Raw genomic sequence first — 57,671 nt, forward strand, 5'->3', positions numbered from 1 at the left:
ACTGGGTAGGTGATTTGAGAGAAACACTCTATGACCGATATAGAGCACTTTCAAAAGAATTCATTGTTTTGCCAGCGCATTTCATGATCATGGATGAAGTCAATGAAGACGGAAGCGTTTGGATGGAGCTAGGCGTTCTATTTGAAGAAAATCATGGACTGAATATTGAAGATGAAGACGTATTTAGACAAATGGTCACGAAGAATCTGCCTGCACAGCCAAACGCCTATCAAGACATTCGTAAAGCCAATATGGGGAAGCTGAGCCCAGACGATGAAGAGCAGCGAGAAATGGAAATTGGTCCAAACCGTTGTGCGATTCGGTAATGTTCAATAAAATAGGAAAAGAGGAACGATCAAATGATATCAGATCAACTGTTAGACGTAACGGGGCTTGCGTGCCCAATGCCGATTATTCGAACGAAGAAAAAAATGAACGACTTGGCGGAAGGTCAAGTGTTAGAAATACATGCAACAGATAAAGGGGCTAAAGCGGACTTGGCGGCATGGGCGAAGTCAAGCGGACATGAATTGATCACGCAGGCGGAAGAAGGGAATGTACTGAAGTTCTGGGTGAGAAAAGGGTCCTAAAGGATGTAGGGGGTATCTGCTAAAGATCCCCTTTTCCTTTTGCAAAGGAGGAGACCAGCGTGGATTTTGCGTTTTTAATTACACTTTTTATCATCGGATGTATTGGTTCCTTCTTATCAGGAATGGTGGGGATCGGGGGATCTGTGATCAACTATCCCATGTTGCTTTATATCCCGCCTCTTGTTGGTGTGATGGCAATGTCAGCACACGAGGTATCGGGGATTGGCGCCATTCAAGTGCTCTTTTCGACGCTCGGTGGCGTGCTGGCGTATCGGAAAAGTGGATTTTTACATCGCTCGTTGATTTTATATATGGGAAGCAGTATATTGGCAGGTAGCTTATTAGGTAGTTATGTATCACACTTCATGCCGGAGAAAGGGATGAATCTCGTCTATGGGTTGCTCGCCATTGTAGCCGTTATCCTCATGCTGATTCCGAAAAAAGGGCAGCGTGCAGATGCAGAGGGAGAAGTGACTTTTCATAAAGGGCTGGCCGCTGGTATTGCCTTTGTGATCGGTAGTGTTTCAGGGGTTTTAGGCGCAGGAGGAGCATTTATCTTGGTGCCGGTGATGCTGTCTATTTTAAAAATTCCTGTACGGATGACCATTGCGTCGTCACTTGCGATTACGTTTCTTTCTGCCATCGGTGCGTCTGCTGGAAAGGTATTGACGGGTCAAGTCATGCTCCTTCCTGCTGTTGTGTTAATGGCGGCAAGTTTGATTGCCGCTCCGATTGGTGCCAAGGTCGGTCAGAAAATCAATGCCGTCTACTTGCAATGGCTACTTGCCGTGATGATTACAGCGACAGCGATCAAAATTTGGCTGGATCTATTTTGAAGAAAAGACCAACAGAGAAAGCAGCAGCTGCTTCACACGTGTTGGTCTTTTTTATTTGACGTCATCGTGCTCGATATACGTTTCAAGTGCTGGGTGGTACTCTTTTTGATAATGAAGGTTGGGGCATGTTTTCACGACTTTGCCTTGCAGGGCATTGGACTTAGAGACTTCTAATGCTGTTTTACATTTTGGGCAACGTTCTGCAAATAATGAGGGCCAGCGCTTCATGTATCACCACTCCAGTTAAAGTCTTAAAAACCGATTATATTAATATGAATTATAGGGGATTGTGTAGGTGAGGTCAATGGGTGTTTGGGTCTTTTTAACAAAAAGAAGCATCGCCAAGGATGCTTCTCTTTCGTCCATATTATTAGTAGGCTTTCGCCCAGAACACCATATCAGATGCAGACTTGCCGCAGCACACACATGTGTCAGAAACGGTTTCCTGTTTGAATGGGATACAGCGTGAAGTTGCCCCTGTTTTTTCTTTGATGTCGTTTTCACAGGCTTCATCACCGCACCACATCGCTTTGATCAATCTGTTTTCTTCCGCAAGGATTTGCTCGATGTCTGCGATTGTGTAGGCGTGGGATGTTTTTTCATGTAATCGTTCTTTTGCCTTTTGGTACATCGTCTGCTGAATGTCTTCAAGGGTGGCTGTGATGGTCTGTTCAAGTGCATCTAATGTGACGGCTTGCTTTTCACCTGTGTCTCGTCTTGCGAGCATCACCTGTCCTTTTTCCATATCCTTTGGTCCAACTTCTACACGTAAAGGAATGCCCTGCATTTCACATTCGTTGAATTTCCAGCCTGGCTGTTTATCACTTGCATCGATGTCAGCACGTGCGATGCGGGCGAGTCGATCTTTCAATTCATAGGCATGGTCTAGCACACCTTCTTTGTGAGAAGCGATTGGCACAATACGTACTTGGGTTGGTGCAATGTTTGGCGGGAGGACAAGTCCTCTGTCATCGCCATGTACCATGATCATGGCGCCGATGATTCTTGTCGTGAAGCCCCAAGAGGTTTGCTGGACATGCTCCAGTTTCCCTTTGCGGTTTAAGAATTCAATGCCAAAAGCCTTTGCAAATCCGTTACCGAAGAAATGAGAAGTGGCGGTTTGCAATGCCTTTCCATCATGCATCAAGCTTTCGACCGTATAGGTGAAACGGGCGCCGGCGAATTTTTCCTTCTCTGTTTTTCTCCCTTTGATGACAGGGATCGCAAGGAGCTCTTCGCAAAGAGAAGCGTAGATGTGGAGCATTCTTTCTGTTTCTTCAATCGCCTCTTGCTCAGTCTCATGGCATGTGTGCCCTTCCTGCCATAGGAATTCAAGGGTTCTAAGGAATGGACGTGTTGTCTTTTCCCAGCGGACGACATTGGCCCATTGGTTATACAGCTTTGGTAAATCGCGGTAGGAGTGAATAATGTTCTTGTAATGCTCAGCGAACAGCACTTCAGAGGTTGGTCTGACGCAGAGTCTTTCTTGTAATGCTGATTCACCGCCATGAGTCACCCATGCCACTTCAGGAGCGAAGCCTTCGATATGATCTTTTTCTTGTTGCAGCAGGCTTTCTGGGATAAAGAGAGGCATATAGACATTCTCATGACCCGTTTCTTTAATTTGATGGTCAAGTTCGTCGCGAATGTTTTCCCAGATTTTAAAGCCGTATGGCTGGATAATCATACTGCCTCTAACGCTTGAGTAATCGACGAGCCGCGCCTTTGTGACAACATCTGTATACCACTGGGCAAAGTCGTCTTCCATGCTTGTAATGTTCTCAACAAATTGTTTCTTTGACATCGCATTTTCCTCCTTTTAAAAAACAAAAAAGCTGTGCTTTAAGTTAGGGACCATTCCTGGTGGTACCACCCTAATTTAAAGCACAGCTTTACACTCAATCATGATAACGGTTTGAACCGCTGTATGAAACAGAACTAAATCGGCAGGTTCACTTGAAGATGTCAGTAGGAACTTCTCAGCACCGTTCCCTCTCTGTTAAAGATCGATTCAAGCTACTATTCCAGATCTACGTTGATTATTGTTCGTTGATTTTTCATCAGTTTACCTGTAAATGGGGGAGAAAGCAAGTTGTTCTAATCTCCTTTTCAGCGCCTTTTGTTTAGGGATTGGAATGGCATTATTTTTCTATTTTTACAGCTTGCCAGTTATGTGAGGCTATGCTAATATATTTGAAGAAAAAATAGACTTGTATAACCTCAATAATATGGTTTGAGGGTTTCTACCAGGATCCGATAAATCCTGATTACAAAAGCGCGCTTTCCTTTTTTGTAATCAGGGTTTTTTTGTTTGTCTACACCCTGTATCAAAAGTGAAAGCGATGATATACAGAAGGGATGTTAGACATGAACTGGAGAGTATATTTATTAGCCGTTTCTACTTTTGCGGTTGGATTAGTTGAGCTTGTGGTTGGAGGCATTTTGCCAAGCCTTGCAGAGGATCTGGATGTTTCTCTTGCGACAGCTGGACAGCTTATCACGGTATTTGCGATTGTGTATGCGATCTCAGCACCAGTGCTGCTGACCGTCACAGCCAAAATCGAACGAAAGCGTCTTTATTTAATAGCGTTATTGGTGTTCACAATAGGAAATGTGTTTACTTATTTTAGTTCGACCTTTGCTCTTGTCATGATGTCAAGGGTGTTCATTGCGATGAGTACAGCGCTTGTGGTGGTGTTATCACTGACGATTACCGCCAAATTGGTGGAACCAGCGCATCGAGCGAAAGCATTAGGCCTGATTTTTATTGGCATTAGTTCATCACTTGTTCTCGGTGTACCGATCGGTATCTTTATTACAGAGAGCTTTGGCTGGAGAGTGATGTTTTTAGGAATCAGTATTCTATCGGCCATATCCATGGTGCTGATCTATTTTCTATTGGAAAAAATGCCTGTTGAAAAAGTCACACCTCTTAGAGAGCAAATTCGTTCTTTAGGGCATCCGAAAATCTTTAGTGCACACTTGATTAGCTTGTTTATGCTTGCGGGCCATTATATGCTCTATTCTTATTTCACCCCATTTCTGATGGAAGTTCTGCATATGACACCGTTTTGGATTAGCATTTGTTATTTGGTATTCGGGCTTGCGTCTATTGGCGGAAATGGTTTTGGCGGCTGGCTTAGTGACAAACTGGGTTCAGGGAAAGCCATTTTGTTTGTGACAATAGCGTTTGCGATTGTCATGTTTATCCTTCCGTATACAGCGGGTGTGTTTGTGCTCTTTATGGTGATGGTTGTCCTGTGGGGAGCGCTCAGCTGGGCACTGACGCCTGCCTTGCAGAGCTATTTGATTCAAACAGATCCTGTAACCTCTGATATTCAGCAAAGTTTAAATACATCGGCTTTGCAAATTGGCATCTCGATCGGATCAGCAGTTGGCGGTGTCGTGTTTACAATGACCGGTTCATCCGTTGATTTGGCTAAATTCGGTGCTGTGTTTGTGCTGATTGCCTTTAGCTGTGCGGTGATTTCGTTGAAAAGACCGCCTCTTTATATGGATCGTCAGAATCATGCTGAATAGCTGCCTATGATTAGGCAGCTTCAGCGTGTAGACAAACCCTCGCATTCTTTGTCAGTCCTGCGTGCCGGTGCTCACGAATGTCAAATTCGCTCCGCTCCGGTACTCGTCCTTCCTAGACTGCAAAGGTTTTCTATCACGCTGAAAAGAAGACAAAGGGCTAAAATAAAGATCATTTTAGTCCTTTGTCAACAGTCTATAGCTGCCTATGATTAGGGAGCTTTTTTTATGTTCGATTCTATTTCAAAATCACACCTTCACTTTTCCCAGTAATTACTTCTTCTCCATGCTGGTTGATATAGCGAGAAAAAAGATGCACACGATCATATTGTTCAAGGGATTCCACTTTGGTGACGGTCATCTGACAAGTAATGGTATCTCCCGTGTAAACGGGGCGGAAGAAGGTACAGGTCACGTCTTGACCAATAAAATGAAACTGACCACCTAGCTTAGTGGCCAGACTTGCCGTGAGAAAGCCGTGAACCATTCGCCGCCCCTGGTCATCAAGCTTGGTATGGTGTTTGCCGAGATCACCTGTCATTTCTCCGAATTGAATCACGTCTTCGTGTGTATAGGTTCTGCTTGTTTGAAACTGATCACCTGGTTGAATCATCTTTCCTTCAGCTCCTTTTTTTAAATGTACCAAAGGAATGAATGAATGTACATTCATTTTCAAGCGATAGGTCTTCATCATTAATTTGAGAGCAAAAGAGGAGGTATCTCTGCAACTCCTTTGCTAAAAAGAAAACATGCAGTTTCATATCGTGTAATCTAGTAGAAAAGTTCATACACTTATCGGGTCCGATGGCCTGTTCTTTTTCTCATATTCACATTTCTTTTGACTCCTCTCTTGATTATTAGTACCATTTTATTAACCAGTTAAGAGTGGAGGTTCAGATGGAAACAAACGAGCAGATTGTCTTAAAAGCGATTCAAGATCTGATTATGCATAGGGAAAAGAGACGAAACGATCCAACAGATCCACTGATTACCACAACTGATACACTCAAGCAAGATTGGACACTCACACAGCTTCACATTTTATCGATGATTCAAGCCAATCCAAACGAATCAAATAATACATTTCTTTCTCAACAACTGAAACTATCAAAACCAGCCATTACAAAGGCTGTGAAAAAACTAATCGAAAAAGGCATGGTGGACTATTGCCACCGGCAAGGTGATAAGAAATCTGTCTATTATTCACTGACAGAGGAAGGCACGCAATTGGCGGCGCTACATGATGAACTTCATGAAAAAGCAGTCACATCCTATTTAGAATTCCTACATCAATTTAATGAGGATGAATTACAAGTGATTGAACGCTTCTTAAAGGCGTGGAAGGAAAAAATATAGATATAAAAAACCGAAATCATCATACAAACTAGATGATTTCGGTTTTTTATATATGGTAAAATTAACATATATTGACGTTATTCTTGATCATGATCAAAAGGAGGGAGCCTCATTGGAGAAAGAAATGATAGAAAATTTTAAAAAGTCCATGTTCATCATGCCATTCGTTGGATTGTTTGTCAGTTTGCTATTATTTGTTTATTTTTTTGGCATTACAGGAGTTGAAGAGCCGATTTGGGCGGCTGCTTTGTATTGTGCTCTGCCTTTTTTGGGGTACACGATATTCTGTTTGCCATTATGTATCTATTTTTCGGTCAGCAAAAAACACTCAATCCATAGAAATGAGGAACATACGTGATTGTTGTCAGCGCTTGTCTTGCTGGATTGAAGGTTCGTTATAATGGCAGTCATCGATTAGATCAGCGAATCGAGGAGCTTGTTCAGGAAGATAAGGCGGTCACGGTCTGTCCCGAGCTGCTAGGCGGCTTCTCCACGCCAAGGCCTCCAGCAGAAATTATTGGCGGCGATGGATATGATGTATTACAGGGCATTGCCTCTGTTGTCGATGTGCATGGAACTGATGTGACAGAGATGTATGTAAAAGGTGCACAAGCTACGCTTGAACAGGTTCAGTCTCTTGAAGCGACAGCGGTTGTGTTAAAAGAGTACAGCCCTTCTTGCGGCAGCCAGATGATTTATCGGGGTGATTTTAACGGTCAGACGAAGGCTGGAGATGGTGTGACGTCAGCTTTGCTGAAACAGCATGGGATTCAGGTGTTCTCTGAGGAGGATGAATGGACTTCGTTGTTTCTATAGGTGTGACGTGAATAGAAGGAGGAGTTAGGTTGAAAAAGTGGATCATTGGTGTAGTTGTTGTTATTTTAATTGGCATTGGCATTTATTTTATGATCAAAGCGAAAACAGGTTCTTTTGATGATGTGGTCTCGATTGACAAAAACAAGGTGACTTCGATTCAAATTGAGCATGATAATGAGCGTGTTGTGCTTGAAAAGAAAGAGGATATTCAAAAGCTGCTGAAGGAATTTTCAGGTATGAAATTAAAGAAAACGAATGAAGCTAAAAAAGCCTCAAAAGAATCTTATTGGATCAGAGTCTACGAGAATGAGAAGGAAACATATGGTCTAACTTTTTACGATCAAAGCTTTTTAGAGACATATGATTTTTCTAAAACGAAAGATCAAACCAGCGAATATCAAATCGTTGATGCCAACCAAGTCGATATAGGAAAATATATCAAATAACACCAGTCCGTCTCTGAATGATCGAAATTCATGCATGATAAATAAAAAATTCGGGTATAGTGCTTGGTAAGTAAAAATGAAGCGGAGGTTTGTTTGATGAGTGGATTAACAGATACAGTCACATTAGCAAACGGAGTAAAAATGCCGAAGCTAGGCTTTGGTGTATGGCAAGTAAAAGATGGGGATGAGGCTGTAAATGCAGTCAAACACGCTCTTGAAGCGGGCTACCGAAGCATTGATACAGCAGCGGCTTATCAAAATGAAGAAGGGGTAGGCAAAGCCATTCAGCAATCAGGCATCTCTCGCGATGATCTGTTCATTACGACAAAAGTCTGGAATCGTGATCAAGGCTATGAGTCAACACTCGAAGCCTTTGAAACAAGTATGAACAAGCTGGGTCTGGATGTATTAGATCTTTATTTAATTCATTGGCCGGTTGAAGGCAAATATAAAGAGACATGGAAAGCGCTAGAGAAGCTGTATAAGGATGGACGCGTTCGAGCAATCGGGGTGTGTAATTTCCATCAGCATCATCTAGAGGATTTATTAGAAGGTGCAGAAGTCGTGCCGATGGTCAATCAAATTGAGCTTCATCCAAAGCTGACGCAGGAGCCTTTACGAGACTACTGCAAGGCAAAAGGCATTCATGTAGAAGCGTGGTCGCCATTAGGCAGCGGGAAGCTTCTTAACCATCCGGTTCTTCAGGATATTGCGAAAAAACATGACAAATCAGTTGCCCAAGTGATTCTTCGCTGGGACTTGCAGCATGGCATTATTACCATCCCGAAGTCTGTGACGAAGAGTCGAATTATTGAAAACACACAAGTATTTGATTTTGAGCTATCCGCACATGAGATGGGTGTTATCGATCAGCTAAATGAAGACGAGCGGACGGGTCCAGACCCAGATAATTTTGATTTTTAATATGAAGAAAAGCACAGGCTGCGATGCCTGTGCTTTTTTGTTTGCCAGCATGTTCAGACGTTCTTTTTAGACTGAAACGTCTCAATGATTTGAATGGCGGCGACAATTTGCTCTTTGGAATAGTCACCAATCAAACAAAAGGTTTCATCTGTGCGTGCAGCATGGCTCGCCACCGTTTTTGCGGCTTCGTTTAGATCAGTCTTGATGCCAAGCTCATGCATATTTCTAGGTAATCCAAGTGTTTGATAAAGCTCTAGTAATTCATCTACTTCTGTCATTCGGTTTTCTGCAGCAAGCTGAACGAGAATGCCATAGGCAACTTTTTGACCATGTAACACATGATGTGTTTCTTCAATAAACGTCAATCCATTATGGATGGCATGAGCTCCTGCCATTCTTCCATAGCGTCCCCCATAGCCGCCGACCGTGCCGGCTAATGTAATAATCGTATCTGTGACATCCGCAAATGCTTGCGAAAGCTGACCTGTTTTCAAGCTTTGGACAGCTTCTTCACTATGAGAAAGAAGAATATCTCGAACGTATACAGCTTGTTTTAGTGCAGCATGTACCATGAGCGGCAAGGAATTTTTTGCATTTCGAATAATGGCTTCCGCTTCGTACCATTTCGCCAGCGTATCACCAATTCCGCTCTGAAGGTAGGAAAGTGGAGAGGAAAGCAAAAAGGTATGATCAATTAAGGTGAGATAGCTAGACCGCTTATGATAATCGACTCTCATGAAATTCCCTTTGTCATCATAAATGACGCTGAGCGGTGTAGACGCAGCACATGTACCTGGAATCGTTGGAACCATGATCACTTCAATTTGAAGAGCATCTGCAACCGATTTGGCGGTGTCTAAAATAGTGCCGCCCCCGATCCCGATAATCACATCGGTTCCTTTTAGTTCTTCTGCAATTTGTGTGATCGCATTTGGTGAACTGTATCCTTTGTGCTGGACAACTGGCCAATGGGATGGGAGCTTTGTGTACTGTGAAAAAGCATGAAATGAATAATATCCAGTCACTACAGCGGGTGACTGAAAGGAAGAAACAAGTGAATCTAGTTCATGATAAATTCCCTTTTGAGAAATAAACTGGTTGGGACCGCTTCTGACGATATCTTCTGGTTGGATCATTGAGTTCTGCTCCTTTACAAAATCATATAGTCTATAAATCATCTCACTTTACAGAAAGTTCTGTCAAATTATCAGACAAAATGAGTAGATAGACCCTTCCGTTTTATGGAATTAAGCCGCTGTCATTGCCTTTAGGTATGTATTTCCTGTATGATAAAGAACGGTATGTTCTCATTAAATTTAAGAGGTGTTTATATATATGGAAAAACAATATCGTGTATTACTTTACTATCAATATGTCCCCATCGAGGACCCAGAAACGTTTACAGCAGAGCACCTAGCATTCTGTAAGGAGCTTGGTTTGTTAGGCCGTATTCTTGTTTCATCAGAAGGTATAAACGGAACGGTTTCAGGAACCATTGAGCAAACGGACAAGTACATGCAAGCGTTAAAAGAAGATCCACGCTTTGCGTCTATGCCGATTAAAATTGACGAAGCAGACGGTCATGCGTTCAAGAAAATGCACGTCCGCCATCGTAATGAATTGGTGAATCTAAGCCTTGAAGATGACGTGAATCCGTTAGAACTAACAGGTAAACATCTCAGCCCGGTTGAATTTTACGAGCAAATGCAATCACCGGATACAGTGGTCATTGATGCGCGTAATGATTATGAATTTGATGTTGGTCACTTCAGAGGTGCGGTTCGTCCTGATATTGAAACATTCCGTGAATTGCCTGAGTGGATTCGTGACAACAAGGAGATTCTTGAAGGGAAAAAAATCCTGACTTATTGCACAGGAGGCGTCCGCTGCGAGAAATTCTCAGGCTGGTTGAAGCGTGAAGGCTTCGAAGATGTATCTCAGCTTGACGGCGGGATTGTCACTTACGGAAAAGACCCGGAAGTACAAGGTAAGCTATGGGACGGTCAATGTTATGTGTTCGATAACCGTCTAACTGTGCCAGTCAATCAAACAGAGCACGTGGTTGTCGGAAAAGATTTCTTCACCGGTGAGCCTTGCGAGCGTTATGTAAACTGTGCGAACCCTGCATGTAACCGCAAAATCATTGCAACTGAAGAAAGCGAGTATAAGTATATGCGCAGCTGCAGCCATGAATGTCGTACTAGCGAACGTAATCTTTATGTGAAGCAGCACAATCTGTCTGAAGAAGAAGTACAAGAAAGACTAGCTGTGATTGAAAAAGAACAAGCGATTTCACAAGGATAGAGGGAACCCCCTTTATCCTTTTTTCTTTGCGGGATAGGTGTTCATAAGGAAGAGGAAGTCATTACCTCTTTCTTTTTTGTTTTGTTTTTTTCAAAATAAGGGTAAAGGTAGTTAATCAGTCTAATAGATTGAACCATTGAAAAAGCGCTTTCTTTTGAAATGAGCATGTTCGACTATTTCAGAAAATGAAGAATTGAGAGATAATATAACAGGCGAAAAAATGAACAAGGGTAAAGGTTCATTTTAGAAAATATTTTCCAGTTGAATGAAAAGGGAACGGCTATGAAAGAAAGACGCTTGCTCGACACATACTCTGTATTTTAATCGAAAGGTGTTATGGACATGAATCATTTGCATCGTAGGATGGGAACTTTCGCTTTAATGATGGTAGGTCTTGGCTCAATCATTGGTTCAGGATGGCTCTTCGGTGCTTGGCGTGCCGCCCAAATCGCCGGCCCTGCTGCTATTTTGTCCTGGTTGATTGGGATGGTTGTGATTTTATTTATCGCTTTGTCTTATAGTGAACTCGGATCGATGTTTCCAGAGGCAGGCGGGATGGTTAAATATACGCAATATTCACACGGCTCTTTTATCGGGTTTATCGCAGCATGGGCGAACTGGATCGCCATTGTCTCTGTTATTCCTGTTGAGGCGGTTGCTTCCGTCCAGTACATGAGCTCATGGCCTTGGGAGTGGGCAAAGTGGACAAGTCACTTGGTCACAAAAGGGGTTTTGACGACAGAAGGGCTCATGGTCGCTAGTGTACTTCTTGTGATTTACTTTCTGCTCAATTATTGGACAGTTGGGTTATTTTCAAAAGCCAATACATTTATTACAGTGTTTAAAATTATCATTCCAGGATTAACAATTGGTGCGCTCTTATTCGTAGGTTTTCATAGTGAGAATTTTACTTCTGGAACAAGTATTGCCCCAAACGGCTGGGCCAGTGTGCTGACAGCTGTTGCGACATCAGGGATTGTGTTTGCCTTCAATGGCTTCCAAAGCCCGATTAATATGGCTGGTGAGGCAAAAAATCCAGGCCGCTCGATTCCAATTGCGATTGTAGGGTCGATTTTGATTGCAACTGTCATCTATGTGCTTTTGCAAATCGCCTTTATTGGGGCGGTCGATCCATCTATGATTGTGAATGGGTGGGGGCATTTGAATTTTAACTCACCATTTGCTGACCTTGCCATTGCGCTTGGGATTAACTGGCTTGTCCTGATTTTATATGCGGATGCATTTGTGTCACCTTCTGGAACAGGCATTACGTATACCGCGACGACGTCTCGTATGATTTATGGAATGGAAAAAAACAAATACATGCCAAGTGTGCTTGGCCGTCTGCACCCTATTTACGGCGTGCCTCGCCAAGCGATGTTTTTTAACTTAGGCGTATCGTTTATCTTTCTGTTTTTATTTAGAGGCTGGGGTGTACTTGCTGAAATCATCTCTGTCGCGACACTTATTTCTTATCTGACAGGACCAGTTACTGTCATGACGCTGAGAAAGACAGGGGCGGATTTATATCGTCCATTGCGAATTAAAGGGCTCAGCATTATTGCTCCTCTAGGCTTTGTGTTTGCATCATTGACGATGTATTGGGCGAGATGGCCGTTAACAGGTCAGGTGCTGTTCATTATTCTCATTGGTCTTCCCATCTATTTTTACTATCAAGCAAAAGTGAAGTGGAAGGGCTTTGGCCGCAACTTTAAGGCCGGTGCTTGGATGGTTGTGTATTTACTTGTGATGATGACCATTTCCTGTCTTGGCAGTGACAAATTCGGGGGCTACAATGTGATTCATTATGGCTGGGATATGGCACTCATAGCGGTCGTTGCCTTGCTATTTTATATGTGGGCACTCAAAAGCGGATTTGAAACAGAGTTTTTAGAAGACGCGAGAAAAATCAATGATGAACTGCGTACTTCTCAGAAAGAAGCAGCATCATCAAAAGAATAAAGGAAAGGCTGCCTGAACATTGCGGGCAGCCTTTTTTATTTTGATGAGCTATGCATCACATGCCGCTTTAGCCAAGTGGTGACACCGTGTAAAACAGCCGCTGTGACCAGTGAGATGAGCACATATCTCCATAGCTGATTCAAGCCTTGTCCGCTAAGCCAATAAACTATTCCTAGAAAAACGAGGGTGAAGATGAGCATGAATAAAAAAGATGCTGACCAGAAAAAATTCTTCATAGACGGTCTCCTCCTTGGGGTATTGTATGCAGGCTGATGGAGGATCAGACCAGCAATGAAGAAGTAGAAATATTTATGAAATATATTGCAAAAGTCAGATAAAAACACCAAGTGATTTGACAGTTGTGTTAAGATGAGAGATATTTTGAGTGAAGATTGTGGGTCATAGACGGAGGTGTTTGGAGATACAGATTCAAAAGGTTCTAAACAATAATGTCATTAGTGTGATAGATGAACACGGAAAAGAAATTGTCGTCATGGGCAGAGGCATTGCTTTTCAAAGACGTCCCGGGGACCCGGTGGATGAAGCGTTAATTGATAAAGTCTTTCGCCTAGAGGATCATTCCGTTCACGAGCGGATGAAAATGCTACTGCAAGAGGTTCCGTATGATGTGGTCAAGGTGACCGAGGAAATGATTCAATATGCACATACAAAGCTGAACCGAAGATTAAACGAAAGTCTGCATGTATCACTCGCAGACCATATTCATTACGCTATCGAACGATTAAAGAAAAATCACCTGATTGAGAATTCGCTCATTTGGGAGATTAAACGCTTATACAAAGATGAATTTCTCGTGGCGAAGGATTGTCTTGAGATGATTGAAGAGCGTCTCCATATTGAACTGCCTGAGGATGAAGCGGGCTTTATTGCCATGCATATCATTAATGCAGAGCTCAATGAAGATATGAATACGACGGTCAATATCACAAAAGAAGTCAATGCCATTCTCACCATTGTGAAATATCATCTCAACATGGAGTTTGATGAAGACTCACTCAACTTTTACCGTTTTCTCACGCATTTGCGCTTTTTCGTACAGCGTCTGATCAACGAAACATTACTTGTCAGCGAAGACCAGGACTTATACCAGTTGATCAAAGTGAAATATCCAAAGGCATACGAATGTGCAAAGAAAATCGCAGAATATGTCTATCAAACGTATCATCGAGATCTGACATCAGAGGAAATGCTGTACCTCTCAATTCATTTGAATCGACTCATCAAACGAGAGAAATAAAGATAGATTTTCAAAGAAAGCGTTGACATGAGAAAAGGTGAGTGGTACTATTTGCTCATAAACATAAAAGAATACGGTTTCACAATGATCGTCTTAGAGGATTGTGACTGTTCGGCAGGCAAAACCTAAACGTTCACTGAAAAAGCGCAATGGCAAGTTGCGACTATTTTTGGTGCCCGTTTAGGTTTTTATTTTGCCCAAAAACGTATTTTTTTCAAAAAAAGGGGGTTTTTGTATGAGTTATCGTCAATTAGCAGAAGACATTATCAAACACATTGGCACAGAGGAAAATGTTCATTCATTGGTCCATTGCGCCACAAGACTTCGTTTCACATTAAATGACAGGTCAAAAGCAGATAAAGCAGCCATTGAAAAATTAAATGGTGTCGTGACGGTCATGGAAAGCGGCGGCCAATTCCAAGTGGTCATTGGCAATACCGTACCAGAGGTATATAGAGAGATTGGGGAGTTTACGAATTTATTAGAGGATTCAGCTTCTTCATCTGCCAGATCGAGTGAAGAGAGTACAAGCCTTTTTGGAAAATTCGTCGACATTGTTTCAGGCATTTTCACACCACTTCTCGGTGTGATGGCGGGTGCCGGTATTTTAAAAGGTCTTTTGGGCATTTGTATCAATGCGAAATGGTTATCTCCTGAAGATACGTCGTATCAAATTTTATTTGCTGCGTCAGACAGTTTGTTCTACTTCCTGCCACTACTGCTCGCATTCACTTCTGCTAGGAAGTTTAAAGCGAATCCGTTTGTCGCTGTGACGATTGCAGGTGCACTGATCTACCCAACCATTCAAGAGCTGACAAAAGGCGGCGGAGATGTTACCTTCTTTGGCATTCCGGTTGTCTTAATGTCTTATACATCAACGGTCATCCCAATTATTTTGGCAGTGTTTGTCATGGGATATATAGAACGTTTCTTTAACAAAGTCATTCATGAGAGTGTCAAAAACTTTATCACACCACTCATTTTACTCGTCATGGTTGTTCCGCTGACACTCATTGTGTTTGGACCATTTGGTGTGTATGCAGGAAACGGCATAGCAGCCGTCTTACTAAAAGTATTCTCCTTTAGCCCTACACTTGCAGGTGCTTTAATTGCGATGGCATGGCAGGTTCTTGTGATCTTCGGCATCCATTGGGGACTTGTGCCAGTCATTTTAAATAATATTGCGGTCCATGGAAAGGATCATATCAAGCCGGCCACTGCGCCAGCTGTGTTCTCTCAAGCCGGTGCCTCAATCGGTGTTATGCTGAAAACAAAGAATAAAAAACTGAAATCATTGGCTGGATCGACAGCGGTTTCTGCTGTGTTTGGGATTACAGAGCCTGCTGTATACGGGGTTACGCTTCGTTTGAAAAAACCATTTATTGCAGCAGTTATCTCTGCCGGGGTCGGCGGTGCGATTATCGGTTATTCACAGAGTGTGGCCATTGCGTCAGGACTTCCGAGTTTACTGACACTGCCGATTTTCTATGGCCAAGGATTTACAGGTTTCTTAATCGGAATTTCGGTCTCGTTCGTCCTATCCATCGTCTTAACATATTTAATTGGATTTAAAGATCCTGTTGATGAAGATGAGACGCCTGTGACGAGTACTGCGCCAAAGGCCGAACATGAACATGGCGTCAAAGCAGCTCATGTGAAAAGTCCTTTAAAGGGCGAGGTCATCAAGCTGGAGGAAGTGCAAGATAAGGCATTCTCATCTGGCGCACTAGGAAAGGGCGCAGCCATCATTCCAGCAGAAGGCAAGCTATTTGCACCAGTATCAGGAGTTGTGACAACGGTGTTCCCAACAGGTCATGCGTACGGTCTCACCTCTGAAAGCGGAGCAGAAGTACTCATTCACATTGGACTCGATACGGTGCAATTAGGTGGTCAGCATTTCACCCCGAAGGTTGTGCAGGGACAAACCATTACGGAAGGTGAACTGCTTGCTGAGTTTGATATTGAGGCGATTCAAGCAGCCGGTCTGTCAGTCACAACACCAGTGATTATTACCAATTCCGGTGAATTTAGCGATATGATTGAAACAGAAGAAAAACAAGTCACACCAGGACAATCATTTTTACACTTAGTTTAATAAAGAGGAGGAAGAAATCATGAGATATTCAACACTAGCACCATTTCCAAAAGACTTTTTCTGGGGCGGATCTACTTCCGCCTATCAAGTAGAAGGTGCATGGAACGAGGATGGAAAGGGACCTTCTGTCATTGACATGAGAGAAAGTTACCCTGAAGGAACAACCGATTTTAAGGTAGCCAGTGATCACTATCACCGATATAAAGAGGATGTGAAGCTGTTTGCAGAAATGGGCTTGAAGGCTTATCGCTTTTCCATTGCGTGGACACGCATCATGCCAGACGGAGATGGGGAGATTAATCAAAAGGGCATTGATTTCTATCATTCTCTCATTGACGAATTACGCCGTTATGACATTGAGCCGATCGTGACGATGTATCATTTTGATCTGCCTCATGCGCTTCAAGTGAAGGGCGGATGGTCGAATCGTGCGACAGTAGATGCGTTTGAACGCTATGCAGAGGTTCTGTTTCAGGAGTATGGTCAAAAGGTAAAATATTGGTTGACCATTAATGAACAAAACATGATGATTTTACATGGATCGGCGCTCGGTACACTTGACCCAAATTTAGAAAATCCGAAAAAAGAACTGTATCAGCAAAACCACCATATGCTCGTAGCGCAAGCGAAAGCCATGACGCTTTGTCATCAAATGCTGCCTGAGGCGAAAATTGGACCAGCGCCAAATATTGCTCTCATTTACCCAGCATCTCCAAAGCCTGAGGATGTACTTGCTGCGGCAAATTACAATGCGATCCGGAACTGGCTTTATCTTGATATGGCAGTCTTCGGCCGTTATAACAACCTTGCTTGGGCGTACATGAAAGAAAAAGACATTCTTCCTGTTATTGAAGAGGGAGATATGGATATTTTAAAAAGTGCGAAGCCAGACTTCATTGCCTTTAACTACTACACTTCTCAAACGGTTGAAGCAAGTAAAGGAGATGGCAATGACGAGTTTGCACGCGGCGGAGATCAGCATTTGAAATCCGGTGAAGATGGCGTATACAAAGGCGGCAATAACCCGTACTTAAGTAAAAATGCATTTGGCTGGGAGATTGATCCTGTCGGCTTCCGTTCAACGATGCGCGAGATTTACGACCGCTATCAGCTGCCGCTCATTATCACTGAAAACGGGCTGGGTGCCTTTGATCAATTAGAAGAAGACGGATCCATTCAGGACGATTATCGAATTGATTATTTAGAGAAACATATCGAACAAATCAGATGGGCGATCACTGACGGTGTCGAGGTGTTCGGATACTGCCCATGGTCAGCCATTGACCTAATCAGCACACACCAAGGATGCTCCAAGCGCTACGGGTTCATCTACGTCAACCGTGACGAATTTGACCTAAAAGACCTCAAACGAATTCGTAAAAAGAGCTCTTATTGGTACGAAACCTTGATTCAGCAAAATGGAGAGAACATCGGGAAGTAAAAAATGAAAAAAGCCAATCACCTTATGCGGGTGGTTGGCTTTTTTTGCTCGTTCACTCTATTGGCAAGATCATATTGTTCAAGTTGTTCTCTAGAATGATAGTCTGATTTTAACAGCCTAACAAACTGCTTTCTTTTATAATCCGAAGAATATCACAATCCATTTCGCTGTTTCGAATGCTTCATCAGGTGGTAGGCCAGCTTGTATAAAAATTGCGCTACTTTGTAAAAACCTGATTTAGCTTTCTTTGCATATTTCTTGCCTATTACTTTCGATAAGGGTTTTTCTAAATATGTGCCTGACTTGCGAAGAGCCTGAACAGCAATTTTTTTTGCTATTGTAGTGACGATATTTTTAGTTTGGGCTTCTTTAGATTGTGGTGGGAATATCTTGAACCATTGTTTAGGGACATATGCATTTCGGCTTGTGTCATTTGTCCATCCATCACATGAATTTCAAAGGTCATCATGTTCACCTCCACAGTGAACGAATTCTACCACAGAAATTTTCATCAAAACGAAGTTCTAAAAAATAAAAAAATGATTGCGGACACCGCAACCAAAAAAGTAATTCTCTTAAATCTATCTTAAATCCATTGATACACTCATTTTGATTTGATAACCTTGATTTTGGAATTTAATACAAAAGGAGGAATATAAACAAAATGTTCAAAAAAACACTTTTAACCCTAATTACCCTAGCTCTTGTCATATCAATATGGACTCCATTTTCATCAGAAGCATCGGCAGAAACACACTCTATCAATTCACAAGAATTAGAAGTGTTAGTAACACCGACGGTTCTACAAAATGAACAAGCTAACAAAGAATTAGACGAACTTGAAACGACAATGGGGGAATACATAGAAAACCTTCCATTTAAAGAAAAAGAATTTGAAAACATGTCAGAGTCAGAACAAAATAAAGTGATAGATCAATATTTCAACAATGAAGAATTTTTAGCTTTAGAAAACCGAATGAAACAACTTGACTCCAAAAGTAGTCAGAGTGAAATAACAACACAAGCACTACCATTATTTTTCATACCTATCGCAATGACTGTCGGGCGAGTTGCTTTATGGGCTATTAGATCAAAAGGCGCAAAAGTTGCCGTAAAGTATTTGAAAAACAGAATAAAAGGTTTTGGTAAGAACTATGAAATTGGTTGGAACTACACAAATAAATATGGGAAAGTAACAAGCCTTGTTAAGGTATTCCATAAAAAGGGTAAAAAGAAAACACGAGTATTTGCAGTTGATAATGGAAAAGTCCCATTAAAACCGGGTTCAACCAAATGGTACTGGCATTTTCACGTAGCTCCAAACATCCACATACACCATGCACTTAGAGCATCAATACCAAGCAAACACAAAGCTAAAAAAGGTGAAACTATACTCCACTAGAAAAAAAGAAAAACCCTATTATAAGGGTTTTTCTTTTTTGGAATCGTACTCTTTAATAATATCAATTGGATCAATCGCATCATCATCTTGTGTGTATTCCTCTACATAAGGAGTAATCAATTTCTTAAACTGCTTTTCATCATCCACTAAAGCAATACAAGTTTCATAACCCTCAAAATCAGATGGATATAAATGTGCAACAGAACTACCAGTTTCTAAAGCCTTATCAATTGCATTTCTTAATTCCAACAAACCTTTTCGATTCCCCAAAATCAATGCTTCCATGTGGTGAGTTTCTTGAGCATATATATTACACATCTCTAAAACATCATCATCATCCACTTGAATAGACATACAAAAAGCACCTCCAAAGTAAAATTTAGTTAATTATATAATTATTGATGCCAACATGCCAAGACCTCAAACGTCTCATTGGCTACTTTATCCTCATTTTCTTCAATCCTGATTAGATCTCCTTCCTAGCATCAATACGCTATTTCCAAAACTGCCACCAACATTTTTTTGTCCTTCTTTTTCCTTCTGCTCCGTTGCCGCAATTAATTTTTTAGTTTCTTGAGTTTCTCTTATGGCCTCTAACAGCTTTTTATCTCTTTCAAGAAGACTGCTTTGTATGTATTCTTGCTGTTTTTTCAACTTGCTGGAGGTTACAAATCCCATCTTACTCTCTACTATTATTATACCCCGAAATCGATATCATTTATAGAGTGTTTTCCGCCCATATCAGGCCGTATACTGTTATACGCAAGTCAAAAATGATAAGGGGTGTCGCTGTATGAATGACAAGCAGCAGGTGTTAGACCCGGGTCCATTTTTTCATGGGACGAAAGCAGAATTGAAGATTGGAGATCTGCTTGAACCGCTGTACTTATCCAATTATCAGGATAAAAAATCGAACCATATCTATTTTACCGGAACATTAAACGCGGCCAAATGGGGGGCTGAATTAGCGAGGTCTGATGCGAAAGAGAGAATTTATATTGTAGAACCGTTAGGCGAGTTTGAAAATGATCCGAATGTAACTGACAAAAGATTTCCGGGCAACCCAACACGTTCTTATCGATCGAAATCTCCGTTGAAAATAGTCGCAGAATTAGGTTCATGGGAAAGACATTCCGATGAAGAAATCAATCATATGCTGAGCTCCTTAAAAAAATTAAGTGAAGAAGGAAAAAATGTCATCTACGATTGATGATCCATATTTTAAATAAGACGAAGGCCGCCCAGTTCATGAGGCGGCCTTTTGTTCTATTTATTGAAACAACGCATCCATCAGCTCATCAAATGTTTGGGCTTGCTTGAGGGAGTGAATGCGGTCTGGATTGTCTAGTAAATCGACGGCCTGTTCAAAGAATTGGTTCATGCAGGCAGCGTCATTCTTATGAATCGCTAATAAAAAGACAATTGATACTTGGTCTCCCTGCCAGTCAATCGGCTGTTTTAAGTGTGCGATGGCTACAGAGGAATTGCCTTCATTTGTGATGAGCGGATGCGGCATTGCAATACCGCTGCCAAGATAGGTAGACGACATTTGCTCACGCTCAAACACCGAGGGCCGAAAGGAAGACGATACTAGCTGATGCGCCTCTAAACGGCTGCATAGTGTGTCTAATACTTCATCTTTGCTGGATAGGTCAGCATTCATTAAAGTCAATCGTTCTTGAAAAAACGCCATTAGTTCCTTTGAGGGTGTCCCGTGTCCATTTAATAAATGAATGACTTCATTTACGCGCTGTATATCATGATGTTCAAAAAAGGCGTTGACCTGAATCACTGGTTTCCCCTTTGCTGTGAGTGGCACGGTTGTGATGATGACGTCACACGGCAAAGAGGTGCTCATTAGATAATCCTGATAGGAATAGAGCTCAACGATTTCAAGTTCATGCTGAAAGGCAGCCTTTAACTTAATTTCAAGCAGTCTTGCCGTTCCTAATCCAGACCCACACACGATAATGGCTTTCTTTTTTTGCGAGGTGCCGAGCTGACTTCTTTCAAATGAAGCAGCAATATGCAAGGCAACATATGCGGCCTCGTCTTCATTTGGTGTACGCACCAGCTGTAAAGCATTCAGTCCGCTGACAGCCAAGTCAAATGGGTAAGGATAAGACGTTTTGATCTCATGCAAAAGCGGGTTTTGTAAGGACACACCATATTGGATTCGATTTAATAATGGCTTCATATGAAGCATCAAGTCTTGCCGCAGGATGTCATCATCAGCAAAACGATGTCCGCTTGTCTTTTCAATGTGCTTGAGAAATACCGTGACCGCCTGCCGTACTTCCTCTGTCGTTTGATGATGGTCCGCTTCTTTCCACGTTTGATTCGCCAAGAGATGCATCACTAAGTAATCTGTTTCATCCTCTGACAAGGTAACATAAAAAGTGTCGCTGACTTGCTGAGTGATTTTTTTGGCAATTTTCGTTAACACTGGCGACCTTTGTGTGCGTTCGGTGCTGGCGGATATTCTCTGTTCTTTTCGTGTTTGCTGAATCGCAATGGCTAAATGAATGACTAAATTTTTTAGGGCAATGTCTTTAATGAGTAATGATTCCTGATACAGATTCGTCAGCACAATGGATCGAATGGTTTCAAGAGAAATATCAGGAAAATGAAGCTGCTCCCGCTCGGTGATATTTGATAGCGCAGGTTCTTCCTCAAGCAGCAAGTCTGCATAGCACGTTCTTTTTTGCAATTCGTCTCCCTCAACCTTTAAGCCAAAACCAGGCTTTGATACAAGGGTCATGCCGTAACGGGCTAATAGTTCTCGTCCTTTTTTTAAATCACTGCTGACAGTCATGCGGCTGATAAACAGCTCTTCAGCTAGTTGATCAATTTTTAAGTAGTCAGATTGAAGCAATAGTTTTCTCATGATAAATCGTACACGCTCTTCTGGCATGACGGGTACGAGAGAGTGGGCAGGAAGCTTCTGTTGATGAAGCCAAAGCAGGAAAGCGTCTTGGTCACTCGTTAAGAGAGTGTAGCCCCTTCCGCGGATGGTCTTAATGATGGCCCCGGCTTCCTTTAATAGCTCATTTGCTTCTTTAATTAAATTGCGGATGGAGCGGTCAGATAAGCGAAAAGAGGCAGTTAGCTCCTCCAGCTTCACGAACCCTTTTGTTTCGAATAGCCGCTGAATGAGCTGATAGGTTCGAGTATCTGCCGTCATCATCATTGCGCCGCTCCTTGCGCCTGTAAGGCGTCGTCTCCAAGGGCAATCGCTCCCATTAAACCAGATAATCCGTCAAAGGAAGGCTTTGTGACGATTTCATTTAATGGTTTTGGTAGTTGCAGGTATCCGCGAAGCCGCTTGTCTGTTTCTTCATGGATGAGCGGCAGCATAGCTGGCTGTTTCATCACACCTCCGCCGAAAATGATGCGCTCTGGTGAAAGGGTGAGTAATAAATTTGCCGCCATTTGCCCGAGATAGTAGGCATGCAATGACCAGGCTGGATGGTCCTCTGGCAGCATTTGTGCCAATGTATGATAGCGTCCTTCTATGGCAGGTCCAGATGCCAGCCCCTCTAAACAATCATGGTGAATAGGGCAGCAGCCCCCATAGGTATCATGAGGATGGCGTTGGACTGTGATATGGCCCATTTCTGGATGTAGCAATCCATGAATGAGGCGATTTTCAATATATGCACCGCCACCTATTCCAGTTCCAACGGTGATGTAAACCAACGAAGCAGGATTTTCTGCTTCAGTCGAAAAGCGGGCTTCCCCGAGCGCTGCACAGTTCACATCAGTATCAAGCTTCATAGGGAGCCCGAGCGCTTGTTTTAAGGTAGAGAGTAATGGAAATTGGCGCCAGGCTGTTTTCGGTGTATCTAAAATCGTCCCGTAGCTTGGGCTGTGTTCCTTCACATCGACCGGTCCGAATGCCCCAATTCCAAGCGCATCGACTGGGTGCTCTGTAAAATAATCGATCACTTTTTGGCATGTTTCATCTGGATTCCCTGTTGCAAAGGAAGTCATGTGTTCAATCGTTCCGTCTGTTGTTCCGTAACCGCAGACAAATTTTGTACCGCCTGCTTCGATGCCTCCAATTCGCATGATCAATGCCCTCCATTAAAGAGGGACGGAATCCAAATGGATCCCGCCCCTACATGTTCATTTTTTCTTTACAATGTAGGTTTGTACCTGACAAGGTGTGAGCGGTTCAATCTGTAATGATCCATGTTGTGCTTTGAGTATATGTCCTTCAGGTGTTTCGCCTAAATTCGCTGTTTCTCCGTGTTGTAGAGATGAACTATTGATTGAAGCGGCTGTTTGACGCGTTAAATATGGATTGAAGAGACGGATGACAATACCTGTTCCATGCTCTTCCTTTTTCAAGGCGCTTAGAATGGCTCCGTCTGTTTCGATGTCAAGCAGGCTATAAGTAGATTGTAAGTCTTCTTCTTCATCTCGGAAAGAGAAAATTAAACGACCGTTTAAAAAGTCAGCTCGTTCATAGCATTGAACCGGAGTAGTATACCGCTTGGCAAGCTGCGCTAAGTGACCTTCACTTACCGCTTCTTTGCTATAGAGCATGCCAAATGAGAACGATAGCGCGCCTTGAAGCTGAGCGTCAGGTGTCTCAACGATTTTTTCCCCAGATGCCCGGCCTGGACGGTAAAGCAGATTTTCTTTCCCCATCTTTCCGAAACAGCGGAAGAGGGTATAAGCAATCGTTGTGTAGCCTTCGCCTGTGATTTGGTATTCTCTCACGCAGTCGGTCAACAGAGCGACACCATACGCATCATCACGAAGTGCAACAAAGGATTGCATCGGTTCAATGGTGATCGGTTTTTCTTCCCAATGCTCATTGCTCCACCATTCAAGCTCTTGCGTCAGTTCTGTTGGGCGTTCGATTGTCCCAAACTGTTGATCACTCAGTGATACGTTTGACGCGATGCCTGTATCAAAGAGTACCCTCATACGATGGTCTAATGCATGATTGTCGACATCCACATGAAAACGGATGACAGACTCATCTTTATTTAAAGCCACCTTCGCTGTGATCGGGAGTGAAGTCGTGACCTTTTGCTCCGATCGTTCCTCTAAGTCATACGGGACAGTGAGATGAAGCTGGATGGTGAGCTCCTCCTGTAACCCGCTTTTAGACACTGTGATATCCGCTGATGAAATATCTTTAGACGACACATACAGATCCTCGCGCGGTGGTGAATAGTTGTAGGAATCCCCATCGTCTCCATTGTCTTCAAAGATCATTTGCTCAGAGAAGGTTTGACCTGTTTGCTTATCTGTGATCTCGAGTGATCCATTATCATTTGCAGAAATTCGATAATATGCATTTTCAATCACTCGGCCTTCTGCTTGTTCCCAAACGGATTCACTTGATTCATCGAAAACCATGCTGACTTGTGTATAACCAACTGATGGTAAGTCGTTTGCTTCAATAAGCAAAACAGCTTTCCATACTTGTTTTGGCATGTACACCTCTTTGCTTGGGTTAAGAGAAATTTGCTGTGCCAAGACATAATCAGTGACATCCGTTTTGCTTTTCACCGTGTAGTGAAGAGTTCTTCCGTTTGCGTCTTTTAGCGTAAAAGGACGTTCCGTAATAAAGGTTTCGACTTCAATGACTTCAGAACGCTTTGAAGGCAATGTATTAAATAAAGTGAACGTGATTTCTTGCTCTGTTTGCAGGCGAATAGCGATGAGACGCATGTGTAAGTCCACAAGGTTTTCGGCGATTTCTTTTGCCTGCTTATAGCGGAAGAAGACGTCTTGATTCGTCGTGTCACTATTACAGCCACCAATGCTGTCATGCGCTGCATTCTCAAACATGAGGTACCAAATATCACGAACGGTGTCATGTGGATAATCGTGCCCGAGTGAATAGCTGATCGTTAGGATCGGCTCCATCACATTAACGAGATAGTTTTCAATTTGATTGTTTAAGATTTTTAAATCTGCTCTTGTTGAAAAAATAGATTTATGAATTCGCATATGCTTCGCATGAATGAGCTCTCCTTGTAATGTATCAAAAGATGTCCGCTCTTTTTTCACCGCTGCAATGTAATCTTCTAGACTGCTGATTTGATAGTGATGCTCGTCAAGTTCATTGGCTTTTTCTAATAAGTCAGGCAGGTTTTTGCGGATAGGTGCCTGGTCAAAGCCATTTGGAAAATAGACATTCTTTGTTGTGGCTTTTGCTTGCAGCGCACCGATTTTTTCAGACAGAAAGGCCTGTAAGTCCTCATCCTTCTCAGGGATATTTCCACCGTAGTAGTAGCCAAATGGCAGATTCACAGCAAAGACTTCACTGCCGTCAGCGCCACGCCAATTGAATTCTGTATGATTCGTCATATGATCAGAAACGCCGCGCCAAAATGCTGTATCTACAATGCCAAAGCCTTGATAAATTTGTGGCATTTGTGCGGATTGACCGAAGGAGTCAGGGACATAACCGACTTTCATCACATGGCCGAATTGCTGACAACGCTCGATTCCATATTGCAGGTTCCTTACAATCGATTCACCTGAAATAACGAGTTGATCGGTTTGTGTATACCATGGACCGATGATGAGGCGTTTGGCCGTGACGAGCTTTTTGATTCGATTTTCATCCTTTGGACGCCATTTGAGGTAATCATCCAATAATGATGCCTGGGCATCGAGCATGAAGTAATGGAACCTTTCATCTGTTTCAAGGGTGTCTAAAATGTCCATTACGCTTTTCATTAAGTAGATACGGGAGCGGGAGGTGGTGAAATACCATTCCCGGTCCCAGTGAGTATGTGGAATCACATGTACATTGACAGTCATTGATCAACGACACCTTTCTTTGTTCAAATTATCCTTCTAGCACAAGGTCAAAATCGTCTTCTTCTTTCTGCTTCTGATTATGTTCTGGCTTTTGAGGCTCTTTTTTCTCAGAGAAATTCACAAGCAGGTTGGCGCCAATACCGATGACGAGTGCGCCAGTAAGGGCACCGATTAAATAAGCCCACCAGTTTCCAACTGAGAAGAAGCCATATAGTCCACCAATTGGCGGCATGATGTCATGAACACCTAATAATGCAGCAACCCCACTCCCAGCAGCACAAGCGACGACATTCAGTGGAATCAATTTCAAAGGATTGACGAGGGTAAAAGGAATTGCTCCTTCTGTAATACCGATAATCCCCATGACAAGGCCGCCTCGTCCGGCTTCTCTAAAGGTTGGGGAGAAGTTACGTTTTCGAATCAATGTCGCAAGTCCGTACCCAAGCGGCGGAATGACAATCGCAATATTGACGAGAATGGCAGGGAGGTAAACACCTGATAGGAAGAGCGCGTTACCCGCCATCCAAGCGGATTTATTCACCGGTCCGCCAAGGTCGAATCCAATCATCGCGCCTAAAATCAAAGCGAGCGCGAGTGTGCTTGTTCCATCAGCAACCATGCCTTTGATCCATTCAATTAATGCCGTGTTCAAAGCGCCTAATGGCCCGCCTAGCAGAACGGACATGAGAAGTCCGGTTAAGCCAACGGTAATGAGCGGTAGGATGAGCAGAGGAACAAGTCCGGCTGCAGAGCCTTGAATTTGAATTTTTCTTTTCACAAAAAGAGCGACATATCCTGCGAAGAAGCCTGCAATAACAGCACCGATAAATCCAGCATTCGTTGAGCTGGCAAGGGCTCCGCCGATAAAACCAGCCGCAAGACCTGATTTATCTGCAATGGAATAGGCGATAAATCCAGCGAGCAGGACGTTCATTAAGCCAATGCCTGTCCAGCCAACTTGCTCCATTAAATAGGCACCGTGCAATATGCCGCCAGCATCCTTATAGGTGTTTAAATCTGAAACACCAAACCCTAAACCGACCAATTTTGCTAAACCAACGATAAGTGAAGCACCGATGATCACAGGAAGAATATAAGAAATACCGGTCATGAGATGGCCTTCAATGACTTTTAATTTTGCTTTCATTTTCTTTGCTCCTTTCTATATGGCATTGCTCATGTTTATTGAGATTCAGACTTTTTCTTTTCAACAAGTGCTACGGCTTTTGTGATGATTTGCTCGGCATTTTTTAAGGCGCGTCCGATCTCGACACGTACAGTGGGAATGCCTGAGAAGCGTTCTGCATCGTTAATATGCTGATTTGAGGCAATGATACAAAGATCTGCCTGCTTTGCTTCCTCTGGTGTAATGCCGTTCACCTGTCCCATAATTCCTTGCTGTTCGATTTTGATCTCGTGTCCGAGCTGTTTACCCGCATTCTCTAATGCTTTTGCTGCCATTGGTGTATGAGCTAACCCTGCTGGGCATGAAGTGACACCGACAATTTTCATTGTGTAATCCCCTCTTTCAATTGTTGTTCAATGACTTCGTAATAATAATCAGCTGTTTGACCGGGTTGAATCTTTTCGATGAAAGCAGGTTCCATTAAGCTAGTGGCAATGCCTGATAGTAGTTTCAGATGCGTGACATTTGCCTCTTCTAGTGGAACCAGCAGTGTAAATAAATAGCTTGTTGGTAAATCGTCGAAGCTTCCCCATTCAATGGGCTGTTCAAGTTCTAAAAAGAGAAGTGAAGCCGTTTGTACAGTGGAGCTTTTTGTATGAGGAATGGCAAAGCCTTGCTGAAGCCCTGTTGAGACTTCGTCTTCGCGTTTCAACAAATCTGCTAATAACCCCGACTGATCGTTTGTAATATGAAGGTCTTCAGCTTTCTCGGAAATGTATTGTAAAATCTCATTCTTTGATTGACCGTTTACTTGTGTAAAAACATGATCTTTTTGGAACAAGCTGATCCCTTCTCTCTTGTTTGTTAAGCGCTTACAAGTTGATTGTAATGTACTTTTTGTCATGGTTAAATAGCATCATTTTCCGTTTGAAATGGCAAAAAGTTTATGAAGCTATTCGCCTTGCTATCTGAATATCTCAAATCCTAGCTTAAAACGAGTTTAATTATGTAAAAAACTGATTCTACTAAATGTCTTTCTGTGATATTCTTCCAAGGTATTGTAAAAGAATAAGGGGGTCTTTTCATGTTCAAAAAGCAGGTCAAATCCTGTGTGATCGTACTCATGGCCATCATTCTATGTATGGCGGCACTACCTGGCTACGAGGCAGCAGCTGCCAGTAAAGGAACAAATGTCAATGAAGCCATTGGGTTGAAAAATGGTGAAGTCATCTCAGGTGCATTACAGAATGAAAAGGAAGAGTCATGGTACCAAATCACGCCATCTGCACAAGAGGTGGCAAAACATACGCATATGCAAATTTCTGTAAAAAGTAAACAAATGTTATCTGTAACGGTCTATCCAAGTAAGGACAGAGCGATGAAGGATGACACTTATTCAAGATATCGTGTGGATACAGCAAGCGGAGAGACAGAGATAAACTTCCCGCATGCATGGTCAGGTCCTTATTATGTGAAAGTGCTCTATTTAGGGTCAGAGGAAGACACCCGTGATGAGGAAGAGGATGCGGCATATACAATCGAGTATAAAGGAGCCAAACTTCCGCCTTCTGAACCCGTTTTTCCTGAAGATGATGAGCCTGAAATCATTATCATTGAGAAAAAGCACGGGCGTGAAATTCTTCAATCGATTCGTACAATCGAAGATAAACGATTCAATGAAACAGCAGATGGTCAGAAGCTTGCGCGTCTGCTCCAAAAGACAAAGCCGTTTCTCAAATCGAAGCTCATCAAACATCAAAAAGAGCAGCAAAAGGTATACAATCATCTGCTCACGTTAAAAACACTGTTAAGTGACGTAGAGAAAAATGGTGCATTTAGCGGTCATATCGTGACAAAGAAAGAACAACAGGCGATCCGCTCCCTATTGGATATGCTCAAAGAGGCAAGTCCGGCATATTTAAAGAAGGAATTAGAAGCAGTGAGTCAAAAAATTGGAATCGATCAGCTTGAAGGAAAATCGGTCGGATATGTACTAGAAAAGCAAAAGCTTGTAAAAGAAGAAAAGGTTAAAACAAACAAAATCATTTTTAAATTAAAGGATGGCCAAACGCTTCAATCAACGAAAAAGAAGATGAAAAGCTATGGCATCCAAGAAAACCGTGTGACATCGCAGACAGTAAGTCCTTTATTCAAAGGAATGTATGTCTATGATGTGCCAGCAGGGCAAGAATCAGCTGGAAAGACACTAAAAGCAGGTAAAGCTGTCATCAAGAGCACTGCAAGAAAGCTGTCCAGCATGCCAAATGTTGAATTTGCAGAGCCTGTTCAAACCTATCGCGCGCTTAGTAACGATACGCAGTATGGTTACCAATGGCCGCTGAAAAACAGTGCGCAAAACAGCGGGAAAAAAGGCGCTGACGTCAAGTTTGAACAAATGAATACACTGATTGGCACAAGCAAAATGAAGCAAACATTAATTGCTGTTGTGGATACAGGTGTAGACAGTCGTTTGACGGATTTAAGCGGGACTGTTCGTACAGACTTAGGTGCGAATCTCATTGGACGAAACAAAGATGCGATAGATGACAATGGACACGGTACGCATGTGGCAGGCATCATTGCCGCAAAATCCGATAATCATTACTCAATGGCAGGTCTCAACCAACACACGGGCATCATCCCGGTTAAGGTGCTGGATGCCTATGGCTTTGGAGATACAGAGCATATTGCACTTGGAATCAAGCATGCAGTGGACAAAGGCGCAAAGGTCATCAACATGAGTCTTGGCGGCTACTACAGCAGGGTGATTGAATATGCGATGAACTACGCTGCACAAAAAAATGTACTAGTGGTCGTGGCGAGTGGAAATGATGGCATTCCAGAAATGGGCTATCCTGCGACTTCAAAATACGCAATGGCGATTGGCGCAAGCAATCGCATGGATATTGCCGCTGAATTCTCAAGCTATGGTAAAGGACTGAGCATGTCTGCACCAGGTTCTGATATTCCAAGCTTAATGCCTGATGGGAATGTCTCCTACCTTAGCGGGACATCAATGGCTACACCATATGTTGCAGCGGCAGCAGGATTATTGCTTTCTAAAAATCCATCTTTGAAGCCAAATCAAGTGAGAACTATTTTGCAAAGTACAGCAGATGATATTTCCTTTACATCTGTTGATGGAAAAGATGACGTTTTCTATGACGAAAACGAAGAACCAATTGTCGATCCCAAAATTCCTGGTATCGATTGGATGACAGGACATGGCAGACTGAATGCATTTGCCGCATTAAGTGCTGTTGAACTGAATGCATCTGTCAACAAAGTAGAGGATCAGCATCAGAAGGTGACAGGAAAAGCGAAAGCAGGCGCGGCCATTTCTGTGTATAGAGGCAAGACATTACTCGGGAAAGGCACAGCAAGCAAAAAGGGAACCTTTAGTGTGAAGATCAAGCATCAGAACAAAAACAAAGTGCTGCACATCAAGGTTTCAAAAGGAAAGGCCGCTACTTCTCTCAAAACAGTCGTGAAAAAGGGCAAAGCGCCAGCTAAGCCGAAGGTGGGCAAAGTAACGGTCAAAAGTAAAACGGTCAAAGGGACTGCGGGTGCAGGTTTGACCATTAAAGTAAAAAACAAATCAAAAAAAGTCATCAAAACGGTGAAAACCAATAGTAAGGGCGCATTTACTGCCCAAATCAAGCCGCAAAAGGCCAAAACGGTCTTGTATGTGACCGCTTCAGATGTGAGAAAAAGAGAAAGTAAAGCGGTGAAAGTTGTCGTGAAAAAATAGTCTTGGAGCTTCCCTTTCTAAAAGGGAAGTTTTTTGTTTGTTACTGGAAAAATGCCAATTACTGTCGATAGTAATATAGCAGGAAAAAAAAGGAGGATTTATCGATGAAAAAAATGATGTTTGCTTTCTTTCTATCATTGCTTCTCGTATTCCCAGCCTTTGCACATGCAGAGGAAACAGGAGCAGTACCAGCATCTGTACAAGTAACAAGTGTCACAGCAGCAGACGGTGGTATGGTCAATTACGGTGCTGGCAGTAAATATAGAGTGGGTGCGTATTATCCAGCTACTTTTAAAGGGACACTAAAAGATACAAACGGAAACCTTATGCCCAATCAGTCAATCCAGCTTTATTTTGAAGCAGCGATCAAATCATTGGCTCAAACAGCGACAGGCACAACGGACGAGAATGGACAATTTTCACTGACGATTCAAGTACCTTCAGGTGCAGGCTACCGTACATACAATAATGCTGGCTGGTCTACACATTATTACGATATCGTTCCAGTGACCTTCACTTCAAACGACATCACGCTATCTTCAAATGTCACAAGTGTGTATCATTTGGCATATACATCACGTTACTAATCTGCTGGAAGAGGCGACTTGGCGAAAGCTCTGTCGTTTTCATAGAAAAAAGGATGTCAACAACTGACATCCTTTTCTTTTTGTTAGCAAGCCTGCTGGGCGGCAACCGAAAGAGTCGATAAACAAACACTCATCAGCCGTTATTCCCAGATTCGATCGAGCTTTTAGCTTTTAATCCTGAGCTTTGATGGATAAGAACTTTGACACTTGAGCTTTGATCCTTGAACGCTCAGCTTTGAACTTTTATCAAGGATCATCCTAAGATGATCATCAGATGAGGAGGGAATGACCTTTCCCTCAGAGGTGTTTAGTTCTATCGATTTTCGGCTCACTAACAAAATCCATTAATCGATCTGTATTTTCGTCAGTGTATTGCTTTCAGACAAGGAAAAATCAACTTCCATTTGAAAATCCTCAATCTCTTTCGAAAGCTGATCAATCTTCACACGAAGACGAAGCGGATCAATGATCGTTGCCTCATTTTCAGCTAGGAAAGACTTGACGATCTCTTGGTTGGCAGCCGCTTGTGTTTTTCCGTCTTTACCAAACAAGGTTTCTAAATGCTGATCCAGTCTCTTTTTCACATCTTCATTTGTTTGTTCGGCTCTGTCCACTAGCTCTGTGTAGACCTTTTTCAATTTCCGTAAATAACGAATATCGTAATCTATGGACGTCTTGCGTTCAATGGCTTCTGCCACCGTCATGCTGACACCCGCTACATCAATCGTTGTCGTAGCATTTGACACGACAATGGCTGATTTAATGGCATTTCGCCGTTTGATTAAAGCTTGAATCGATTGGTCATCTGCTTTCGCCTTTTTTTCAATCTCTTCTTGATTCTGAAATCCATGCTGTATATGTTTCCCGATCATCAATCCACCAAGTACGGCTTCATCAACGGTTCGGTTGATTCTCTTATCTAACATTTTCAGTTCACTTAATGCTCTTGTAATGGTCATTTCCATATCAGCGACAACTCCCTTGGTTCATCCTGAAAATCATAGATTCCTATCATATACCAAACTGTGCTTCTTTTTCTAGCGATATCCTTTTTTGTCAGGCTGTTTTTAAAACAAAACAAAGAACCTGATGTTAGACACCAGGTTCTTCTCGTTTCTTCTGAATCCAAGCTGTCACATAATATGCAGCATAGCAGAGTGCGATGAAAGGAATGCCGCAGATGAGGGCAATCCGCTGATTTGGATCAAAGGCAATGCCGATCACAGATGCAAGGCACAGGAAGAAGGCAACAATCGGAACCACTGGATAGAGCGGGGTTCGAAAGGATAAATCATGGAGCTGCCCGCCATCCTGCAAAAATCTTTTCCGAAACATGAACTGTGAGGCAACAATCCCCATCCAGACCACAACAACGGCCAGTCCAGAGATCGAAACAAGAACAAGATACACCGTTTCTGGTGCGATGACACTCGATAGCAAAGAGAGGATACCGCCGATCATACTTAAAATGAGTGCATTCAAAGGAATTCCTTTTGACGTCAACTTCGCCAGTTTCTTAGGCAGTGTCCGTTCCTCAGAAAGCGACCAGAGCATCCGAGATGACGCATATAGCCCCGAGTTGGCTGCTGATAAGATCGCCGTCAAAATGACAAAATTCATGAAATCTGCAGCATAAGGAATACCGATCCGATCAAAAACCACCACAAATGGACTTTTGATCACCCCGGCTTCTTCTACTGGAATCAAGCCGGCTAAAACAACGATTGTTCCGACGAAAAACAGGACAAGACGCAGCACTGTCGTTCGTATCGCCCGCGGGATGGTCTCATTTGGATTGACGCTTTCACCCGCAGCAATGCCAATTAATTCAGTACCCGAAAAAGCAAAATTGACGGCAAGCATGGTCATTAAAATCGGTAAAAAGCCGTTTGGGAAAAGTCCGCCTTCTCCAGTAAAGTTAGAAAAGAACGGAGCGGCCTCACCGCCTTTTAATGGAATCAAGCCAAACATCGCAGCTCCGCCAAGAATAATAAAGAGAATGATCGCCATCACTTTAATACTAGAAAACCAAAACTCTGATTCTGCAAAGAACTTGACTGTAAATGCATTGAGTAAAAAGATGAGAAGAGCAAACACGCCACTCCACATCCAAACCGATGTGTCTGGAAACCAGCGCTGCATTAAAAGTCCTGCCGCTGTAAATTCCGAACCAAGTGCCACTGTCCACGTCAGCCAGTAAAGCCAAGCGACCGTATAGCCAGTGCCAGGACCAATGTATTTTGTTGCATATGTATGAAAAGCGCCTGTAACCGGCATTGCAACAGACAGCTCACCTAAACAGAGCATCACGAGGTACACAATTAATGCCCCGACAAGATAGGCAAGAATCGTTCCCGCAGGCCCGGCCTGACTAATGGTATACCCAGAGCTTAAAAAGAGCCCTGTTCCAATGACGCCGCCTAGCGAAAGCATGAACAGGTGTCGGCTCGTCATTTTTCGTTGATATTGTTGTGACTGATCTTTTGCTTGTTCCATGTCTTCCCGCCCTTTTTGCTTAGAAGTATGTGTGTTGATTCATGATGCTACGATGTTGTCCGTTTGAGGATGTCAGTAATATCTTCTGGTGTCGTCCGGCAGCAGCCGCCGATGATGCGCGCGCCGTCTTTGTACCATTGATGTGCACATTCACCAAAGGTATGGTGAGACGTATCTCCGCTCCATACCTTTTCTTCAGGATCATATAATTCACCTGAGTTTGGATACACCACAATCGGTTTGCTCGTCCCCTTTTTCATCTCTTGAATGAGAGAAGAGATGAATTGCGGCGGAGTACAGTTCACGCCAACAGCAGCAATTTCTTCAAACGGCTCAAGTGTTTGTACACATTCTCTCAGCAAATCACCTTCACTAATGTGCAGGTCATCCTTTGCGCTAAACGTGATCCAAGCATATACACCGCTGAATTCATCCCGCAGCAGCTTTGCGATGGCCGTTGCTTCAACCAGACAAGGAATTGTTTCACACGCAAGCATATCTGCACCAGCCTCGACTAATGCCTGAATTCTTGGTCTGTGAAAATCAATGAGTGCCTGCTCTGAGAGTCCGTAATTTCCCTTATATTCTGAACCATCAGACAAATAAGCGCCGAATGGTCCTACAGATCCAGCGACAAAGGGTTTTGTCCGCCCTTCATGACGCGTTTCATCCTGCCAAAAAAGATCACGTGCTTCTTTCGCTAAAGTGACAGATCGTTTCATGAGTTCAATTGCTTCTTCTTTTGTATAGCCTTTTTCAGCGAAGCCATCAATCGTTGTTTGGTAGCTGGCAGTTGTTGCACAGTCAGCACCTGCTTGGAAGTAGTCCAAGTGTACTTGCTGAATCAATTCTGGCTGTTCAATGAGTATTTTGGCTGACCATAAACTGTCGTTTAAGTCACAGCCCTTTCGTTCAAGCTCCGTTGCAAGTGCACCGTCTAAAATCAAAGGTGCGTGAGCCTGTAAACGGCTTTGAATGGGGTTCATCGGAATAGAACAGCCTCCTTTTTAGATCGGAAATAATGGGTATGATATGAGGCAGTAGTTTAAATGACTAAAGTGTTTTTGTCAAGGAGAGGAAAAAGCATAAGCTGGCGGAAAAACCCTGAAAACATGCGGGTTTCCGTGCATAAACATGCAGTCAAAATAATAGAAAACCAAGTCATTGACAGCCTCTAAAAAGAGATATATATTATGGAAAGGTTCATTTCAGAAAGCATCATCAAAAGGCGCTGTCTTTTGATTTTATTTTGTCCAACGACTGTCTTCTTTCGTGCAGAAAGAGGGTTTTTTATATGCTTAAAAAAGGAGGAAAGAAAAAATTGAAAAAATGTGTAAAAGACATTGCGATGATTCTCATTGGTTCTTTTTTATTTGCCGCAGCTGTGAACATGTTTGTCATTCCGCTTGAATTTGGTGAAGGCGGCGTAACGGGGCTGTCCATCATTTTTTATTATTTGTTTGAGATCGCACCATGGCTGACAAATCTTGTGTTTAATGCCATCTTATTGCTGGTGGGGTATAAATATTTGGACAAGAAGACGACGATATATACTGTGGTTGCCGTCGCAAGTAACTCCCTATTTCTACACCTGACCACAACATGGGTCGTGAATGTACATGAATTGATTATTGGAGCGATTTTCGCAGGAATTATCATCGGTATTGGAATTGGTCTTGTGTTAAGAGCAGGCGGTACAACGGCGGGTTCGGCCATTCTCGGAAGAATTGCCAACAAGTATTTAGACTGGAACGTGAGCTATGCCATCTTGTTCTTTGATCTGATCGTCGTATTTGCTTCCTACTTCATTATTGGTGCGGAAAAATTAATGTTTACCATTGTGATGCTTTACGTCGCCACAAAGGTGATGGACTTCGTCATAGAAGGACTCAACACGAAAAAGGCGGTCACGATAATTTCTTCATGTAAAGATGATATTGCCGAAGAAATCAATCACACCCTGGACCGAGGCGTGACAATTTTAAACGGACGCGGTCATTATTCAAAGGAATCGAAGGAAATTCTCTATGCGGTCATTCAAAAACAGGAGCTTATGCGTTTAAAGAAAATTATTAAGAAAATTGATCGGGATGCATTCGTTGTTGTTCATGACGTGCGGGATGTGTTTGGAGAAGGATTTGTGAATATATAAAAAGTAAAAAAGGACACCTCCAATTTAAAGTGGGGGTGTCTTTTCATATGTTGAGTGATCTTATGTTTAAGTGACTATTTTTTCAAGGTATCATCTTTCTTCTCGTTACTTTTCAGAACGAAAAAACGTATACACTCAGCAATGGCCGCTCCCACCACAAACAGGATGATGGGTGTAATGGTAAAAGGTTGTTTGAAGATGAACAAATACACGGTATAACATAAAGTTAATGTAATAACTAACGTGAGGTAATTGCTCAACGCTCTATTCAAGATCATCAACTCCTCTTTTTTTAAGGTCTACAACTAGCCGGTATTGGTTGAGTTGAAAAGAATTTGCCACTTTTTTCCGTTCTCATCACTTTTTTTTGAGTTGAGTTTTCGTAAAACTTAGTATGATTAAAATAAGGATAAGCATTACATTTAAAAGCATATCGGTATTGAAAAACTGTATAGTACAGTGTGGTGGATGTGCCAGCAAGAAATGCAATAATAGCTGTAATCACACTAACTGGAGCTTTAGTAACAGCAGAGATGCTTGCTGCAGCAAGCCCAATTGTTACATTTTTTATGTTATAAGAATAGCTGAATTTTCCCATGTAAGAGCCGCCTTTTGGAACAGCTTGGGTTGTGAATTCTGTAGTTACGGTATTATCCGTAGATATTTTTAAATTTTCATCCTTCCTCTTTAATTTTAACAACGTTTTTTTCTGAATCAGTGAAATCATATTAATTCCATAAAATTAAACTTATTCCTCTAAAAAAATGAAATAAACAGATAAATTTCTAATATATTACGGTTGATCATAATTCATCTGAGTATAAATACTCTTAATGAAACGAGCATTGTAAAGAAGTGATATTTGGATTTCCACAGATATACCTCTTGTCACATTATACTATGTATTGTATAGTATAAATGGTTAGGAGTTGTAAACATGAATGCACAATTAAAAAAAGGATTACTGGAATTTTGTGTGCTGGCGGTATTAAAGAAAGGCGATTCCTATGGTTATCAAATCATTAAAGATATGTCTCAATGTATTGAGATTTCCGAGTCGACATTATATCCGATTTTAAAGCGGTTAGAGCAAAACAATTATGTGGAGACGTATTCCCAAGAACATAACAGTCGATTAAGAAAGTACTATCGGATGACAAAAAGCGGCCAGGAGCATATGACGCAATTTTTAGAGGAATGGGATCAGGTGATGGCGATTTACGACTTTATTTCTGGAGGACAGGGCAATGAATAAAATAGAGTTTCTAAGCAGCTTAGAGAAGCATCTGCATCGTCTGGGCGAAAAAGAAAGTGACCGGTTTATCGAATATTACGATGAAATGATCGAGGATTATCAGGAGGATGGCTACAGTGAACAGGAAGCGGTTCATCAAGTCGGGCAGCCTGCAATCATCGCTGAAGGGATTATGAAGGAACAAGGAATGAAAACCGCTCAGGTGCCAACGTTTGGAGAAAAAGCCACAAGGCTCTCCATCCTCATTTTAGGCTTTCCGTTATGGGGCAGTATTCTAGCAACAGTCATTCTGCTGATTCTTTCTGTGTATATGGTCATTTGGTGCATTCCGCTCGTGACAGGTGCATTGACGTTGACTGGTCTGCTCGGAGGTGTTTGGAGCATCATTGGTTCTCCATTTATCTTTCAGGACGGTTTGCATGTGGTGGTGACGCAGGTTGGTGTTGGTATTCTTCTATTAGGTGTTGGATTATTATGCGGCATTGCGACGGTGTATTTGACAAAGCTATTTGTGCAAATGACTGTTCAAACCACTAAGGCATTCATGGGAATGTTTAGAAAGAAGGTCGTGAGAATATGAACGTGAATGAATTCAAAAAGCAATGCTTTAAATGGGGCATGATCTTCACCGTTGCCGGGTGCATTGTAACGGCGATTGGGTTTGGGCTATCCGGTTTTGACCCAGAAGCATATCACACAAAAAATGAGAACAACGTGTTCCGCACCATCAATTGGTAGCACGCGATGATGACATGAAAAAACCCGCTTATGCGGGTCTTTTTTTTGCTCTGGCCACAAAGAAGAAATAACAGCAAAGCGCGCCTAGATCACAAAGCATAATAATCAGGCCCATTGGAAAGGCGGTCTGGCTTCCAGCTAGTCCGACAAGAGGTGTCATACATGCGCCGAGCAGCATTTGCGCAACACCGATCAGCGCAGCCGCACTCCCTGCATGCGCTCCGTGCTGCTGCATTGCTAGAGACGGCGCAGAGGTACCGACAATCCCAACGCTTGAGACCACAAAAAATAATGGAATGAGAATGCCATACAATCCTGCATCAATGGAGATCATGATAAATAGTGTGACACCGCCTAGGGCAGCTGTCAGTAAACCAATGCGAAGGACTTTCTCCTCGCCAATTTTCACAGCGACTCGAGCAAATACTTGTCCAGCCGTGATGATGCCAAGACTATTGACCGCAAATGCAGCGCTGAAGCCTTGCGGAGAAAGGTTGAAAATACCCTGCAGCACAAATGGAGAACCAGAGATGTAGGCAAACATCGCTGCGAACACAAGACCTTGTGAGAGGGCATACCCAACAAAGAGGCGATCACTGGCCAGAATTTTCATTGCGCCTAGAATTTGTTGAAAGCCTCCAGTTTGTCTGCGTTCCACAGGCAAGCTTTCCTTTAGTGAAAACATCGATCTTAGGAGCATCAATGCTCCGAGAATGCCTAAAAGAACAAACACACCCTGCCATGTTGTGAAGCGTAAAATCTGTCCACCCACGATAGGTGCCGCTGCCGGAGCAACTCCGTTGACTAACATCAGCAGTGCAAAGAATTTCGTCATCTCTGACCCTTCATAATGATCTCGTACGATGGCTCGTGCAATCACAATGCCTGCTGAACCAGCGAGTCCTTGAATCAGTCTTAGAAGAATGAACGTCCAAATCGATGTGACCACTGTACATAAAAGTGATGCGGCTATAAAGATGATCAAGCCAATCATCAACGGCTTTCTTCTGCCGATCGTATCACTGATCGGGCCTGCAATCAGCTGTCCAAGCGCCAGTCCAATCAAACAAGCCATAAGACTTAACTGAGACAGCGCCGTGCTTGCTTCAAAATCACGGGCGATATTAGGCAAAGCAGGTAAATACATATCCATTGCCAGCGGTGCAAGAGCTGTTAAAGAACCAAGCAGCGCGGCAAGGAGAAATCGATTTTTCTTCGATTCTTGGGGATAGGATAAAGAACTCATATGATGACAACACTCCTTGTATACTTCCTCAAATCAGCATAATGAATCAAGCGTTTCTTTTCAATCAAAAATTTCAAAACTGATTTCATGCAAAATGATTGATCTTTCGAATGAGACTCTTTACATTGAATAAGTAGAGAAAAGAACAAGATCATCGGCATGCAGTGATTGCATGATACGTATATCCATCAATAGACAACAGGAGGTGCTGACATGAAACAGCAAGAGCTGATGATTCGTCAAGCAGTCAAAGAAGATCATGAGGCCATCAGACACGTGCTGATTAAATCATACGAACAGTATGAACCTCAATTCACAGAGGAAGGCTGGCAAAATTATTCTGCAGCACTGCGAGCAGCTGTAGAGAATCCGAACATGGAGCTCATGCTTGTGGCTGAGCTTGAGAGCAAGGTGGTAGGGACGCTTCAAATGTTCCGGTCATCTGAACAAGCGTATGACAAACCTGAAATGGGCATTACATCAGCCATTGTCCGGTTTTTAGGAGTAGATCCTGATGTCCGGGGAAAAGGAATTGCAGAGTCATTGTTACGTAAAAGTATTGATCTGACGCAATCATGGGGCGAGAATGTCCTGTATCTTCATACATCTGATAAAATGCAGGCCGCCATTCGTCTATATGAAAGAATGGGTTTTGAGCGTGCACTTGATAAAGAATTTGTGAATCAAAATGGGACGCATGTGAAGAGCTATCAGTATGTGATTAAAAAAGAACAGCCAGCTGGTTCATAACATACCGTACAAGAAAAGGAAGGGCACGTCCCCATGGACGGCTCTTCCTTTTTTAAGTACTACACCCACAATTGCAGCGCAAGAAATGAAAAACCCCATGAGAGTAGACCGAACATGCCCCTTTATTTCTTTAAAGAAAATCGGTGTATACTGGAATAAGAGAAAGCAGATGCAAAAGGAGTTGTGACATATTGTTTCCGCTACATGCAAATTCTTGGGGTGAAGTGATCGAGAGAAAAATGAGATACGATGGAGAGGTTGAGGAACATACTTGCCAGCTGTTAAACGCGCAGGAGGAGCAGGTTGTGTTGTTTCACAAGATTGAAAAGACGTTCACGATGATTGCAGGTGATGGTGCTGTAACGATTCCAAAAGGGAGCTATACGACCGCATATTATTGGAAGAATCGGCCGTACAATGTATATTTCTGGAGAGATGATCAAGGGAATGAACTTGGTTCTTATTTTAATATGGTCAGGAATACATGGTTCGAGGATCAGAAGGTCATTTTTGAAGATTTAATCATTGATCTTCTCGTTCTTCCGAATGGTGCTTTCTTTGTTTTAGATGAAGATGAACTGCCGGAGAGTTTAACGACTTTTGAACATGGTTCGGTGCGTCGAGCATTAGAGGATGTGATCGATTCATTAGAACGCATACTCGATCAAGTGAGGTCAGATGCTGAAGGAAGATACGATCACACTTTGTTTGAGCCAATTCTGAAATAGAAAAAAACGATTCCTTTATACGAGGAATCATTTTTTCTGTCAGACTTTTATTCGATTTAATCGTTTTTGTAAATCTGTTTTCGTTTTGGATGCTTTTAGTTGTTTGACAGCAGTTTGAGCTGATGCTTTTGTTTTCTTTGTTCGTTTGGCTTCCGCTTTTTTTACCTTTTGTTTAGCGTCTGTCACTTTCTTTTGATAGGCGACTTGCTTTTTCACCTTGTCAAGCCGGCTTTGTAGGCTTGTTTTTTCTTTGCCTTTGCTCAGTTTGTGAATGGCCGTTTGGGCACTTTTAATGGTGCCTTGCGTTTTGTTTTTTTCGGCTGTTTTGACCTTTGCACGTGCGGAACGGATATCAATGTTTGCTTGTACTTTTTTCACCCGTTCTGTGAGTGCTGTTTTTTGTTTATTTGCAGTGAGGCGGTCGATTTTCGTTTTGGCTTGATCGACATCTGCCTGCTTTTTAGATGTTTCGGCTTTTTTGACAGCGCTGGTCGCAGCCTTTAAAAAGGTTGATTGCGGAATATATTGCACGCGGCCATAGCCGAATTGTGGATCCTTTCCTTTCGCGCCAAGATCCACTGTATAGCTGCGCAATAAGGTGCGAAGCTGTGCATTTGTTTTCTTTGGATGAAGCTGTTTTAACAGCGCAAGCATCCCTGTGACATGCGGTGCAGCTTGTGATGTACCCGTTGCATACCAATATTCATTTTTCAAATAGGTGCTGATGACGTTCTCGCCAGGGGCAGAAAATTCGATCCCTTTCCCTGTATTGGAGATAGACGCGAGTTTGTCTTTGGGAGTTGTTGCGGAGACAGCAATGACGCTATTGTATGCCGCAGGGTAGCTAATATGATTCTTCTTCCCATCATTTCCGCTTGCAGCGACCACCAGCAGTCCTTTTTTGTATGCTTCATCTACAGCTGAACGCAAAATTGGAATATTATCTTCGAAGCCTAGACTCAGATTGATCATGTCCATCTTATTGCTAATCGCCCAATCGATGCCTCGAAGCAGACTGTATAAGTCGCCTTCACCTTTTTTATCTAACACTTTCACAGCATACAGCTTCACACCAGAAGCGACGCCGACTATGCCATAATCGTTATTGAGCGCACCTATCGTGCCGGCGACATGCGTTCCATGCCCTTCATCATCTTTGTAAGAGGACGTGTAATTCACGAATGATTTACCGCCGGCTACCTTTAAATCCTCATGTGGGAAAATGCCAGTATCTAAAACGGCTACTTTCACATTTTTCCCAGTAACGCCTTCTTTGATCGCTTGCTTCACATTGAGTTTTTGCAAGTTGTAAGATTTTTGTACCAATTCATCCTGACCAGTAATAGAAGCGGTTTTTTTCACGGCAGAAGAAGCTAGTTTGACTCTCACATTCTTTGAGACATAAGCGATGTTTGGGTCTTTTTTGAGTGAGATGACCGCTTGTTCATCTGCTGTCACAGCGACAGCGGGAAGATGTATGTACTGTGCGTTCACTTTTTCACTTTCCTCAATAGCTGTTTGCTTCCCTTTTTGGTTTTTATAGACGATGATGACATCTGTTTCTTTTGGCGGTGCAGCTGCCTGCGAATGGAAGGGCAAAGCAGTTGTCAACGCAAGAAGAAACGCGATGACCACGAATATTTTCTTTTTCAAGGCAATGGCTCCTTGCATACGAAATGACCTCCGTCTTTTTTTCTTTATTATATCGGAGAAATCAGATGGATGGTTAGAAGAATCATAGTCTTGTCAGAAAGTTTTTTTGCAGGTAGCCTGAAATTGAAATTCATAGAATTCTAGTAGACAATAGAGAGATCATAATAAGAGAAAGAAGGACATGCCGATGAACGTAAAAGAGTATATGACGTATGATGCGACTGGTCTGGCAGCACTTGTACAGAAAAAGCAGGTAACGCCTGAGGAGCTTGTACAGGCCGCATTTGCTAGATTGGAGGAGGTCAATCCAGAACTAAATGCGGTGATTCAGACAAGGCAGGATCAAGTGTTAAAAGACATCAAGCAATTAGATGCAAATCAGCCGTTTGCGGGAGTTCCGTTCGTACTGAAAAATATATCACAAGGGCTGGAAAATGAACCGCTGACAGCAGGTGCGATGCTGTTAAAGGATGTAAAGGCGAAAACGGATTCCCACTTTGTCCATCAATTGAAGCAGGCGGGGCTTCTCATGATCGGTCATACAAACACACCGGAATTCGGTTTGAGGAATGTGACAGAACCCGCTTTACATGGTCCAACGAGGAATCCTTGGAATGCCGCGCATTCTCCGGGCGGTTCTAGCGGCGGGACGGCTGCGGCTGTTGCAAGCGGTATCGTTCCTGCGGGTGGAGCAAGTGATGGTGGAGGGTCCATTCGTATCCCGGCATCCTTTACAGGTTTGTTTGGACTCAAGCCAACACGAGGTAGAACGCCAGTAGGGCCGGGTGCAGGAAGGCAGTGGCAAGGGGCTTCCATTGACTTTACACTCACAAAAACAGTTCGAGACAGTGCAGCTCTTCTTGATCTGCTTCAGATCATTCAACCAGAAGCAGCTTTCCAAACCCCGTTATACGACGGCAGCTACCAAGAGGATATAGTGAAACGTACCTCTTCAATGCGAATTGCTTACAGCGTAGAATCTCCTGTTGGCACGAAGGTCAGTGAGGAAGCGAAGCAAGCGGTACGGCAAACGGTGAAATGGCTGAGTGAACAAGGGCACCAACTAGAGGAAGCGAAACCGGCAATCGATGGTATTCATCTGATGCAGCAATATTACGTCATGAACAGCGGAGAAATGTCGGCATTATTCACTTCCTTGGCTCGTTCACTAGGGCGTCCAGTGAAACCAGAGGAAACAGACATCGTGGCATGGGTGCTAGCGGAGGCTGGAAAGAATGTGACGGCTGCCGCCTATACAGAGAGTCTTGATGCGTGGGATATGGCTGCTGCACAAATGGCCGCATTTCATCAAACCTACGATCTCTATGTGACACCAGCTACTGCCTATTCGGCTCCAAAGATTGGTGAGCTTATGCATTCAGATCAGGAAATAGCCACACTTTTACGTGTGTCATCCCTTTCAATGAAAGCGCAGCAGGATCTCATTTATGACATGTTTCTAAAGAGTCTAACCTACACACCATTTACACAGCTTGCCAACTTAACAGGTCAGCCTTCTATGAGTGTTCCTGTTCATCTCACTGGGGCGGGCATGCCTTTAGGTGTACAGGTGACAGCGCCTAAAGGAAAGGAGGACTGGCTGCTCAGGCTTGCAGCGGAAATGGAGGTATCCTCGATTTGGAAAGGGACAAATCAATTAAATGAATAACACATTGAAATCGACTTTGGTCTATGGAGGGAAAGGAGTGTCACACGTGAGTACGAAGGACAAAATCATTCAAACGGCCGCACTTCTTTTGCGTAAACAGGGGTATCATGCGACAGGATTGAATCAAATCATTAGAGAGAGCGGCACGCCTAAAGGGTCTCTTTATTATTACTTTCCAAATGGAAAAGAAGAGCTAGCCATAGCAGCTGTTGAATATATTAGTCAAAAGGTCATCAATCGAATTGAAGAAAGCTTTGCCTATTCGGATGACCCATATATCGCCATCGATCGTTTTATGACAAACATCATTCAGGGATTTATGGAGCAAGAAAGTGAAAGAGGGATTCCGATTGTCTTGCTGGCGGCAGAGTCAAAACCAGAGCATACAAAGCTACATGATGCTTGCAAACAAGAAATGATCCGCTGGCAAGAGCTTGTGAAAGAAAAGCTGATGAACAGCGGTTATGAAGAAAACAAAGCCGATGAGCTCGCTTCTCTCCTTCATTCAATGGTGATCGGAGGTCTATCGATGACCACTGCACTCAAGCAAACGACACCTTTAGAACACGTAAAATGTTACCTTAGACATTTATTTATGCGAGAGGAGTAAAATCTCTCGCATATTGTCTATCTATTATATCAATTGGTCTATATAATAAAGATAGTCAATTAGTCAATTAGTCAATTAGTCATGAGGAGTGATGGGATGTCGGAGCAACCGCAATCGATCAAGCAATCCGAGGGTACCCCTTTTTATACCGTGTCTGGTTCGGGAAAGCTGTATGGTATGGAGAATCAGCTTGTTCATGTGCTGGCAGAAGCAAATCAAACGAATAAACTGTTTGAGCTTGTCTTAATCACAGGTGGGAAAGGAGCTTATTTTCCACTGCATTGTCATGAGACATTGTTTGAAACCATCTTTGTGCTCGAAGGTAAGCTTGAAGTGATGCTGGACGGTAAAAAATATATGGTGACAGCGTGCGATTATATTCATATTCCGCCTAAAACAATTCATGGCTACAGAATGCATAGTCACAAAACAAGGTTTATTTCGTATACATTTGGCGGACAAATGACAGATATCTATCAGCAAATTGGGAAGAAGCTCTTTCAGAATAAATGGCCGATGACCGATCTTACTTTTGATGCAGACTGCTTTCAACAAGTTGAAAAAGAAAGCGATATCATGCTGATGCATGGCATCAGAGAGCTATCCAGCACAACCAAGCCCTCAGTGTTATTTCATAGTCAGCTCCCTCATTCGGTGCAGCCTTATGTGTTAGAGGCTGGTGAAGGGAAGCAATACATCATTGATGGTCAGCTTCATGAGCTGATTGCGACAACTGAAACAACAGGAGGCGGATTCAGTCATTTAGTGATTGAAGGGACGAAGGGAAAATATTTTCCTCCGCATTATCATCAAGTACATACAGAAGCCCTCTATTGTGTTGAAGGGAAAATGAACCTTCATTTAAACGGGGAGGATATTTGCCTAATGCCGGGTGACTTTGCCTATATACCGCCTGATACCGTCCACTCTTATGAATTAGTGTCTCATTCAAATAAATTTTTGACTTTGCTGCTTCCAGGAGATATTGAGCAAGTATATGAACAGTTTGAAGAATCACAAAGTCCATGTATGTGTCCTTATTTTATTCAGGAAGGGAACCTGATGATTGATCGGGAGACATCAGCTCAGTATGATTTGGTTTTTGTCGAAAAAGAATAATTGTGTAACGCGTTACACATACAGCATCCAAAAGTCTATCGAATATATCGATGGGCTTTTTTGATTTTCTCCTTCGTATCATATAATCCTAATCCCATGAATGAACCATCCATTCAAGGTGAAGCTAAGTAAAGATGACTCGAGTTAAAGGAGGAAATGTATGTGAGAGCTGTTACCTACCAAGGGAAAAATCGCATTGCAGTAAAGAAAGTAGATGCGCCGTCTATTCAAGATCGTGAAGATGTCATCGTTCGGATTACATCAACAGCGATTTGTGGATCAGATTTACATTTGTATCAAGGGAATTTCCCGCTTCCTATCGGCTATGTGATTGGGCACGAGCCGATGGGAATTGTGGAGGAAGTCGGGCCGGATGTCACAGCGGTAAAAAAGGGAGATCGTGTTGTCATTCCGTTTACGGTTGCATGTGGTCAATGCCAGTATTGCCATCATCACTTAGAAAGCCAATGCGACCACTCAAACCCGCATTATGATTCGGGCGGACTTTTTGGGTATAGTGAGAAATTCGGGAATTATCCCGGAGGACAGGCTGAATATTTACGCGTGCCCTTTGGAAACTATACCCCGTTTAAGGTGCCGGATGATTGTGAGTTAGAGGATGAACAATTATTGTTTTTATCAGATGTCCTGCCAACTGCCTATTGGAGCGTGGAGCACGCAGGAGTGAAAAAGGGCGATACGGTCATCGTGCTAGGCTGCGGGCCTGTTGGGTTAATGGCACAGCAATTTGCTTGGCAAAAAGGTGCCGCGCGGGTGATTGCCGTCGATTATATTGATTACCGCCTGCGGCATGCAAAACGGATGAGTGGAGTAGAAGTATTTGATTTTACAGAAGATCCCGACATGGGAGAAACATTAAAGGAGCTCACCAAGGGCGGAGCGGACGTCGTGATTGATTGTGTCGGAATGGACGGGAAGAAGTCGCCGCTTGAAAAAATTGAGCAGAAACTCAAGCTGCAAGGCGGGACGATTGGACCGATTCAAATTGCTACAAAAGCTGTTCGAAAATGTGGAACGGTTCAGCTGACTGGTGTATACGGGGGGCTGTACAATATGTTTCCATTAGGCGCTTTTTTCGCAAGAAACGTCACGCTGAAAATGGGGCAGGCCCCGGCAAGAGGGTACATGTCAAAGCTTTATCAAAAAGTGACAACGGGTGAAATTGATCCTAAAGCGATCATCACACACCAATTGCCATTAGATGATGCCGCACATGCTTACCAAATATTTAACGAAAAACAGGATGATTGTATAAAGGTCATCTTAAAGCCATAAAAAGAAGGCTTAGGAGTTCTCCTAAGCCCAGCGTGAAGACAAACCCTCGCATTCGTTGTCAATCCTGCGCGCTGGTGCTCACGAATGTCTAATTCGCTCCGCGCCAGTGCTCGTCTTTCCTAGACTTCAAGGGTTTTCATATCACGCTGAAAAGAAGACAAAGGGCTAAAATAAAGATCATTTTAGCCCTTTGTCCACAATCTGAGGCTTAGGAGTTCTCCTAAGCCTTTAATGTTTGCTCGTCCATCATTTTTTCGATTAATTCAAAAAATGTTTTTTTGTCGTCCTCAGATAAATGGTTGAACAGTTGATTGACAAGCAATTGGCGATTGTCGATCATTTGTTTTGCTATTTGTTCACCCGATTCAGAAAGGGTAATCCATACAGTACGGCGGTCATTGTTATTTCGAGAGCGGATAATCAGCCCTTCATCTTCTAAGTGATTGAGAGCGGTTGTTGTCGCAGAGGGAGATAATGAAACTTCCTGTAGAATATTTTTCACAGTACATGATTGATGGCGATAGATGATGCGTAAAATAAACCCTTTGATATTCGTGACGTTTTTCGGAATGTTCTCTTCATCTATTCGTTTCGTCGCCTTTAAATACTTTGTCAGTGCATGGTCTAACAAACTTGCCTCTAGCTCGAAATGTTGCATTCTCCATACCTCTTTTCCTATTGCATTCGCATTTTCCGATCAATTACTAGGTCTATCTTATCATAATAATCATCATCATTTAAACCAAAATGGAAGACGGCTATAAAATTACCTATATTATCAATTAATAAAAAGAATAATTCCAAAATGAAATGATTTTACTTTCATCTGTTTTTATTTTAGAATGTGAATGAGATAAAATCTGCCAATCCAATTGGCTGGAAATTGGCTATTGGAAATTAAACGTTTGGAGATGAAGATATTGAATACTTTACAGGCATTGCTAAACGACAGAATGGAACGCTCTTCACAAATTGAAGCGGTAACTGGCGGAGGTGTGTCTTATACATTTGAAGAATATGCAAAACGCATTGACCAGCTCGCTCATTACTTACATCGTAAGGGGATTCGAAAAGGCGACCGCGTTTGCTTTATTTGTCAAAACCATCATCACTTTTCAACGATTATGCTGGCAGCCATCAAAGCGGGTGCAGTTGCAGTTCCACTTAGCTGGCAGCTTACTTCTTTTGAGCTGGAAGGCATTTTGAAAAAAGCAGAGCCAAAGGCTTTATTTTTTGACCGAGAATTCCGTGACATCATTGCCGCTGTGAATGTGTCTTTAGAAGATTGCCTGATGGTGGAATCAGGTGTCAATGCGAAAACAACACAGCTGTTTGAAGACATTTTGGCATCAAATGATGGAAGTAACCTTGCTGAAGAGGTATCAGAAAAGGATCTAGCGATGATTTTATTCACCTCTGGGACAACGGGCAATCCAAAAGGCTGTATGGTCGGACATGGGCGAATCTATCAATTTTTAACAAGACGTGGGAATCGAGGATTTGACCTAAAAGGAAAACGATATTTAGCGAGTCACCCTCTGTATCATATGAGCTCGATCAATCACCTCATCGCAGCTGCCATTGAAGGGTATACCCTTGTCTTTTTACATGATGCAACGCCGAAACGTATTTTAGAAACAATTGAAAAAGAAAGAATTACGTTTATGATGGCCTTCCCATCAGCTTATACGTACATGCTAGAAGAGATGAAATGCGGTTCGTATGATCTTTCATCCTTTGAAATTGCGATTTCGGGTGGTACGAAGGTGCCAGTACGTTTGATTAAGGACTACAAGGAAGTGGGCATTCAAATGATGCATGGCTACGGAAGTACTGAAGCGTGGGTTGTCAGTGCATGGCATCCTGCGATGGGCGAAGATAAAATGGGATCTGCCGGTAAAGTCGATGCGGATGTAGAAGTAAAAATCGTTCATCCTGAAACAGAGGAGACATTGCCAGCTGGAGAAATAGGCGAAGTTGTCATGAGAAGCCCATTTTACTTCCTAGGCTACTACCATCAGCCTGACGCTACTGAGAAGGTACTCAAAGATGGCTGGTTCCATATGGGAGACGCAGGCTATCTAGATGAAGAAGGTTTTCTTTATATCACAGGCAGATACAAAGATGTCATTTTGTACGGCGGGGATAATATTTATCCTGACCAAGTGGAAGAAGTCATTGATCAAATTCCAGGTGTCATTGAATCAGCGGTTATTGGTGTACCAGACGATTTATATGGTGAAGTGCCAAGTGCGTATATTGTAAAAGATGAATCCATCGATTTTTGCGAAGAAGATGTTGTGAACTATTGCCAGGAGCGTTTGGCGGATTACAAGGTTCCGTCCATTCATTTCACGGAGGAACTGCCAAAAAACAAGCTTGGTAAAATTATGAAGAAAGATTTACGTGAATTGGTTGTGAATGCGTAGTACCTATTCTGCTATAATGAAATTTGAATGATTTTTTGTTTTTCTAACGTTTTGGAGGGAAAGGGTTTGCGACAAATTCTTCGTAAGAAACAAATTCACGATTTGTTAGAACAGAGTAGGCAGCAAAAGGTAAAGAAAACGCTAGGCGGGCTCGATCTAACGCTTCTTGGTATAGGGGCTGTGATTGGCACAGGGGTGATGGTGTTAACGGGAATTACAGCGGCTAAGGATGCAGGACCGGCTGTCATTTTCTCCTTTGCGATCGCAGCGATTGTGTGCAGTTTAGCAGCACTTTGTTATGCAGAAATGGCTTCAGCGCTTCCTGTATTCGGCAGTGCGTACATTTATTCATATACAACGATGGGTGAGCTCGTGGGCCATTTGATGGGCTGGACCCTATTGTCCGTTTATATGCTGACTGCTTCGGCTGTGGCCAGTGGCTGGTCTAGTTATTTCAACAGCCTGCTGGAGGGGTTTGGAATCTCTATCCCCCATCAATTCTTAGCGGGGCCAGAACAAGGCGGATACATGAATCTGCCAGCGATTATCATTGCTTTACTGATTGCGTGGATCTTATCTAGAGGAACGAAGGAAAGTAAAAAATTCAATAATATCATGGTATTTGTAAAGCTTGGCATTATTGTTCTTTTCATTGTAGTAGGTGGCTTTTATGTACAGCCAACCAATTGGCAGCCGTTCATGCCGTTTGGCGCGGAAGGTGTCATTGCCGGTGCAGCCGCTGTGTTTTTTGCCTTTTTAGGATTTGACGCGATTTCGGCTTCTGCAGAAGAGGTGAAAAATCCACAGCGCAACTTGCCAATTGGTATTATTGGTTCATTACTGATTTGTACGGTCATTTATATTGTCGTTTGTTTGGTCATGACAGGTATGGTGCACTATACAAAGCTGAATGTGACAGAGGCCATGTCCTATGTGCTGCAAAGTGTGCATCAAAATAGCGTGGCTGGTATTATTTCTGTCGGTGCTGTCATTGGATTGATGGCTGTGATTTTCGCCAATAATTATGCGGCAACTCGAATTGCCTATGCGATGGGTCGAGACGGGCTCTTGCCTAAAGTGTTTTCGAAAACAAACAAGAGCGATACACCTGTTGCAAGCATATGGATGATTGGCGGAATGACAGCTGTTATTTCAGGGTTTATTGATTTGAAGGATCTGTCCAACTTAGCGAATATCGGTGCTTTATTGACTTTTGCGATGGTGAGCTTATCTGTGCTCATTTTAAGAAAGACGCATCAGCAGCTTGAAAGGGGATTCCGGGTTCCTTTTGTACCGGTCTTGCCAATCATATCAATGGGCTGCTGCTTGTTCCTCATGCTCAACTTACCGGGCCGGACATGGCTTTACTTCGGGGTTTGGCTGTTAATCGGTGTCGTCATGTACGCAGCGTATTCAAACAAACACAGTGAATTAGCGAAATCTTTATGAGAAAAAGGTGCAAATCCGTTGACGATTTGTGCCTTTTTTCTTACGATTTGGGATAAGCTATAAAAGAGAAGCTGGACGGAACAAGAGGAGGATGAGGGATATGATCAGCGTTAGTCCTTATATTGTAGTAGAAGATGTGAAAGAATCTCTTCAATATTATCAAGGTATTTTTGGCGGAGATATTCATATTTTAAATGAACAACAAGACCGTGTGTTACATGCTGAATTGCACCTTGGAAAATCACTGCTCCACTTTTCAGATACGTTTGGCCGCACACCAAAGCCGGAGAATCTCAGATTGATTATGCAGTTTGACAATGAAGAAGAACTAAAGGCCGTGTATGAAGCGCTTGAAGCTGACGGGGATGTACTGGTAGAATTACAGGATACGTTCTTTGGCGCACTCCACGGACAAGTACAGGACCGGAAAAATGGGTTGATCTGGGTTTTGAATTATATGAAATAGATAAAGACCTTCACGATGGTGAAGGTTTTTTGACGAGTGTTTTTATTTTCTGAAAAATGGAAAATATGCTATGTTGGAAGAATAAAAGGACAAGGAGAAGGGTGGCAAAGGAATGGAACAAATTCAGTTTCAATATATCCAAACAAATGGCATAAAGCTCCATACAGCAATAGCTGGACCTGAGAATGGCCCGCTGTTTGTGCTGCTGCACGGGTTTCCTGAGTTTTGGTACGGCTGGAAAAATCAAATCATTCCCCTGGCAGAGGCAGGCTATCGTGTTGTCGTTCCTGATCAAAGAGGCTACCATCTAAGCGACAAGCCAGAAGGAGTCGATTCATATGTATTGGACAAACTGAGAGATGATATCGTGGGCTTGATTAAGACGCTGAGTCCGAATCAAAAGGCGATTGTCGGCGGACATGATTGGGGAGGAGCGGTTGCGTGGCATTTGGCATCCACACGTTCTCAATATGTAGAGAAATTAATCATTGTTAATATGCCGCATCCGCGAGTGATGATGAAGGTTCTCCCGTTTTATCCGCCACAGTGGAAGAAGAGCTCCTATATTGCTTTCTTTCAGCTTCCAAATGTACCAGAGGCAGCACTTCAAGAAAATCAATTTCAAAGGCTGGATGAAGCGATTGGGCTGACTGCTAGACCACACTTGTTCACCAAGGAGGATGTCTCAAGCTACAAGCTGGCTTGGACGCAGCCAGGAGCCATAACGTCCATGCTGAATTGGTACAGGGCTATCAAAAAAGGCGGCTTTGAAAAACCGATTTCAAAACGCATTCTCGTTCCTGTTCGCATGATCTGGGGGATGGAGGACAAGTTTCTAAGCAGAAAGCTGGCGAAGGAATCGATTAAGATTTGTCCAAACGGACAGCTGATTTTTGTCGATGATGCTTCTCATTGGATCAATCATGAAAAACCAAATGTCGTCAATAAACTCATACTCGAATTTTTGAAATAAAGGAAAAAGCTCTGATCAGAAGACCAGAGCTTTTTTTATTTACCCGATTTGATTCTTTTTCAAAGAAGCAGGTTCGTCGTCCCAGCATTCAATTTTCTCATTGTTTGGAACGGCATTTTTATAGAAGATAGGATCTTTGCCTTCTTTTTTCTGTCTCGTATAATCCTTCAATGCTGCAAAGGCGACCTTAGACAGCATGGTAATGGCAATCAGGTTGACGATGACCATGAGTCCCATGAATAGGTCGGCTAAACCCCAAACGACAGGAACAGTGGCAACAGCACCGAAAAGGACCATTCCAATAACGGCAATTCGATAGATGTTAAGCCAAATTTTGTTCGCTCCCAGGAATTCAATGTTCGTTTCACCATAGTAATAGTTACCGATTAATGTACTAAAAGCGAATAGGAAAATCATGATCGCAAGGAATCCGGAGGCCCATGGTCCCATGTGCTGGCTTAGTGAAGCCTGTGTTAATTCAATTCCTTGCAGGTTTGTTGTTTTATACGCATCAGAGAACAGAACAATAAAGGCTGTACTTGTACAAATAATTAATGTATCTGTTAACACGCCGAACGCTTGGATTAACCCTTGTTTAACAGGATGGCTCGTCACTGCAGTTGCTGCTGCGTTAGGTGCACTACCCATACCAGCTTCGTTTGAGAAGAGACCGCGTTTAATCCCTTGTAATAATGCCCCACCTAGTGTACCTCCAGCGAATTGTTCAAAACCGAAGGCATGTTGCACAATTGTACTAATGACACCAGGAAGTTCTGTGATATTTGTGATAATGACAAAGAAAGCAATTCCGATGTAAGCAACAGCAAGCACAACTACGATATATTCAGATGCCTTTGCAATTGCTTGGATTCCCTTGAAAATAATCGCTGCAAAAATAACGGCCATAACAATGCCGACTGTTAAACGGTCTAGACCAAAGGAGCTTTTAAAAGCGACTGTGATTGTATTGGATTGAACCGCGTTAAAGACAATTCCGAAAGAAATCGTAATCAGGATGGCAAATAAAACCCCCATCCAGCGCTTGTTTAATCCTTTTTCCATGTAATAAGCAGGTCCACCGCGGAATCCTGATTTATCTTTTACTTTATACACTTGAGCCAGTGTACTTTCGACAAAGCTTGAGGCAGAACCGATAATCGCTACGATCCACATCCAAAAAATGGCCCCAGGACCTCCAATCGCAATTGCGATGGCAATCCCTGTGATATTCCCTGTTCCTACACGTGCCGCCATACTGATGGCGAATGCTTGGAACGGTGAAATGCCCTCTTTTTCTTTTCTTCCTTCTCTTAGGACACGCAGCATTTCTTTTATCATTCTCACTTGCAGGAAGCGTGTTCTATATGTGAAGTAGACCCCAACTCCAAGTAATAGAGCAATCACAATATAAGTCCAAATAAAATCATTTGTATGTGTTAAATAAGATACCAAAACTTTTTCGTTCATAACATCACCTCTTCGAATTCATCACTGTTCTTTTTAAAAAATACTGAGATCCCACTCTTTGGCAAGCTTTTTCAGCATCATGACACCGGTAATGCTATTTCCGCAATCGTCAATGGCGGGACCGTAAATGCCGATTCCACAGCCTGTCTGAAACGGGAATTCTCGTCTTGCGCTTGGCGGAACGCAAGCCATAATTCCTCCAGACACACCACTTTTAGCTGGAACGCCTACGAAAGCAGCAAAATTACCAGAGGCATTATACATGCCGCATGTCAGCATCAATGCTTTTGTTAGTCTTGCGATATCTTTTGGGATGACTTGGACTTGTTTAAAGGGATGGTAGCCATCACTTGATATAATCAGTCCAATCAAGGCGATGTCCTCTGTTGTGACCTCAATGGAACATTGCTTTAAATACACTTCTAACGTGTCCTCGACATCTGATTCTAAGTAATTGGTTTCTTTCAAATAATAAGCAAGTGCCCGGTTTCGATGGGCAGTTGCCCATTCTGATTGATAAACCTCTTCATTAACAGAAGGGCGCTTACCTATTAAGTTTTCGATTAAATCGAAAATATATGCTAGCTTTTCTGTAGAAGTATTTCCTGGAAGGATGGAGGAGACGGTAATAGCTCCAGCATTAATCATTGGATTAAAGGGCTTCCCTGGTTTATGCATCTCAAGGCGGTAGATGGAATTAAATGCATCACCAGTTGGCTCTACATCTACCCGATCCAAGACGTAAGGTACGCCTCTTCCTAAACAGGCAGCTATAAAGCTGATGACTTTTGAGATACTTTGTAGGGTAAAGGGAACGTCCCAATCACCATATCGTACAGATGATCCATCTGGGCCTATCACGCTGATACCAAGCTGAGAGGAATTCACTTTTCCGAGTGCTGGGATGTAGCCAGCATTCTGACCGTTTTTGTAATATGGTCGTATTTCTTCTGCCCATTGATCAACAGAAGATTGGCATGCGTGTTGTGTATTATTAGAAATTGCTGTTTTCATACGATTCCTCCAATCAAAAATCAAAAAGTACCCTATTGAATTGGCGGATGACAAAAAATGCGATCAAATAGGCACGAAAACATGTTACACATCTTCAAAGAACTTGTCATGCGCTGCTTGTACCACTCCTTTACACCTAAATATATGTTCAAATGAAGGCTTTGGCGGCGATAAAACAAAAAGGGCTTTTAGTGAAAATTCAGAAAACGCTTACATATAGTTTCACTAAAATTGTTCATTCAATTTATCTTGGAAACTACACAATCTGACGTAAATCTACAGAAAAATTTACAAATAAAAATCAGTCTGTCGATAATTGTCTAAACAATTCCCATTATTGTAGACAATCTCCAAAATGCAGAATAGCTGAAAGGTCACCTTGCTGCCTCGGAGAATAGTCATAAAAAAGGATTTTGGAGATGAAAGGAGTAGCGAAAATTATTTTTTTGCACATTGTGAAGAAAAGAGTCTCCTTGTATACTGTGGCTATGCAAACAGGGGAAGGGATGTCAGTCACTTGAGTTTAAACCAGCTTGTCAAAAAAGACGCATTCATTTTAATTTTTATGGTGGTGATTGTGCCGCTTGCAGGAGAGCTGAAGTTTTATCCTGTGAACGAGACATTTCGCATCAGTTTTGGAGCACCTGCGTTTTTCTTTTGTTTATTACTCTTAAGAAAATCTAGACCACTGCTGCCGGGATTTTTAACAGGCGCAGCCATTGTGCTTTTTCGAGTAGGCTTAGATCTGATTCAGCAGAATGCTGATTTGGCTGCGTCGTTTTATCAGCAATTCCCAAGTTTCTTTTTCTATTTCACTTATGCTTTTCTGTTTTTTGCCGTCCGTACGGGGCGTTTTAAGCAGCGCTCTATTTTCATTGGGATCATCGGTCTCATGATCGAACTACTTGCTGATTTTGTCGAGCTGTTTGTACAATTTCTAGTGTTCGATACAACGATGACCTTATCAAAGCTGAGTGATATGTTCCTCATTGCGTTTGCTCACAGCTTTGTGGTGATCAGCTTTTTTAATATGATGAGGCTGTATGAGGCACAATCAAGAGAGAAACAAATCATGAAACAAAATGAGCATATGATGATGGTCATTTCGAATTTATATGAGGAAACGGTTCACTTAAAGAAAACGTTAAAACATACAGAGCATATTACGCAAGAATCATATCGGCTTTACCGTCTACTGCATGACCACGAAGCAGGGAAGAAAGTGAGTCAGGAGCTGTTGAAGCTTGCAGGAGAAATCCATGAGGTGAAAAAGGACAATCAGCGTATTTATGCTGGGCTTTCAAAGCTGATTACAAAGGAAAATATGCAAGACTATATGAGAGCCGAAGAGCTTGTTCGCATTGTCATCCGCATTCAAGAAAAATACGCCCTATCTCTAGAGAAAAACATCTCCTTTACATCTGATATACGAGGTATTCATTTGCATGATTATCATGTGTTCATTTTCTTATCTTTGATTAATAATTTAATGGCAAATGCAGTTGAAGCAATAGAAGATAACGGAACGATCTCGCTCGTATTAAAAGGCAGTCATGATAAAATAGAGATTCGGATTGAAGATGATGGACCGGGTATTCCTGAAAAATTGAAAGAGGTTGTATTTGATCCAGGCTACACTTCAAAATTTGATGCATTTGGTACACCGTCTACTGGGATTGGCTTATCCTATGTGAGAGAGCTGGTTCAAGAGCTTGGCGGTCAAATCCAGATCGAACAAAAAGAAACAAAAGGTACAGCTTTTCAGCTTGTCCTTCCTATACAAAATTTAATACAGAGAGGGTGAGTGTATGCGATTTTTCATTGCAGATGATGATCGTGCAATACGCTCGATTTTAGGTCAAATCATTGAGGATGAGGATTTGGGAGAGGTCGTGGATGAAGCTGATGACGGAATTGGATTAGAAGCCCATTCATTGAACCTAAAAAAAGTAGACATCCTTCTGATTGATCTATTAATGCCTGCTAGAGATGGCATTCAAACCATTCGTCATATTCACCCTGAATTCAAAGGCAAGGTCATCATGATTTCTCAAGTAGAGGCGAAAGAAATGATGGCAGAAGCCTATGAACTGGGGATTGAATATTATATTCATAAACCCGTCAATCGAATTGAGATCGTCAGTGTCATTCGAAAAGTCATAGAGCGCATCAAGCTGGAAAAATCGATTTACGATATTCAAGCTTCCCTTCGCCATGTGCTGCCATTAGAGCCCGTGATTTCTCGTGATGCGGGCACTGGGGCGAAGCGAAGAACGATGAAAGAGGCAGGAGAATTTCTCCTATCTGAATTAGGAATTGTCGGAGAGAGCGGCTCTAAGGATCTAATAGAGATACTGATCTACTTACATGAAACACAGACAGCCAATTCTCATGAGGTCAATTTCCCTCCACTAAAGCAGTTATTTATCAAAACGGCGGAGAGAAAGCTGAATCATGGTGCGACCGATGTGGAAGTGATGCGGGAAGTAAAAGCAGCAGAACAGCGAATTAGACGAGCCATTCATCATTCCTTGAATCATTTTGCCTCATTAGGATTAACAGATTTCTCAAATCCTAAGTTTGAGCACTATGCGTCGAAGTTTTTTGATTTTACCGATGTCAGCCAAAGGATGAAAGAAATGCAGAAGACATCTTCGCCCGCAGGATCGACGGGCAGAGTCAATACGAAGAAGTTCGTTCAAATCTTTTATTTCGAAGCAAAGCAGTTATTCGAAGGAATGAGCTAAGAAAAATCTGTTGGAATGATTGGAGAAAATAAACAGAGAAAGGGAGCCTTTTTCTATGATCCGTCGTGCTAGTCAGGTGTCTTTGTTATTTGTCTGATCATTCTGATTTTTCTTTTTTCTTGAAAATAAAACCCTCCTGTGCGATCGTTTGTTAAAATAGTGAGGTTAGACTAGAATGTCGGAGGTTTTAT

56 protein-coding genes, 1 riboswitch and 1 other annotated feature (1 of these 58 only partly in view) are annotated in these 57,671 nt (G+C 42.6%); of the genes, 34 read left to right on the top strand and 22 right to left on the bottom strand.

The window, feature by feature from the left end; genetic code table 11:
• The 3 genes in view from C6W18_RS14130 to C6W18_RS14140 are tightly spaced (at most 59 nt apart) and all read left to right on the top strand, a layout consistent with a single transcriptional unit that may run on beyond the window.
• On the top strand, window positions 1–326 hold the 3' end of the coding sequence (locus C6W18_RS14130) for an MBL fold metallo-hydrolase (RefSeq protein ID WP_105927958.1). The gene continues 802 nt to the left of window position 1, outside the view; 326 of the gene's 1,128 nt are visible here — the last part of the coding sequence; the start codon falls outside the window, past its left edge; the stop codon is at window positions 324–326.
• A 33-nt stretch (window positions 327–359) separates the two neighbouring features.
• Complete coding sequence (locus tag C6W18_RS14135) at window positions 360–590, top strand: sulfurtransferase TusA family protein (RefSeq protein ID WP_034324131.1); 231 nt, start codon at window positions 360–362, stop codon at window positions 588–590.
• A gap of 59 nt (window positions 591–649) precedes the next feature.
• Window positions 650–1,426, top strand: a complete 777-nt coding sequence (locus tag C6W18_RS14140; protein ID WP_034324133.1) for a sulfite exporter TauE/SafE family protein — start codon at window positions 650–652, stop codon at window positions 1,424–1,426.
• A 51-nt stretch (window positions 1,427–1,477) separates the two neighbouring features.
• Here the strand turns inward: C6W18_RS14140 and C6W18_RS20100 are convergent, their stop codons facing one another.
• Window positions 1,478–1,654, bottom strand: a complete 177-nt coding sequence (locus C6W18_RS20100) for a hypothetical protein (protein ID WP_167331440.1) — start codon at window positions 1,652–1,654, stop codon at window positions 1,478–1,480.
• 142 nt (window positions 1,655–1,796) lie between these two features.
• Window positions 1,797–3,230 (bottom strand): proline--tRNA ligase, encoded by a 1,434-nt coding sequence (gene proS, locus C6W18_RS14145; RefSeq protein ID WP_105927959.1) that lies wholly within the window; start codon window positions 3,228–3,230, stop codon window positions 1,797–1,799.
• A gap of 42 nt (window positions 3,231–3,272) precedes the next feature.
• Window positions 3,273–3,468, bottom strand: a binding site (T-box leader).
• A gap of 148 nt (window positions 3,469–3,616) precedes the next feature.
• Window positions 3,617–3,716, top strand: a riboswitch (purine riboswitch).
• 77 nt (window positions 3,717–3,793) lie between these two features.
• Here proS and C6W18_RS14150 point away from each other — a divergent pair.
• Entirely contained in the window at window positions 3,794–4,966 is a 1,173-nt protein-coding gene (locus tag C6W18_RS14150; RefSeq protein WP_034324139.1) for an MFS transporter, read from the top strand.
• Window positions 4,967–5,201: 235 nt separating this feature from the next.
• On the opposite strand, the gene C6W18_RS14155 is transcribed toward C6W18_RS14150, so the two are convergent.
• Window positions 5,202–5,576: a hotdog domain-containing protein gene (locus C6W18_RS14155; RefSeq protein WP_105928115.1), complete on the bottom strand. Its 375-nt coding sequence runs from the start codon at window positions 5,574–5,576 to the stop codon at window positions 5,202–5,204.
• A 284-nt stretch (window positions 5,577–5,860) separates the two neighbouring features.
• Here C6W18_RS14155 and C6W18_RS14160 point away from each other — a divergent pair, with 284 nt between their 5' ends.
• From C6W18_RS14160 to C6W18_RS14180, 5 genes are all read left to right on the top strand, one after another.
• A complete protein-coding gene (locus C6W18_RS14160) occupies window positions 5,861–6,319 on the top strand; it encodes a MarR family transcriptional regulator (protein ID WP_034320444.1) in 459 nt (152 codons plus the stop codon).
• A gap of 112 nt (window positions 6,320–6,431) precedes the next feature.
• A complete protein-coding gene (locus C6W18_RS14165; RefSeq protein WP_105927960.1) occupies window positions 6,432–6,677 on the top strand; it encodes a hypothetical protein in 246 nt (81 codons plus the stop codon).
• Window positions 6,674–7,135 carry a 2-thiouracil desulfurase family protein gene (locus tag C6W18_RS14170; RefSeq protein WP_105927961.1) on the top strand — a complete coding sequence of 154 codons (462 nt, stop codon included), beginning with the start codon at window positions 6,674–6,676 and terminating at the stop codon, window positions 7,133–7,135. Before C6W18_RS14165 ends, C6W18_RS14170 begins: the two co-directional genes overlap by 4 nt.
• A gap of 29 nt (window positions 7,136–7,164) precedes the next feature.
• A complete protein-coding gene (locus tag C6W18_RS14175; protein WP_105927962.1) occupies window positions 7,165–7,581 on the top strand; it encodes a DUF5301 domain-containing protein in 417 nt (138 codons plus the stop codon).
• 96 nt (window positions 7,582–7,677) lie between these two features.
• Window positions 7,678–8,505 (top strand): aldo/keto reductase, encoded by an 828-nt coding sequence (locus tag C6W18_RS14180; RefSeq protein ID WP_105927963.1) that lies wholly within the window; start codon window positions 7,678–7,680, stop codon window positions 8,503–8,505.
• A 53-nt stretch (window positions 8,506–8,558) separates the two neighbouring features.
• Here C6W18_RS14180 and C6W18_RS14185 read toward each other — a convergent pair whose 3' ends face one another.
• Window positions 8,559–9,641, bottom strand: a complete 1,083-nt coding sequence (locus C6W18_RS14185) for an iron-containing alcohol dehydrogenase family protein (RefSeq protein WP_105927964.1) — start codon at window positions 9,639–9,641, stop codon at window positions 8,559–8,561.
• A gap of 199 nt (window positions 9,642–9,840) precedes the next feature.
• Between C6W18_RS14185 and trhO the strand changes: the two genes are divergently transcribed.
• Window positions 9,841–10,809 carry an oxygen-dependent tRNA uridine(34) hydroxylase TrhO gene (gene trhO / locus C6W18_RS14190; RefSeq protein ID WP_105927965.1) on the top strand — a complete coding sequence of 323 codons (969 nt, stop codon included), beginning with the start codon at window positions 9,841–9,843 and terminating at the stop codon, window positions 10,807–10,809.
• Window positions 10,810–11,151: 342 nt separating this feature from the next.
• Window positions 11,152–12,771 carry a glutamate/serine transporter AimA gene (gene aimA, locus C6W18_RS14195; protein ID WP_034320456.1) on the top strand — a complete coding sequence of 540 codons (1,620 nt, stop codon included), beginning with the start codon at window positions 11,152–11,154 and terminating at the stop codon, window positions 12,769–12,771.
• A gap of 35 nt (window positions 12,772–12,806) precedes the next feature.
• On the opposite strand, the gene C6W18_RS14200 is transcribed toward aimA, so the two are convergent.
• Entirely contained in the window at window positions 12,807–13,007 is a 201-nt protein-coding gene (locus C6W18_RS14200; RefSeq protein WP_034320459.1) for a hypothetical protein, read from the bottom strand.
• Window positions 13,008–13,192: 185 nt separating this feature from the next.
• On the opposite strand from C6W18_RS14200, the gene licT reads away from it, so the two are divergent.
• The 4 genes from licT to C6W18_RS14220 all read left to right on the top strand — a co-directional run bounded on the left by licT (window position 13,193) and on the right by C6W18_RS14220 (window position 18,967).
• Window positions 13,193–14,029, top strand: a complete 837-nt coding sequence (licT, locus tag C6W18_RS14205; RefSeq protein WP_034320761.1) for a BglG family transcription antiterminator LicT — start codon at window positions 13,193–13,195, stop codon at window positions 14,027–14,029.
• Between the two features lie 235 nt (window positions 14,030–14,264).
• Complete coding sequence (locus tag C6W18_RS14210; protein WP_105927966.1) at window positions 14,265–16,124, top strand: beta-glucoside-specific PTS transporter subunit IIABC; 1,860 nt, start codon at window positions 14,265–14,267, stop codon at window positions 16,122–16,124.
• Between the two features lie 19 nt (window positions 16,125–16,143).
• The gene (locus tag C6W18_RS14215) at window positions 16,144–17,565 is read left to right on the top strand and encodes a glycoside hydrolase family 1 protein (RefSeq protein WP_034320465.1); all 1,422 of its coding nucleotides are present in this window, start codon (window positions 16,144–16,146) and stop codon (window positions 17,563–17,565) included.
• A gap of 664 nt (window positions 17,566–18,229) precedes the next feature.
• Window positions 18,230–18,967, top strand: a complete 738-nt coding sequence (locus tag C6W18_RS14220; protein WP_105927967.1) for a hypothetical protein — start codon at window positions 18,230–18,232, stop codon at window positions 18,965–18,967.
• An 18-nt stretch (window positions 18,968–18,985) separates the two neighbouring features.
• On the opposite strand, the gene C6W18_RS14225 is transcribed toward C6W18_RS14220, so the two are convergent.
• Window positions 18,986–19,321, bottom strand: a complete 336-nt coding sequence (locus C6W18_RS14225) for a hypothetical protein (RefSeq protein WP_105927968.1) — start codon at window positions 19,319–19,321, stop codon at window positions 18,986–18,988.
• Window positions 19,322–19,423: 102 nt separating this feature from the next.
• Complete coding sequence (locus C6W18_RS14230; protein WP_105927969.1) at window positions 19,424–19,645, bottom strand: DUF3967 domain-containing protein; 222 nt, start codon at window positions 19,643–19,645, stop codon at window positions 19,424–19,426.
• Window positions 19,646–19,760: 115 nt separating this feature from the next.
• On the opposite strand from C6W18_RS14230, the gene arr reads away from it, so the two are divergent.
• Window positions 19,761–20,177, top strand: coding sequence for an NAD(+)--rifampin ADP-ribosyltransferase (gene arr / locus C6W18_RS14235; RefSeq protein WP_105927970.1), 417 nt, complete (start codon window positions 19,761–19,763; stop codon window positions 20,175–20,177).
• Window positions 20,178–20,237: 60 nt separating this feature from the next.
• Here arr and C6W18_RS14240 read toward each other — a convergent pair whose 3' ends face one another.
• Genes C6W18_RS14240 through C6W18_RS14265 form a run of 6 tightly spaced genes read right to left on the bottom strand, consistent with a single transcriptional unit; the run spans window position 20,238 to window position 27,726 of the window.
• A complete protein-coding gene (locus tag C6W18_RS14240) occupies window positions 20,238–22,157 on the bottom strand; it encodes a BglG family transcription antiterminator (RefSeq protein WP_105927971.1) in 1,920 nt (639 codons plus the stop codon).
• Window positions 22,154–23,038: an ROK family protein gene (locus tag C6W18_RS14245; protein WP_105927972.1), complete on the bottom strand. Its 885-nt coding sequence runs from the start codon at window positions 23,036–23,038 to the stop codon at window positions 22,154–22,156. Before C6W18_RS14245 ends, C6W18_RS14240 begins: the two co-directional genes overlap by 4 nt.
• 57 nt (window positions 23,039–23,095) lie before the next feature.
• Window positions 23,096–25,759 (bottom strand): mannosylglycerate hydrolase, encoded by a 2,664-nt coding sequence (gene mngB, locus C6W18_RS14250; protein ID WP_105927973.1) that lies wholly within the window; start codon window positions 25,757–25,759, stop codon window positions 23,096–23,098.
• Between the two features lie 28 nt (window positions 25,760–25,787).
• Complete coding sequence (locus C6W18_RS14255) at window positions 25,788–26,906, bottom strand: PTS fructose transporter subunit IIC (RefSeq protein WP_105927974.1); 1,119 nt, start codon at window positions 26,904–26,906, stop codon at window positions 25,788–25,790.
• 35 nt (window positions 26,907–26,941) lie between these two features.
• Window positions 26,942–27,271, bottom strand: a complete 330-nt coding sequence (locus tag C6W18_RS14260) for a PTS fructose transporter subunit IIB (protein WP_034320486.1) — start codon at window positions 27,269–27,271, stop codon at window positions 26,942–26,944.
• Window positions 27,268–27,726 (bottom strand): PTS sugar transporter subunit IIA, encoded by a 459-nt coding sequence (locus C6W18_RS14265; protein WP_034320489.1) that lies wholly within the window; start codon window positions 27,724–27,726, stop codon window positions 27,268–27,270. Before C6W18_RS14265 ends, C6W18_RS14260 begins: the two co-directional genes overlap by 4 nt.
• Before the next feature lie 243 nt (window positions 27,727–27,969).
• Between C6W18_RS14265 and C6W18_RS14270 the strand changes: the two genes are divergently transcribed.
• Both C6W18_RS14270 and C6W18_RS14275 read left to right on the top strand, forming a co-directional pair.
• Window positions 27,970–30,636: a S8 family peptidase gene (locus tag C6W18_RS14270; protein ID WP_105927975.1), complete on the top strand. Its 2,667-nt coding sequence runs from the start codon at window positions 27,970–27,972 to the stop codon at window positions 30,634–30,636.
• 104 nt (window positions 30,637–30,740) lie between these two features.
• Window positions 30,741–31,223, top strand: a complete 483-nt coding sequence (locus C6W18_RS14275; RefSeq protein WP_105927976.1) for a hypothetical protein — start codon at window positions 30,741–30,743, stop codon at window positions 31,221–31,223.
• 344 nt (window positions 31,224–31,567) lie between these two features.
• Here the strand turns inward: C6W18_RS14275 and C6W18_RS14280 are convergent, their stop codons facing one another.
• The 3 genes from C6W18_RS14280 to mmuM form a co-directional block, all read right to left on the bottom strand.
• Entirely contained in the window at window positions 31,568–32,188 is a 621-nt protein-coding gene (locus tag C6W18_RS14280) for a hypothetical protein (RefSeq protein WP_105927977.1), read from the bottom strand.
• 127 nt (window positions 32,189–32,315) lie between these two features.
• On the bottom strand, window positions 32,316–33,719 hold the full coding sequence (mmuP, locus tag C6W18_RS14285) for an S-methylmethionine permease (protein WP_105927978.1): 1,404 nt from the start codon (window positions 33,717–33,719) through the stop codon (window positions 32,316–32,318).
• Between the two features lie 47 nt (window positions 33,720–33,766).
• A complete protein-coding gene (gene mmuM, locus C6W18_RS14290) occupies window positions 33,767–34,705 on the bottom strand; it encodes a homocysteine S-methyltransferase (protein WP_105927979.1) in 939 nt (312 codons plus the stop codon).
• Window positions 34,706–35,040: 335 nt separating this feature from the next.
• Between mmuM and C6W18_RS14295 the strand changes: the two genes are divergently transcribed.
• Complete coding sequence (locus C6W18_RS14295) at window positions 35,041–35,871, top strand: YitT family protein (RefSeq protein WP_034320763.1); 831 nt, start codon at window positions 35,041–35,043, stop codon at window positions 35,869–35,871.
• Between the two features lie 292 nt (window positions 35,872–36,163).
• On the opposite strand, the gene C6W18_RS14305 is transcribed toward C6W18_RS14295, so the two are convergent.
• The gene (locus C6W18_RS14305) at window positions 36,164–36,598 is read right to left on the bottom strand and encodes a hypothetical protein (RefSeq protein ID WP_105927980.1); all 435 of its coding nucleotides are present in this window, start codon (window positions 36,596–36,598) and stop codon (window positions 36,164–36,166) included.
• Between the two features lie 210 nt (window positions 36,599–36,808).
• On the opposite strand from C6W18_RS14305, the gene C6W18_RS14310 reads away from it, so the two are divergent.
• From C6W18_RS14310 to C6W18_RS20105, 3 genes are read left to right on the top strand one after another with little or no spacing between them, the layout of a single operon-like run.
• Entirely contained in the window at window positions 36,809–37,126 is a 318-nt protein-coding gene (locus tag C6W18_RS14310) for a PadR family transcriptional regulator (RefSeq protein ID WP_105927981.1), read from the top strand.
• Entirely contained in the window at window positions 37,119–37,706 is a 588-nt protein-coding gene (locus C6W18_RS14315) for a DUF1700 domain-containing protein (RefSeq protein WP_034320504.1), read from the top strand. The genes C6W18_RS14310 and C6W18_RS14315 overlap by 8 nt, the downstream gene beginning before the upstream one ends.
• Window positions 37,703–37,864, top strand: coding sequence for a hypothetical protein (locus C6W18_RS20105; protein ID WP_189318100.1), 162 nt, complete (start codon window positions 37,703–37,705; stop codon window positions 37,862–37,864). The genes C6W18_RS14315 and C6W18_RS20105 overlap by 4 nt, the downstream gene beginning before the upstream one ends.
• A gap of 28 nt (window positions 37,865–37,892) precedes the next feature.
• Here C6W18_RS20105 and C6W18_RS14320 read toward each other — a convergent pair whose 3' ends face one another.
• Window positions 37,893–39,110 (bottom strand): multidrug effflux MFS transporter, encoded by a 1,218-nt coding sequence (locus C6W18_RS14320; RefSeq protein WP_034320506.1) that lies wholly within the window; start codon window positions 39,108–39,110, stop codon window positions 37,893–37,895.
• A gap of 213 nt (window positions 39,111–39,323) precedes the next feature.
• Here C6W18_RS14320 and C6W18_RS14325 point away from each other — a divergent pair, with 213 nt between their 5' ends.
• Window positions 39,324–39,860, top strand: a complete 537-nt coding sequence (locus tag C6W18_RS14325; RefSeq protein WP_105927982.1) for a GNAT family N-acetyltransferase — start codon at window positions 39,324–39,326, stop codon at window positions 39,858–39,860.
• A 191-nt stretch (window positions 39,861–40,051) separates the two neighbouring features.
• Window positions 40,052–40,588 carry a ribonuclease FAU-1 family protein gene (locus tag C6W18_RS14330; protein ID WP_105927983.1) on the top strand — a complete coding sequence of 179 codons (537 nt, stop codon included), beginning with the start codon at window positions 40,052–40,054 and terminating at the stop codon, window positions 40,586–40,588.
• 39 nt (window positions 40,589–40,627) lie between these two features.
• Here the strand turns inward: C6W18_RS14330 and C6W18_RS14335 are convergent, their stop codons facing one another.
• Window positions 40,628–42,241 carry a S8 family peptidase gene (locus C6W18_RS14335; RefSeq protein WP_223251718.1) on the bottom strand — a complete coding sequence of 538 codons (1,614 nt, stop codon included), beginning with the start codon at window positions 42,239–42,241 and terminating at the stop codon, window positions 40,628–40,630.
• 187 nt (window positions 42,242–42,428) lie between these two features.
• On the opposite strand from C6W18_RS14335, the gene C6W18_RS14340 reads away from it, so the two are divergent.
• The 4 genes from C6W18_RS14340 to C6W18_RS14355 all read left to right on the top strand — a co-directional run bounded on the left by C6W18_RS14340 (window position 42,429) and on the right by C6W18_RS14355 (window position 46,935).
• Window positions 42,429–43,910, top strand: coding sequence for an amidase (locus C6W18_RS14340; protein ID WP_105928117.1), 1,482 nt, complete (start codon window positions 42,429–42,431; stop codon window positions 43,908–43,910).
• 46 nt (window positions 43,911–43,956) lie between these two features.
• Window positions 43,957–44,520: a TetR/AcrR family transcriptional regulator gene (locus tag C6W18_RS14345; protein WP_105928118.1), complete on the top strand. Its 564-nt coding sequence runs from the start codon at window positions 43,957–43,959 to the stop codon at window positions 44,518–44,520.
• 96 nt (window positions 44,521–44,616) lie between these two features.
• On the top strand, window positions 44,617–45,639 hold the full coding sequence (locus C6W18_RS14350; RefSeq protein ID WP_105927985.1) for a quercetin 2,3-dioxygenase: 1,023 nt from the start codon (window positions 44,617–44,619) through the stop codon (window positions 45,637–45,639).
• 162 nt (window positions 45,640–45,801) lie between these two features.
• Window positions 45,802–46,935 (top strand): zinc-dependent alcohol dehydrogenase, encoded by a 1,134-nt coding sequence (locus C6W18_RS14355; RefSeq protein WP_105927986.1) that lies wholly within the window; start codon window positions 45,802–45,804, stop codon window positions 46,933–46,935.
• A gap of 220 nt (window positions 46,936–47,155) precedes the next feature.
• Here C6W18_RS14355 and C6W18_RS14360 read toward each other — a convergent pair whose 3' ends face one another.
• Window positions 47,156–47,593: a MarR family winged helix-turn-helix transcriptional regulator gene (locus tag C6W18_RS14360; protein WP_105927987.1), complete on the bottom strand. Its 438-nt coding sequence runs from the start codon at window positions 47,591–47,593 to the stop codon at window positions 47,156–47,158.
• Between the two features lie 262 nt (window positions 47,594–47,855).
• Between C6W18_RS14360 and C6W18_RS14365 the strand changes: the two genes are divergently transcribed.
• From C6W18_RS14365 to C6W18_RS14380, 4 genes are all read left to right on the top strand, one after another.
• On the top strand, window positions 47,856–49,364 hold the full coding sequence (locus tag C6W18_RS14365) for a class I adenylate-forming enzyme family protein (protein ID WP_034320527.1): 1,509 nt from the start codon (window positions 47,856–47,858) through the stop codon (window positions 49,362–49,364).
• A gap of 66 nt (window positions 49,365–49,430) precedes the next feature.
• Window positions 49,431–50,813: an amino acid permease gene (locus C6W18_RS14370; RefSeq protein ID WP_105927988.1), complete on the top strand. Its 1,383-nt coding sequence runs from the start codon at window positions 49,431–49,433 to the stop codon at window positions 50,811–50,813.
• 100 nt (window positions 50,814–50,913) lie between these two features.
• On the top strand, window positions 50,914–51,279 hold the full coding sequence (locus C6W18_RS14375) for a VOC family protein (RefSeq protein WP_034320533.1): 366 nt from the start codon (window positions 50,914–50,916) through the stop codon (window positions 51,277–51,279).
• Between the two features lie 112 nt (window positions 51,280–51,391).
• Window positions 51,392–52,252, top strand: a complete 861-nt coding sequence (locus C6W18_RS14380) for an alpha/beta fold hydrolase (RefSeq protein WP_105927989.1) — start codon at window positions 51,392–51,394, stop codon at window positions 52,250–52,252.
• Between the two features lie 39 nt (window positions 52,253–52,291).
• Here the strand turns inward: C6W18_RS14380 and C6W18_RS14385 are convergent, their stop codons facing one another.
• Both C6W18_RS14385 and C6W18_RS14390 read right to left on the bottom strand, forming a co-directional pair.
• Window positions 52,292–53,719, bottom strand: a complete 1,428-nt coding sequence (locus C6W18_RS14385; RefSeq protein WP_034320539.1) for an alanine/glycine:cation symporter family protein — start codon at window positions 53,717–53,719, stop codon at window positions 52,292–52,294.
• A 33-nt stretch (window positions 53,720–53,752) separates the two neighbouring features.
• Window positions 53,753–54,733 (bottom strand): glutaminase, encoded by a 981-nt coding sequence (locus C6W18_RS14390; protein WP_051691126.1) that lies wholly within the window; start codon window positions 54,731–54,733, stop codon window positions 53,753–53,755.
• 517 nt (window positions 54,734–55,250) lie between these two features.
• Between C6W18_RS14390 and C6W18_RS14395 the strand changes: the two genes are divergently transcribed.
• Together C6W18_RS14395 and C6W18_RS14400 are read left to right on the top strand one after the other, a co-directional pair.
• A complete protein-coding gene (locus C6W18_RS14395) occupies window positions 55,251–56,537 on the top strand; it encodes a sensor histidine kinase (RefSeq protein ID WP_034320542.1) in 1,287 nt (428 codons plus the stop codon).
• A gap of 4 nt (window positions 56,538–56,541) precedes the next feature.
• Window positions 56,542–57,480, top strand: coding sequence for a response regulator (locus C6W18_RS14400; protein ID WP_034320544.1), 939 nt, complete (start codon window positions 56,542–56,544; stop codon window positions 57,478–57,480).
• Window positions 57,481–57,671: the final 191 nt, after the last annotated feature.

It is taken from the genome of Bacillus sp. LLTC93, from assembly GCF_002993125.1.
GTDB classification, from domain to species: domain Bacteria; phylum Bacillota; class Bacilli; order Bacillales; family Bacillaceae; genus Bacillus; species Bacillus zhangzhouensis.

Bases quoted from the DNA above. Each gene is read 5' to 3' on its own strand.
- C6W18_RS14160 (WP_034320444.1), top strand. From the start codon at position 5,861: ATGGAAACAAACGAGCAGATTGTCTTAAAAGCGATTCAAGATCTGATT.
- C6W18_RS14390 (WP_051691126.1), bottom strand. From the start codon at position 54,733: ATGAAAACAGCAATTTCTAATAATACACAACACGCATGCCAATCTTCT.
- mmuP (WP_105927978.1), bottom strand. From the start codon at position 33,719: ATGGAACAAGCAAAAGATCAGTCACAACAATATCAACGAAAAATGACG.
- C6W18_RS14360 (WP_105927987.1), bottom strand. From the start codon at position 47,593: ATGCAACATTTCGAGCTAGAGGCAAGTTTGTTAGACCATGCACTGACA.
- C6W18_RS14200 (WP_034320459.1), bottom strand. From the start codon at position 13,007: ATGAAGAATTTTTTCTGGTCAGCATCTTTTTTATTCATGCTCATCTTC.
- C6W18_RS14270 (WP_105927975.1), top strand. From the start codon at position 27,970: ATGTTCAAAAAGCAGGTCAAATCCTGTGTGATCGTACTCATGGCCATC.
- aimA (WP_034320456.1), top strand. From the start codon at position 11,152: ATGAATCATTTGCATCGTAGGATGGGAACTTTCGCTTTAATGATGGTA.
- C6W18_RS14260 (WP_034320486.1), bottom strand. From the start codon at position 27,271: ATGAAAATTGTCGGTGTCACTTCATGCCCAGCAGGGTTAGCTCATACA.
- mngB (WP_105927973.1), bottom strand. From the start codon at position 25,759: ATGACTGTCAATGTACATGTGATTCCACATACTCACTGGGACCGGGAA.
- mmuM (WP_105927979.1), bottom strand. From the start codon at position 34,705: ATGAACCCCATTCAAAGCCGTTTACAGGCTCACGCACCTTTGATTTTA.
- C6W18_RS14280 (WP_105927977.1), bottom strand. From the start codon at position 32,188: ATGGAAATGACCATTACAAGAGCATTAAGTGAACTGAAAATGTTAGAT.
- C6W18_RS14240 (WP_105927971.1), bottom strand. From the start codon at position 22,157: ATGATGATGACGGCAGATACTCGAACCTATCAGCTCATTCAGCGGCTA.
- C6W18_RS20100 (WP_167331440.1), bottom strand. From the start codon at position 1,654: ATGAAGCGCTGGCCCTCATTATTTGCAGAACGTTGCCCAAAATGTAAA.
- C6W18_RS14150 (WP_034324139.1), top strand. From the start codon at position 3,794: ATGAACTGGAGAGTATATTTATTAGCCGTTTCTACTTTTGCGGTTGGA.
- C6W18_RS14325 (WP_105927982.1), top strand. From the start codon at position 39,324: ATGAAACAGCAAGAGCTGATGATTCGTCAAGCAGTCAAAGAAGATCAT.
- C6W18_RS14180 (WP_105927963.1), top strand. From the start codon at position 7,678: ATGAGTGGATTAACAGATACAGTCACATTAGCAAACGGAGTAAAAATG.
- C6W18_RS14245 (WP_105927972.1), bottom strand. From the start codon at position 23,038: ATGCGAATTGGAGGCATCGAAGCAGGCGGTACAAAATTTGTCTGCGGT.
- arr (WP_105927970.1), top strand. From the start codon at position 19,761: ATGAATGACAAGCAGCAGGTGTTAGACCCGGGTCCATTTTTTCATGGG.
- C6W18_RS14315 (WP_034320504.1), top strand. From the start codon at position 37,119: ATGAATAAAATAGAGTTTCTAAGCAGCTTAGAGAAGCATCTGCATCGT.
- C6W18_RS14135 (WP_034324131.1), top strand. From the start codon at position 360: ATGATATCAGATCAACTGTTAGACGTAACGGGGCTTGCGTGCCCAATG.
- C6W18_RS14310 (WP_105927981.1), top strand. From the start codon at position 36,809: ATGAATGCACAATTAAAAAAAGGATTACTGGAATTTTGTGTGCTGGCG.
- C6W18_RS14350 (WP_105927985.1), top strand. From the start codon at position 44,617: ATGTCGGAGCAACCGCAATCGATCAAGCAATCCGAGGGTACCCCTTTT.
- C6W18_RS14210 (WP_105927966.1), top strand. From the start codon at position 14,265: ATGAGTTATCGTCAATTAGCAGAAGACATTATCAAACACATTGGCACA.
- C6W18_RS14255 (WP_105927974.1), bottom strand. From the start codon at position 26,906: ATGAAAGCAAAATTAAAAGTCATTGAAGGCCATCTCATGACCGGTATT.
- C6W18_RS14385 (WP_034320539.1), bottom strand. From the start codon at position 53,719: ATGAACGAAAAAGTTTTGGTATCTTATTTAACACATACAAATGATTTT.
- proS (WP_105927959.1), bottom strand. From the start codon at position 3,230: ATGTCAAAGAAACAATTTGTTGAGAACATTACAAGCATGGAAGACGAC.
- C6W18_RS14155 (WP_105928115.1), bottom strand. From the start codon at position 5,576: ATGATTCAACCAGGTGATCAGTTTCAAACAAGCAGAACCTATACACAC.
- C6W18_RS20105 (WP_189318100.1), top strand. From the start codon at position 37,703: ATGAACGTGAATGAATTCAAAAAGCAATGCTTTAAATGGGGCATGATC.
- C6W18_RS14340 (WP_105928117.1), top strand. From the start codon at position 42,429: ATGAACGTAAAAGAGTATATGACGTATGATGCGACTGGTCTGGCAGCA.
- C6W18_RS14220 (WP_105927967.1), top strand. From the start codon at position 18,230: ATGTTCAAAAAAACACTTTTAACCCTAATTACCCTAGCTCTTGTCATA.
- C6W18_RS14375 (WP_034320533.1), top strand. From the start codon at position 50,914: ATGATCAGCGTTAGTCCTTATATTGTAGTAGAAGATGTGAAAGAATCT.
- C6W18_RS14305 (WP_105927980.1), bottom strand. From the start codon at position 36,598: ATGATTTCACTGATTCAGAAAAAAACGTTGTTAAAATTAAAGAGGAAG.
- C6W18_RS14275 (WP_105927976.1), top strand. From the start codon at position 30,741: ATGAAAAAAATGATGTTTGCTTTCTTTCTATCATTGCTTCTCGTATTC.
- C6W18_RS14225 (WP_105927968.1), bottom strand. From the start codon at position 19,321: ATGTCTATTCAAGTGGATGATGATGATGTTTTAGAGATGTGTAATATA.
- C6W18_RS14380 (WP_105927989.1), top strand. From the start codon at position 51,392: ATGGAACAAATTCAGTTTCAATATATCCAAACAAATGGCATAAAGCTC.
- C6W18_RS14400 (WP_034320544.1), top strand. From the start codon at position 56,542: ATGCGATTTTTCATTGCAGATGATGATCGTGCAATACGCTCGATTTTA.
- C6W18_RS14215 (WP_034320465.1), top strand. From the start codon at position 16,144: ATGAGATATTCAACACTAGCACCATTTCCAAAAGACTTTTTCTGGGGC.
- C6W18_RS14185 (WP_105927964.1), bottom strand. From the start codon at position 9,641: ATGATCCAACCAGAAGATATCGTCAGAAGCGGTCCCAACCAGTTTATT.
- C6W18_RS14320 (WP_034320506.1), bottom strand. From the start codon at position 39,110: ATGAGTTCTTTATCCTATCCCCAAGAATCGAAGAAAAATCGATTTCTC.
- trhO (WP_105927965.1), top strand. From the start codon at position 9,841: ATGGAAAAACAATATCGTGTATTACTTTACTATCAATATGTCCCCATC.
- C6W18_RS14230 (WP_105927969.1), bottom strand. From the start codon at position 19,645: ATGGGATTTGTAACCTCCAGCAAGTTGAAAAAACAGCAAGAATACATA.